Below are 57,671 nucleotides of genomic sequence, written 5' to 3' on the forward strand. Positions count from 1 at the left end.
TCATTGAGCATGCCATGGGCAAAACCGAGATTAAGGGCACACCACAGAGAATCGTGACTTTATATCAGGGAGCTACAGATGCTGCCATCGCCTTGGGAGTCAAGCCGGTAGGAGCTGTGGAGTCCTGGCTGGAGCAGCCGTTTTATACATACATTCGCGATGATCTCGACGGGGTTGCTGTTGTAGGCGAAGAAACGCAGCCGAACCTGGAGGAAATTGCGAAGCTGAAGCCGGATCTGATTATAGCGTCCAAAACGCGCCACGAAGAAATCTATGAACAGCTATCTCAAATCGCACCTACCGTCACTCTTGAAACGTTGTATCAATTCAAGGAGACTGTTGACATCATGGGGCAAGCGCTGAACAAGGAAGAAGAGGCGAAGAATATTCTGGCGCAATGGGATGCGAGAGTGTCCGATTTTAAAGGCAAAATCAGCGCCAAGCTTGGAGACAAGTGGCCCATTGAAGCATCTGTCCTGAACTTTAGAGCAGACCATGCCCGGATTTATGTAACCGGTTTTGCCGGAGATATTCTCAATGAGCTTGGTTTTGTACGCTCTGAATATTTGCAGCAGGAAGCTGATAAAGGAACGGTCGTGATCAGGCTGACGGATAAGGAAAGCATCCCAAGCATGAATGCCGATGTTAATTTCGTATTCCTGTCGGATCCTGGCAATGAAGGAGCCGTGCAAAAAAATTATGAGGAGTGGACGAAGCATCCGCTTTGGAAAAATCTCGACTCGGTGAAAGCCGGTCAAGTGTTCCAGATTGATGAAGTGGCCTGGAATATGGGCGGAGGCCCGCTTGCCGCAAATCTGATGCTTGACCAGCTCTATGCACACTTTGGATTAGATAAATAGTCATGACGCATTTACTTTCCAGCCGAACTGCTAAATATGCGGGCTTAATTTTTGGTTTGTGCATCTTTATCGTCTCTTTTGCTGCAAGCATTGTGTTTGGTCAAACATCCATTCCACTGAAGACTGCTATAGAAGCATTTCTGCATTTTGATGACCAGTCCACTGAACATATCATTTTGACGACATCCAGATTATCCCGCGCCGTCATCGCAACCGTGGTTGGCACAAGCCTCGCGGTTGCGGGGGCGCTTATGCAGGCTTTGACGAGAAATCCGCTCGCCTCGCCAAGTGTGTTTGGCCTCAATTCCGGCGCCGTTTTTTTTGTTGTGCTGGCGCTCTCATTTTTTTCGGTGTCTTCATTAACGGATTATATGTGGGTGGCATTTATCGGTGCAGGCATTGCAGCCGTTATGGTCTATTTTCTGGGCTCGCTTGGCAGGGACGGCTTGTCTCCCATCAAGATTGTGCTGGCCGGAGCGGCTATTAACGCTTTATTCGTTTCTTTATCACAGGCTTTATTGGTGATCAGCGAGCAAAATTTGGAAGGGGCGTTATTCTGGCTGGCAGGATCTGTTGCAGGCCGGTCAGTGGATATGCTGCTGCCTATTCTGCCGTTCATGATCGGGGGATGGATTGTTGCATTCCTGTTGGGGCAGCCGGTGAACATCCTGACATCGGGGGATGACATTGCGAAAGGTCTGGGACAGCGGACTGTGGTAGTTAAGGCTTTAATGGCGGTGGTTATCATTGTTCTCGCTGGAGGCTCCGTTGCGGTTGGCGGTTCTATCGCATTCATCGGTTTGATTGTTCCGCACATTGTCCGCGGACTTGTCGGAATCGATTACCGCTGGATTATTCCGTATTGTGCAATCCTGGGCGCCAGCCTGCTGCTGCTCGCGGATGTTGCTGCAAGATTCATCATCATGCCGCAGGAGGTGCCTATTGGTGTGATGACCGCACTGATCGGAACCCCTTTCTTTATCTATATCGCACGCAGGGGGTTCTCCAGAGAATGAACAAATATATTACACTGCGCACCAGAGCAGGGAAATTATCTTTTTTGGTCGAGAAGAGAACGATCGTCGTGCTTTTGATACTGCTAGTTCTGCTGACAGTTTTTCTTGTGGCCGGTTTATCGGTTGGAAGCACCCTGATTTCGCCGCTTGAGGTCATCAGGCATTTACTCGGTGCGGGGAATGAAGACTATACATATATCATTGATACGTTGCGGCTGCCGCGCATGATGCTGGCGATGCTGGTTGGAGCTGCGTTGGGCGTGTCCGGACTTATTTTGCAGGGAATGATCAGAAACCCGCTTGGTTCACCGGATATTATCGGTGTGACCGGGGGAGCATCTGTGGCGGCGGTCATATTTATTACTTACTTCGCCGGCACTTTCAGTATCGATTGGCTGCCGGTGGCTGCGATTGCCGGGGCTGCGTGCATTTCAGCACTTATCTATCTTTTGGCTTGGAAAAGCGGAGTTACACCCATCCGGCTCGTACTTATAGGAATTGGGATGGCAGCCGCCATGAGTGCCATGACCACCATGATGATGGTGCTTGGCGACACGGTATCCACTACCCAGGCTTATTTGTGGTTAACCGGCAGTGTATACGGCGCAAAATGGGATGATGTCTATGCGATGCTGCCCTGGGTGCTGGTGTTCATCCCATTTTCTCTGTTTTTTGCAAGAACGGCCAATGCTCAGGAAATGGGAGATCACGTGGCGGCCGGTTTAGGGGTGAAGGTGCAGCTGCATCGGTTTGCGCTTTTATTTATCAGTGTTGCCTTGGCGGGATCGGCGGTTGCCTATGCCGGAGGCATCAGCTTTGTTGGCCTGCTTGCTCCTCATATATCCAGAAAGCTGGTTGGCCGCTCATTTGGCAGCCTTGTGCCTGTATCGGCGTTGATCGGAGGCATGATCGTGTTATTGGCGGACGTAGTGGCCAGAACGGCCTTTCTGCCATCGGATCTTCCGGCAGGCATTTTTGTATCAGGCATCGGAGCGCCGTTTTTTATATATCTGCTCTTCCGCAACCGTCATCAGTGAACAAAGGGGATGAACAAATGCCTTTACTGGAAACCCAAGCATTAACGCTGTCCTACGGGAGCAGCCCGATTATAGATGAGCTTCATTTGCAAATTCCCGAAGGGGAAATCACCGTCTTCGTCGGAAGCAACGGGTGTGGAAAGTCCACCTTGCTTCGTTCGTTGGCACGGTTGTTAAAACCGCAAAAAGGGGCGGTGCTGCTTGACGGAAAAGCGATTGCCAAGTCACCGACCAAAGAGGTTGCCAGAAATATCGCCATTTTACCCCAAGGACCCATTGCCCCTGAAGGATTAACCGTACTGCAATTGGTGAAGCAGGGAAGATATCCGCATCAAAACTGGCTTCAACAATGGTCGGAGGAAGATGAGCGCATGGTGGACAGGGCAATGGAGGCTACGAAAATCAAGCAATTTGCGGACAGGCCTGTCGATGCCCTCTCCGGCGGCCAGCGGCAAAGAGCCTGGATTGCCATGACTCTTGCCCAAGGGACGGATATCCTGCTTCTGGACGAACCGACAACTTATTTGGATCTGGCCCATCAGGTCGAAATTCTTGATTTGCTGTTTGAGCTGAACGAACAAGAGCAGAGGACCATTGTGATGGTGCTGCATGATTTAAACCTGGCTGCCCGTTATGCCCATCATATGGTCGCGATCCATAACAAGCAGGTTTATGTCCAGGGTAAACCCGAGGATATCATTACACGTGAAATGGTTCAGGCGGTATTCGGCATGAGCTGTGAAATTACCGTCGATCCGCTGTTCGGGACACCTGCGTGCGTTCCGCATGGCAGAGGGAGGAAGATCACCAATGCAGAACGTGCAAATTTGTTACTTTAGTCCGGAAGAATTGCAAATATTAACGGAAAATTATCGGCTGTCCCCAGGCAGGCAGGCTGATAACCCGTTATCTGTTCCGGCGGCGGAGCTGCTGGATTTGGAAAAGTGCCGGGTTTATTTGGAGCAGGCAGCAGCCATTTTTCAAACTCCTGCCATTGCTGCCGCGGCATCACAATTTTCCAAGCGGTATGCCTATATGACAATGGCATCCGGTTTGTATGCGATGACCATGTTTAACAAAGGAATGAATTATGGGATTGAAAATTGCCATATGGAATCCGTATTCCAAGGCAGCTCCTGGCTGCCTGAAGTAAGTCTGAACGATCGGCACGTCACGCAACCAGCAGCAGCACATCGGGACGAGTGGCGTGATCGCGTCATCAGCAGCATCTTTGCTGACAATATAGCCAAGGTGTGGCGTTCAATTTCCAAAGCCGCCAGGATTCCTGTCTCTACTTTGTGGGAAAACATGGCGATTTCCCTCTATTGGTTATATGAGCAGCGGATGGTGGAAGAGGCTGCGGAGGAGCAGAAGCTGCAAATCCGGGCTGATTTTCATTATTTGCTGTATGAAGCGCAGGCACACTTGTTCGGAGAGGAGTACAATCCTCTGACCAGATTCAACAATCCTGAAAAGATTATCAACTCCTCAAATATCCCCAAGCGCAAGCGTAAAACATGCTGTCTGCTCTATAAAGTTTCCGAGGACCACGACTACTGCACAACTTGCCCCTTAAGAAAAGAATAATCCATTTAACCATACGGGTGGCCGTTATGCCACCCTATCCACCTTCCGCTCTTCAGGCCTTATCATTCACGCATTTTCCACAGGTTTCAACAAAAATAAGCACAATCTGTTCACAGATATTGACAATGATAATCATTATCATTTATGCTGAGATTACCAGCATATGACTTACAAAATTTATAGAAGAAGTGATTTTTTGGGCGATCCTGCCCTGTCATCAAATCAATAGAGGGGAGTTTTTATTGAGCGTAAATAGCATTCATAACATGCAAAACAGGCTGATTCTTATTAAGGCAAAAGAAATGGGGATCGAAGGCAGGCTGCTTATCCCGGGCTGTGAGGATTTTTTAACACTGAAATATAAAGATAAAGAGCTGATCATCAATAAAACCCGCTCTGATCGGCTGCCGCTAATCGCCGGATTGCTCGTCAGAAACAAGGATGCTTGCAGTCTTTTATTACAAAGCAGAGGTCTGCCGGTGCCGGAATATATGACAGTATCCCAAATGAGCGGTGAGCTGACAGATTTTCTGAACAGAAATAAAAAAGTAGTTGTAAAACCGCTGGATGCCAGCCGCAGCATCGGGGTGACCGCAGGCATCGAAAAGAAAGCTGACCTTATAGATGCCATCCATACCGCAAGATTACATAGCGAGCTGGTCATTGTGCAGAAACACATCTCAGGTTATGACTGCCGGGTGCTGGTGATCGATGGTGAGGTGGCAGGTGTGCTGGAGTATCGACCGGCGTTTGTCGAAGGTGACGGTAATTCCACGATCGGGCAGCTAATAGATAGCCTTAATGAAGAGCGGCTTGGACGTCATGGCGCAAGGGAACTCGGAACCTTGAAAGTGATAAGAAAAGACTCCGAACGCCTGCTCAAGAACCTTGCAAGTCAAGGCAGGACACTTTGGAATATTTTGGAGAAAAAGGAACGTGTACAGCTGTTCTATAGCAGCGATATTGAAACGGCGGATGAAATTACAGAAATCGTCATTGACCGTACGGAGGAGATTTGTGAGACGAATGCCGAAATGGCTGTGCGGGCTGCACAGGCATTAAATATCGACGTGGCCGGCATTGATTTTCGTTGCGTGGATATAAGCCTGCCGTTAAATCCGGAGTCTGAAGGAATCCTTGAGGTTAACGCTTTACCTGATCTGACTGACCATGTCTTCCCGTTCCGGGGGAAGTCCAGAGACGTGGCGGGGGCTTACCTGCGGTATCTGTTTAAGGAATAATGCACGGCATCTGATCTCATCCGCCTTATAGGGGAACTATTCGCCAGACTACTGAAAAAGGAAGTGTAGGAATCATGATTCCGGTAAATGTCGAGAATGCATACTTGCAAATGCAGAACGAAAAAGAGTCCAATGCCAGGTCCTATCCGCGCCATTTCCCGCTCGTGATCAGCAAAGCGAAGGGAATGGTGGTGACGGACGTTGAAGGCAGACAATATTATGACTGCCTGTCAGGAGCAGGCACGCTGGCGCTCGGACATAACCATCAAGTCGTGATCAGGGCTATTGAGGACGTTTTGGACAAGCAGATCCCTTTGCATACGCTCGATTTGGCAACTCCCTTAAAGATCGAATTTATGCAGGAGATTTTCTCCATACTTCCTGAAGGCTTACGAGATACGGCTAAAATTCAGTTTTGCGGCCCGACAGGTGCGGATGCCGTGGAAGCCGCCATCAAATTGGTGAAGAACGCAACCGGAGGAAAATCCATACTGGCCTTCCAGGGCGGCTATCATGGCTCGACACAGGCTACCATGTCCATGAGCGGCAATCTGGACAAGAAGCAGCATCTGCAAAGTCTGCTGCCTGATGTACACTTCCTGCCATTCCCTTATGAATACCGCTGCCCTTTCGGCATTGGCCGGGGAGAGACGGCCAGAATCAGCGCCAGATATATCGAAAATGTATTGGATGACTGCGAAAGCGGAATCGCTGCTCCATGCGGTATGATTCTGGAGACCGTGCAAGGGGAAGGCGGCTCCATCCCCGCGGATATTGAATGGCTGCGAGAAATAAGACGTATCACTGCCGAGAGGGGAATTCCGTTAATCATCGATGAAGTGCAAACCGGTATTGGCCGCACGGGCAAAATGTTCTCTTTCGAGCATGCGGAAATTGTTCCGGATGTCATGATTAGCTCCAAAGCCATCGGGGGAGGCTTGCCCATGTCTGTTGTGATTTACAAGCAGGAGCTGGATCAATGGAATCCGGGAGCGCATACGGGCACATTCCGTGGCAATCAGCTGGCCATGGCTACAGGCTTGGCAACCTTAAAGTACATGAAGAGCAACCGTGTGCTTGAAAATGTGGAGCAGCGCAGCAGGCAGTTTTTCGCTTATCTGAATGGACTTAAAACCAAATACGTGGAAATTGGCGATGTGCGCGGAAGAGGGCTCATGATCGGTGTGGAAATGGTCAATCCAGCAGGCCCAAAAGATCAGCTCGGCCATTACCCGCCATTTGGAAAGCTGGCTTCCCTTGTGCAGGAGCGATGCTTTAAAAACGGGCTGATTATTGAAGTGGGCGGCCGCCACTCCGCCGTGATGCGCTTCCTGCCGCCACTTACGGTTACTGAGCATGAGGCTACGGAAGTGCTGTATATATTTGAGAAATCTGTAGAAGAAGCGATAGGCATGCTGTGATTAACAGGATGAAGGCTGAAAAAGCAAACAAACATATTATTTTATTGGCTATAACGAGCGGCGCTTTTTTATTGGTTTTGACGAACAGCGCTTTTAATGTTTTGCTGCCCGAGTTTGTGCGGATCTATGATATCTCGGCGGCGCTTGGCGGATGGATGATTACCCTGTACATGCTGGCAATGACGATGACCATGCCTTTGACCTCGCTCATCGTGGACCGGATCGGCAGAAAGAGAGCCTATATCATGGGGCTTGCCGTATACTGCGTGTTCTCTATTATGGGCGGGCTGTTTTATAAGCATATTGAGGTGGTATTGCTGGTACGCCTCATGCATGGTGCCGCCGCCGGACTGATGATTCCTTTGTCGCTGGTGCTGCTGTTTGATCATTACGGTCATGAAATGCGCGGCAGAATCACCGGATTATGGGGGATGCTGCTGATGGTCGCTCCGGCCATCGGTCCAACCCTGGGCGGATTGGTTATGGAATTCGGGGAAATCAAATTTTTGTTCTGGATCAATGTCCCCTTTGCCCTTTGTTCCCTGATTTTGTGCTGTACGCAAATTGCATCCTACCAGCCAGTCCGCCGCAAAACGTTTTACCCCGAAGGGGTGGTTCTTATGCTCTTTAGCATTTTTGCTATGAGTCTGGGAATTCATCTTATTTCGGTGAAGGCTGTTTCACTATGGCTGCCAGTAACACTGATGCTGCTGGGGACGGCTGCGGGAGTCCGTTTTATACAAAAAGAGAATGGGAGAACCGAGCCGCTAATCCGCTACCGGCTGCTGCAGGGGAATCCCGTTTATGCCATGACGGTGCTTATTTCCGCCATACAGGATTCCGTCATGTTTGGTGTCATTTTTGTGCTGCCGCTGCTGCTGCAGGAGGTGTTTCATTTCTCTCCTGCCATGACAGGAGCCATATTTATTCCGGCAGCCATATTTACAAGCATGTTCTCCTGGATCGGGGGCAGCTTTGTTGATAAAGGCAGATCATTAAATTTTATTGCATATGGCATTGTGCTCATTGCAGGTTCGGTGCTGGTGTTCGCCTTTTTTTCTCAGCAGGTATCCTTTTTCGTCATGGCCCTTATGATGGCGACCAGAGGAATGGGAAATGGCTTGTCCAGTTTAACGATAACCACGGTCGGGCTTAACTCATTGCCGGAGGAGGACTTGCATGAAGGCTCCGTGTTATCCAGTACGATCGAGCGTTTGGCATCCTCATTTGCGGTCATGCTGCTGGCCGTTTATTACGAAGTCCGCTGGCAAGCGATAGCATCCGCGGGAGAGACTGCCGAGCTTGCGAAATGGCTTGCCTTGAAAGAAGAGTGCTTCGCTTTAGGCATTCTGATGCTGGCGACATTGCCGCTTGTTCTAGTTGTGAAAAGGAAGAAGGTAGCTATCGATGTTGGAAACAGAAGACAATCTGCAGTCTGAAATCAAGGCCAATTTCCATCAGTGCAAGGTATTGTTGAACTGTTATATCCGGGAATTTTGTCAAGAGCATCCTGAGACGATCTCCATCAACCCCGGGGAAGGTACGTTCAAGCTTCGCTTTCCTGCAAGCGGCGTTCAAATCTGTGGAAGATTGTCTTTCTTCTCAGCAGCGGGAGAGCATGAATATGAAAGTTTTTATGTGGATGAAGGAAAAGCGCTGCATTATGCTGATTTGGTCCGTTGGATTATCCAAGAGCTGAAGCAGCATGACCCGTCCATTACGGCTGAACGGTCCGCTGTTTTCGCTGCCAAAGCAGAGAACAGCTATCATAAGCTGGCTCTGTTTCTGAAGCATGCCGCTGGCCAAGAGGTACAGGATTACTTGTCATCCGAGCAATCGCTGATTTATGGCCATCCGTTTCATCCTTTCCCGAAGAATACGAGGGGGTTTAGCGAACAGGAAGTAATGACCTATTGTCCGGAGCTGCACACCTCGTTTCAATTGTGCTATTTTGCCGTGCGGGAGGATGTCTTTGCAGAAGAATGGGTGGCGGAAGCGCGGCGATTTGATTTTTATGAACACGTGGATGAGCAGGTCCAGAGCATACTTGAGGAAAAAGGTGGCAGCTATTCCATACTGCCCGTTCATCCCTGGCAGTATGAGCATGTTCAGACCGTTCAGGCTGTGCAAGAGTATATAGACCAGGATAAGCTTATTCCGCTCGGAAGCTTTGGACCTATGGTCTATCCGACCTCTTCGGTGCGAACCGTGTATATCCCTGAGCTGCAATGCAACATCAAGCTCTCGCTGAATATACAGATTACAAATCTGCTGCGGAATAACGACCGGGAGCAAATGCGCAGAACGATGGATGCGGCAAATTATTTATTAAGAAAAAGCTGTTTTGCACAGGAGCCGAATACCCGCATCGCTTATGAGACAGGCGTCTGCACGTGCCGGTTCGCTGATGATGAAATTACCAAATTATTTACGCTGGCTTACCGTGCCGTCGATTTCGATGAATCGTCCACATATGTCCTGTCCAGCCTCGTAGAAGTGCCCCTGGCAGGCGGGCGGCCGCGGTTGTTTACACTAATCGGCAGTCAGGATATCAACGAGTGGTTCAGACGTTATCTGCAAATTTCCTTGCTGCCCATCGTTCGTATAGCCGAGCAGGAAGGCATTCATTTTGAGGCTCACTTGCAAAATGCTTTATTAACGATCAAGGATGGACTGCCACATACCTTTATCATCCGCGATCTGGAGGGAGTCAGCGTGGACAGGGAGAAGGCTGGCACGGACGAGGAGAAGAATGGACCTCTGTTCTATGCGAAGGAAGAGGCTTGGGCACGAACGGCTTACTATTTTTTTGTCAATCATCTAGGCTCCCTGATCCATGCGATAGCATACGGCGTGCGGGCTCCGGAGGAGCGTTACTGGAAGCTGGTCCGGGAAGCGCTGATGAAAGAAAATGCGAGGCAGGAGAACGAGTTTGTGCATTATTTGCTGAATGCCGATGTCTTTGATGCGAAAAAGAACCTGATGAGCTGTCTTGCAGGCAATAGTGAAAAACCGTCTTATATTCCAGTAGCCAACGTAATGAAGCATATAGGGAGTGAAACGAATGCAGACGATAAGCAGCTTGCATAACAGGGAGGCCTCGTGCCTGGAAGATGTAAGTGAAAGAATTATGCGCCAAACGCTGGAAGCCTTTATATATGAAGGGATTATGGATGTCGATAAATCTGGAAAAGAGTGGATCTTTACAGGGAAAGGGGCAGACGGAGGCAGTGTCCGGTATTCGTGCCAGGCAGACGAGAAGTGGTCTTTCGGCAGAATTAAAATCAAGCCGGGCTCCATCCGGAGAGAAGGAGATGCCTGCCGCAATATTTATACTTTTCTCGAAGAAGTCATTCAGAATAAGCTGGACGGACTGTTAGTGAATCAGTTTATTCAGGAGCTGCTGGAAACCCTGGTGAAGGACAAGCAGTCAAAGGAGCTGCAGGCAGAGCGAATTCCCGGGGAAGACAGACATTATGAAGCATTGGAAAGCCATATGACGGACGGGCACCCTTATCATCCAAGCTACAAATCCCGGATCGGCTTCTCTCTTGCAGACAACCTGGCCTACGGTCCCGAGTTTAACCAAAACGTACATATCCGGTGGATCGCGGTAAACAGGGAACTGGCTGATGTTGCCGTTTCTACAGAAACGTCCCTGGATGAAATTTACTCTCAGCATCTTACGGAAGACGAAATGACCCTGTTCAAGCAAATTGTGCAGGAGCGGGGCAGCAAGGATAAACAGTATGTTTTTCTGCCTGTTCATCCGTGGCAGTTGGGGCACCGGATTCAATCTCTCTTCGTTCAGCAATGGACGGATCAGGATATTGTTGATCTTGGAGCTTCGAGCAGTGCTTACAGGGCACAGCAATCGATCCGTTCCTTATCCCATCGCGGCAATGCCCAAGCCAGCTACATTAAACTCGCGCTGAGCATCACGAATACTTCAACAAGCCGCATCCTGGCTCATCACACAACGCAAAATGCGCCGCTCATCAGCAGCTGGCTGCACAAAATCATTCAGCATGACCCACTGCTGCAGCGGGAAGGATTTCAAATTTTAAGAGAGGTCATGGGAATATCTTTTCAATATGATAAGCTGCCGCCAGTGCAATATCGGTTGGCTTATGGCACGCTCGGTGCCATATACCGTGAGAATATCTCGACCTGTCTTGAAGCTAATGAAGAAGCATGGCCCTTGAACGCACTGTTTTATACCCAGAGAAACGGGGAGCCTTTCATTGAAGAAGCAATCGATCAATATGGAATCGTTGCATGGAGCAAGGAGCTGATCCGTACAGTGACACTGCCGATCATTCACCTGCTGTATGCCCACGGTATTGCGCTTGAATCTCACGCCCAAAATATCATATTGGTGGTTGAAAATAATTTTCCAAAAAGAATCATCATCAAAGACCTGCATGATGGCGTTCGCTATACGCCAGACAAGCTGCTGAAGCCGGACTGGGCGCCGAAATTGCACCCCGAGCCGGAAACTCATCGCAAGTTTAATCGATATTCATTTCTCCAGACGGAATCGGTGTCGGAAGTAAGAGATTATACCTTTGATGCTTTTTTCTTCATCTGCATGAGTGAAATCTGCTTTGCGCTTGAGAAGTTTGGGTTAAGTGAGCATGAGTTTTGGCAGATGTGCGCACAAACGATTCTAGACTACCAGCAGGAGCACCCGGAGTATCAGGAGCGATACGAGATGTTTGATTTATTTTCAGAGGCTGTGCTTGTAGAAGAAATGACCAAGAGACGGATTTATGGAGACGGGGAGCTGTATTTCCGGAATGTGAAAAATGCTTTGCGATTGGCAAAGGATCTGCTGTCATGAGAAAAAACAGACTGAAGGAAAAAATAAACCGAAGCGAAGCGGTCTACGGTTTGTTCGTGTCGATACCTCACCCGATTGTGGTTGAGCTAATCGGCCATGCGGAGTATGACTTTGTCATTATTGATTTTGAGCATGCGTCAACCAATATGGAAACGGTCGAAGAACTGGTCCGGGCCGCAGAGCTGCTGGAGATTACACCGCTTGTGCGCATATCCAGGGTGGACCGGATTGAAATCCTGAAGGTGCTGGACTGCGGCGCCCAGGGAATTGTCATTCCACATGTGGAACGCAAGGAACAGGTGGAAGAGGCTGTTCACTTTGCTTACTACCATCCCATTGGCGGAAGAAGTCTGAACAGCGGCCGGCCAGGTGTATTCGGGAAATATCCGTTAAACGAATATATAGCAGCGGCAAATGAAGAAATTATGATCGTGCCGATGATCGAAAGCGCGGAAGGCATTCGGCAAAGCGAAGCGATTTTGTCAGTACCGCAAATCAGCTTTGTGCTGGAGGGGGCGGCAGATTTGTCCCAGTCGCTGCAGGTGCCGTGGAAAACGGAGCATCCGGAGGTACAAAGAAATTTGGCGTACCTGTTTGAAGCAGCGGGACGCTCGAATGTCCCATATGCCGCCGTTTCAAGAAGTATAGACGGTCATAAAAAGTGGGCGGCAAAAGGTATTGGTATTTTTGTGCTGGGAGATGACCGGAACACAGCGTTCAGAGCCTACAGACAAAAGCTGATTGAATATCGAGGGACTGCCGGAGGGGAAGCATGAAAGAGAAGGTTGTAAATTTGATCCACGAACTGCGGGAAAGAAGCAGCGAGCCGATCTGTGCATATATTTATGATCTTGATGGCATCAGGCAGCATGTCAGCAACATGTTAAGCGTGATGCCTGCACAAGCAGGTCTGTTTTATGCGATCAAGGCCAATCCTGATGCAAGAATTATAGAAGCTTTACTGCCGCTCGTAACAGGGTTTGAAGTAGCGTCGGCCGGTGAACTGCTTAAGGTGAGAGGGGTATCCGAAACGGTTCCGGTTTTATTCGGAGGACCGGGGAAGAAAGATTATGAGCTTGAGCTGGCACTCAGCCATAATGTGTCCTATATCCATGTGGAAAGCCTGCTGGAATTAAGAAAGCTGATCCTGCTGGCGAGGGAGCGGAAAAAGGATACGCATGTGCTGCTGCGCATTAATCTGAGGACGGATACATTGCCGCAGACGAAGATTCAGATGGGTGGCCGTCCGAGCCCGTTTGGGTTGGATGAGCTGTTCATTGGAGAGGCTATTTCCCTGCTGGAAGGGGCAGATAATACTCATGTTCACTTCAGTGGTTTTCACTTTCATTCCTTATCCAACAACCTGCAGCCGGATGTGCATGCAGACATGGTTCACTATTACCTGCAAAAGGCGGCGGAATGGAAAAGCAAATACGATTTAGACATTAAAGTCATCAACGCAGGCGGCGGGATCGGGGTCTCCTATGATGATACGCCGGGTTTTGACTGGCAGCGATTTACCAGCTTGCTAGTACAAACTGAATTTCCGTCAGGCTTGGAGGATGTACAGCTCTATTTTGAGCCGGGAAGGGTGATTGTCGCCGATCACGGATACTACGCTGCAGAGGTTGTAGATATCAAGCCGTCACAGGGACAAAATTTTGCTGTGATCAGAGGCGGTACACACCATAACCGATTGCCTGCCTCATGGGGGCATAATCATCCTTTTTATGTTGTTCCTGTTGAAAGCTGGCCGTACCCGTTTCCAAGGCCGGAAATCAGGCAAGGGAAGGTAACGGTCGTTGGCGAGCTGTGTACGCCCAAGGACCGGCTTCATACAGATGCCGAAGTGGAAAGCTTGCGTGTGGGGGATGTGCTGATTTTTGAAAAATCGGGCGCCTATTGCTGGACGATTTCTCACCATGATTTCCTGGGACACCCGCATCCGGAATTTTATTATATTACGGGAGGGGAATATCAATGAGGCAGCATGCCACGGCTCAGGTTCAGAGCAAAACGGCTGAACAGCGGATTATGAAGGACTTGCTGGATGCGTTCATCGCGGAGCGATTTTTTAACATAAACGGAACCTCTGTAACACCGCTCTCAGCAGTGCCCGCCAATGTCCGGCAGCTTTATCCCGGGTATAAAGACGCTCTGGTATATACCGGTGAAATCTGCTTTCTACTTGAGGAAAGCTGCAGGCAGGGAGTTCAGTGGGTACCGGATTCTCCTATATATCACGATAAAAATCAAGAATGGGTTGAACTGAACACACCGAGCGAGCTGGCCCAAATCGTGCTGCACAGCTCATTATCCCCAGAGGCTTATGCGCATCCAGGGGTGCAGGAATTTTTGGATGGCTTGAAGGTGGCTGTTCAGCAGCTGAACCTGAGCCTGGAGCGGTTGGCGGACCAGTTTGCTTCTGTACCCGAGACATCTTATGACTGGTATGTGACAGGAGAGCGGATTGCCTCGCTGCGTGACAGGCCGTTTCATCCGCTTGCGAAAGCAAAGGCAGGTCTCTCCGCGGAGGATTATCAGCAGTATATGGCGGAATTTTCCAATCCAATTGGCTTGCGGTGGGTGGCAATAAACAATGATTCCATTGTTAAAGGATGCCCGGAAGGCCGGATAGAAGCGCTTGATGTGTTGAACGAACGGGAAAGAGCGGCCATTGAAACTGAATTGGGGGAGAAAGGAATACCGAGGGAACAGTACACGATCATCCCCGTGCATCCATGGCAGCTGGAAAATATCATTCAGCCCAACTATCAGGCGGAGATCGCGGGTAAAACTGTTGTGATATTGGAGGCACAGGCAGGCGAATTTCTGGCAACCTCCTCGGTGCGCTCTTTAACGGCGGTGACTGCATCAACCCGAATGTTAAAGCTTCCGCTAAGCGTGAAATCGCTCGGCGCTGCCAGGTATCTTCCTGTTGTAAAGCTGCTGAACGGCTTGGCCGGTGAGCGGATGTTCCGCCAGGCCATCACCTGTGACGAAACGCTCGCGGGGCGAGTATTTTTATGCGAAGAACAGCATTGGTGGGGGTATATGCCTGAATCGATGGGGTTATTCGATGATCATCCTCGCCATTTGGCAGCACAGGTAAGAATTTATCCGCACGAAGTTTTGCAGGAAGGATATAAAATCATACCCATGTCCTCATTGGGTGTGGTACTGGCCGGGAATCATCATTTTCTCAGCACCATTCTGGGAGGAACACCTTCCAAAGCAGAAGTGCTCGCATTTTATACAGAGCTTTCAGCAGTATTTTACGATATTGTCATGAGATTGTTTAAAGTGGGCATTGTACCGGAGATCCACGGGCAGAATTGCTGCCTTGTGTTAAAGGATAACAGGATTGCCGGCCTGCTGTTCCGGGACCATGATTCGGTGCGGCTGCATCAGCCGTATTTGGACAGGCACGGGATCGCGGATCCGGGGTATCATATCAGACCGGGGTATTCCAACAGCTTGTACAATGAAACACTGGAAAAATTGATTTTCTACGTCCAAACGCTTGGCACACAGGTCAACCTGGCTTCGATTATGGAAGCCTTGTCCGAGGCTTATAGGATTCCGGAAAGCATCTTTTGGAAGATAACCGAAGCGAAATTAAGGGAAGCTTTAAATACCATCGATATTCCGGAGGCGGACCGGAGCAGGCTGCACAAGGCGCTTTTTGAGCAGGAGGAATGGCCGGTAAAACTGATCATTCGTCCGCTCTTGGAGGCCGACGGCGTCCCGGGAGCGATGCCATCCGGGAAGGGCAGCGGGTATAATCCGTTTTTTAAAAATAGCTTTTAGATACAGAGGCGGTTTCTGATCATCAGAAGCCGTCTATCTTTTTGCGGTTTTCGCATAAAAAGGATACAATGTAGGATGTAGATCGGGGGTACATACGTGTTGAAAAGAAATGGAATGTTTTATGTGGGGCTGCTGCTTGTCTGTGTGGGATTAGCAATTCTGCTGCCGGCGTGCGACAAGGGCCAAACCCTTCAGTCTCACGAAGCCAATACCAACAAGACAGGCAGGTCCCAGCAGGAGGGAGCGAAAGCGGAAACGACACCTGCCTCAGAGGGGGAAACCAACAAGCCGGACAGCCCGGATAGCGACTCCCTGCCTGTGGTTGCCGATCCGGATGTGGTGACCGTGCTGGTGAATAAACAGATCAGACTCCCGGAAAATTACATCCCCGCTGGTTTAGTTTATCCGAATGTCCGCTTTATTTTCAAAGAAAAGATCGAGAAACGGATGCTGCGCAAAGAAGCCGCTCAAGCGCTTGAGACGATGTTCAATGCCGCCAAGAAGGACGGAATCTATCTCGCAGGGGTGTCCGGCTATCGTTCGGAAGCAAGACAGAAGGTTATTTTTAATCAATATGCCGCCAAAGACGGTGAAGAAAAAGCCAAAACCTACAGCGCCTATCCGGGAACAAGCGAGCATCAAACCGGACTGGCCATCGATGTATCGGGCAGTGCTGGAAAGTGTGCGGCAGAGTCCTGCTTTGCGGGCACGCCGGAAGCGGAATGGCTCGCTGCCCATGCGCCCGATTACGGATTTATTATCCGCTATCCGGAAGGTAAAGAAAGCATTACCGGTTACAAATACGAACCGTGGCACATCCGCTATGTAGGCGTTGAGCTTGCCCAAGAGATCAGCGCTAAGGGAATCACACTGGAGGAATACTTTGGAGAAGCCGTTCCTGTGACGACTCAGCCTTAATGGTTCGGTTCAATTCGTAAAAAAGGGAAGGGGGACGTGATCCCTTTTCCCTTTTTTCAACATTTAGCTAATCGGTTGCTGAACGCCTTTGAGCCATACGGCTTGAATGGACAAGCTATCCGAAATCTTGGTTGTCGGGTCGCCATCGACCAGCACGAGGTCAGCACGTGCACCTTCGGCAATGCGGCCGCGGTCATGAAGATGAAAGCGGCGGGCTGTTGTGGAGGTAGCCGCCCGCAGTGCTTCCAGCGGAGTGAAGCCTGCCTTAACCAGCAATTGCATTTCATGATGAACGCTGGCACCGTGGGCAAGACCGCCAAGCTGCGGTACGGGAACCGGAGAAACATCCGTACCGACCAGAATATCGACCCCGGCATGGTGCAAATCCATCACGTTTTTAAAACTGTTCTCCAAATTTCCTTGCGGGAAGGTGCTGAAGCTGGAGTTCAGGATATCGATCCATTCCGGACTTAATTTGGAATACACGCGCGGATCATCAGCTAATTCCGATGCCGAATTTCCAATGATGGATGCATTTAATACCAGGCATGGTATCACGAAAACGCCAGCATCTGCAATGGATTTTACCAGCTCAGATGTTGAGTCGGGCCGATCCATAAACAGGTGCCCCAAACCGTCCACGCAAAGATCGATAGCGGTTTGCGAGGAGCGGGCGGTCAATACGTGGGCAATGACCTGTTTATTAAACTTGTGGGCTTCGTCCACGGCTGCTTTTAAAATATCGTCACTTAGTAAAGGCAATCCAGGTGCAGCCATGACCGTTCCTTCTTCAATCATGATTTTAATATAGTCAGCGCCATTCCCCACTTGGGCGTGCACGTGTTTGATTGCTTCTTCAATCGTTGTAACCTGCGGCACTTCTGCGTGATCATGTGCATAAGCGGCCAGCATTGCCTCCCGTTCTTCCTCTGACAGCTTCTCCAGTTCCTTCATTATAAATTCAGGGATTTCACCATCATCGGGCAGCAGCTCATCCGGATGACCGCCAGGAGCGGTGACCGCCGTACCGGCAGAACGCACGTCTGCGATATCATGCAAATTTACCAGCTGTATCTCACGGCCTCTCTTCGTAAAATCACCATTCATTTCGAGTTCCGTCGTTACACCGAATTTTACTGCATCCCGTAATCCGCCAATGGAAGTATGAACATGCGCATCAATCAAGCCAGGCAGCAATGTTGCATTTTTTGCGTCGATCACTGTGGCGTCTGCCGGAATTTCTCCCCCAACTGCAATAATTTTTTCCCCTTTGATGACAATAGTTCTTGCACTGATCACATTTTCCCCGTCAAAAATATGAGCATTTGTAATAGCCGTAATCTTTTCCGATGAAAGAATTTGCTTTTCGTTTGTCATAACGTTGTCCTCCTGTTTCATCTTTGGATTGATTAAATACTAACAGTTAGAAAACTAACTGTCAACAAACTGAATTTTTATATATATTTCTATGAATGACTCAATTTCATTCAAGCATAGCCCAAGCACAGGCGCATTGACAGGTAAGCGAACTCTTTGTATAGTTGTTTTGTTAACAGTTAGATATCTAATTATTTCTTTGTATATAGGAGGACCCAAAAGATGGATCGAAAGGATACACCGTTATTGGATTTGATGCAGGTGATCGGCCTCAAGCTGAAGAAAAGAGCGGATGACAGTATCAAAGAGCTGGGGTTAAATGCTCATCAGGGCAAAGTAATCAGCTATATTCATGAGAATCAGGATAAGGCTTTAATTCAAAAGGACCTGGCCGATCGTTTTCATCTGCGCGGCGCCAGCATAACAAGTATGCTGCAGGGCCTTGAAAAAAAGGGATTTATTGAGCGCAAAATTCCGGCCAATAATGAACGGCAAAAAAACATTTATGTTTTACCCAAAGGCATTGAATTAATTGAAGCCTTTAATGAGTCCTTTCAAAAGGTGGAGGACGATATTGTCCAACCTTTAACAGAAGAGGAGCAGCAGACACTCAAGAAATTACTGATAAAGGTTAACCAGCACCTATAATCTATTCTGTCCGGAGAAAAGCAAGGCGCATTATACTGCTGATCTCATAGGCATCTTCTGATGAAGATGTCTATTTGCATTGTGAATGGAGGATAGTTCCTGTTCGAAGCATTCCACATTTTTCAATTTGGTTACAACTTGTATGCGGAATGGAAACAAACAAACGCTAGAATAGAAGCGTTGCATTTTTCAAGGCCTTGCGGCATGCGGGTATTGATGCGACAATGTACAAAATCAGAGGGGCAGGGCATATCGGCTTTGTGCAGCCGCATACGATGGAAGTAGTGAAGCAGTTTTTTATCAAGCACTTGAAAGCCGGTAATTAAGATGCACATCAATTTAAGAATCAAGCCGTTGCCAAGCGGCTTGATTTTTTTCGTCAGTTCGCAGAGTGTTAGTCTATTGACGTGAATTTCTTTGAAGGGGACCAGAATGATTAATGAACTGATCAGACGTTACTGGCCCGCTTATAGCGGAAGGCTGGAAAAGCGTCCAGGAGGCTGGAATAATACAACTTTTTTTGTAGAAGGCAATCGGTACAAGGGCATATTTCGGATCTATGAAACCCATAAAGACCATGAGAAAATCCGGTTTGAGCACGCCGTATTGGAGGCGCTTCAGCACCAGCCCTTGAGCTTTAAGGTTCCGGCGCCGGTGAGAACTGCAGATGGTGACACGCTTGTTCAATTGGGGGCGGACGAAGGAAAATATCCTTGCTCAAAGGATGAAAAAGTTATGAATAGGGCAAGCCTGACAATGTATATATCTTTCTTAACAAAAAGCGATTTGCGGGGTGGAGTATGAAACCGGCGTCTGAAAGTCCTTTTCAGGTGTATGTAGTAGAGATGTCTTCAATTAAAAAGTTTATTCTGCTCGAGATCGGATTGGGATCGCTGATTTATAACCTGTGGCTGGTGGTGCTACATAATGCCCTGCTGGCAGGGTCAAGCGGTTGGGTGACTACGGAAGTTATTAAGCGGGCGCTCAAGCTGTTCAAGTTGTAATCGAAGGTTTTCATACATTATGTTGACCTTAATTGTCTGGAAGATGGATCAGCAAACTTTGTAAATTTTTGAAGAATATACAGGACAACCCATCTTGATCTGTCTTTGACTGGATTTGACTCAAAATCGAAACTGATGTAGAGCGACTGCCAGTCACACAATTTCAGATATTACAAAAGAGCTGGATATGGACAATAATGGAGACAATCATTAGATCTCGTTGAAATTAAATGAAAACCATCTATTTCAGATGAGTTGAATGACTTTTTTGAAGATAATACAGTATATCCACATAAGCCTGAATGGAGAATGACCATGGGAGAAAATGTGAACGATACAGGCTTACTCGGCAAACACGACACCAACACGATGACTGCAATGGTATATGATTCCTATGGAACGCTAGAAGTTCTCCGAATAGAAGAGGTGGATATCCCTGCGCCGAAAGAGCATGAAGTGTTGGTCGAGATCCATGCGACATCGGTTAATTCCTGGGATTGGGATCTTCTCCGTGGGAAACCTTACATTAACCGCCTTGGAGGGATCCGCCAACCACGTTATCGGATTCTTGGTGCGGACATCGCAGGGCGGGTAATCGCGGTTGGATCGGCTGCCAAACGATTCAGACCGGGGGACGAAGTGTTCGGGGATCTTTCCGGCTGTGGCTGGGGTGGATTTGCGGAGTATGTATGTGCAAGTGAGGATGCTTTGACACCAAAGCCAACCGGGCTTAGCTTCGCGCAGGCGGCGGCTATTCCCCAAGCGGCCGTTCTAGCTTTACAGGGTCTGCGCGATAAAGGAAATCTGCAAAAGGGGCAGCGTGTTCTTATTAATGGAGCCGGTGGCGGGGTTGGGACATTTGCGATTCAATATGCAAAATTGTACGGGGCAGAAGTGACCGGTGTTGATCGTGCTGAGAAGCTAGATATGCTGCGTTCAATAGGGGCTGATCATGTGTTGGATTATACGATAGAGGACTTCACAGTGAGGGGGCTAAAATACGACTTGATCCTCGATGTAGTCGGAAATCGTTCCATTTTCGCTTTGAAGCGCGCATTAAAGTTAGGTGGTACCTATGTCATGGTCGGCGGCTCTATGCCTCGCATTCTCCTGGCTCTGTTGGCAGCTCCGTTAGTTGCTCAGTTTGAAAGGAAGAAAATAGCGTTGCTCATACATAGGCCGAACCACGGGGATCAAATGGTTTGGAAGGAGCTTGTCGAATCAGGGCAAGTCCAGCCGGTTATTGATCGGCAGTATCCGTTAAGCGACGCATCCCAGGCGCTTCGTGATATTGGGGAGGGGCGTGTGAAAGGAAAAGTCGTCGTTTGCATGAAAAATTAGGCGGCTGCTTGATCAGCCGGTGCCCGGGCTTTATGGTCCTTCCTCCGATGATATCGCGGCGATGGCCGAATAACGAAAGAAAGAACTATATATTGCATTTTGACAAAAGGTCAAGAGCCGAGCGAACTGTCCGCTGTTCTTGACCTTTTATGCTGGCATTATGAGCAATTCACTTGCAGGTTCTTAAAAAATAGTTTGGAGCAGAAAAATGGAGTTAGGGTATAATACACGAAAGAAAGTAAAAAATAAGCGGCGAAAATTTAATGAAAATAGGTGCTGGTATGATGGAGAACAAAGCAATCCAGAAAGCAGGCTGGAATTTCGATAACAGTTATGCAGATCTCCCCCAATTATTCTACAGCAGACTTCAACCCACTCCCGTGCGCTCCCCCAAGCTTATAGCATTTAATCATTCCTTGGCAGAGTCTCTTGGGCTGCATGCTCAAGCTTTGCAAAATGATGAGGGGGCAGCGATATTTGCCGGGAACGTTATGCCCGCAGGGGCTTTGCCTATTGCCCAGGCTTATGCAGGACATCAATTTGGAAATTTTACGATGCTGGGTGACGGGCGGGCGCTGCTGCTCGGTGAGCAAATAACCCCTGATGAACAGCGCTACGACATTCAGCTGAAAGGTGCGGGGCGAACGCCTTATTCCCGCGGCGGGGACGGCCGGGCCGCGCTTGGTCCGATGCTGCGTGAATACATCATCAGCGAAGCGATGCATGGACTTGGAATTCCTACTACCCGCAGTCTTGCGGTAGCTGAAACGGGAGAAACGATCCTGCGTGAAACGGAGCTGCCGGGTGCTGTTCTGACGCGTATCGCTGCCAGCCATTTGCGTGTCGGCACCTTCCAATATGCAGCAGGGTGGGGAACGAAAGAGGACCTGCAGGCATTGGCAGATTATACACTGCGGAGACATTTTCTTCATGCTGATTTAGGTGATAACCGCTATCTGGTTCTGTTACGAGAAGTCATCCGCCGGCAGGCTGCGCTGATCGCGAAATGGCAGCTCGTCGGCTTTATACACGGAGTGATGAACACGGACAACATGGCTCTTAGCGGGGAAACGATTGATTATGGTCCATGTGCATTTATGGATGTGTACAACCCAAGCACGGTCTTCAGCTCCATCGATGTTCAGGGGCGTTATGCCTATGGTAACCAGCCTCATATCGGCGCCTGGAATTTGGCCAGATTTGCGGAAACCTTGCTGCCGCTCCTGCATGACGAGCAGAAGCAGGCGATCCGCCTGGCCGAGGACGAGATCGCAAATTACCACGAGCTGTTTCAGCGGAACTGGCTCTCGGGAATGAGGGCAAAGCTGGGATTGTATAATGAAGAAGAGCAGGACCAGTCGCTTGTGGATGACCTGCTCCGCCTGATGGAGCAGCACCAGGCGGATTATACCAATACGTTTCTGGCGTTAACTTTTGATAAGCAGGAGGACAACGCTTTGTTCGGTTCCTCTGAATTTACCCGTTGGCATGAACGGTGGCAGGAGAGACGCGTTAGGCAGGAGGAATCCCTTGAATCCTCGCAGCAGCTAATGCGCAGCAGCAATCCTGCGCTGATTCCCCGCAATCATCGGGTGGAGGAAGCGCTTGAAGCTGCCGTGCACCATGAAGATTTGAATGTGATGCAGCGGCTGCTGAAAGCTCTTGCCAACCCCTTCGAGCATTCCTCCGAGCAAGCGGAGTACTGCGAGCTGCCTGTGCCATCTGGACGACCGTACCGCACCTTCTGCGGCACTTGATTTTATATCATGATGGAAATTAACGCATTCAAGCGAAAGCCTGGGTGCGTTTTTTTAAACTGATTTGAGAATATTCCTTGACAGGAATATTCTCAAAAAGGTATATTAGAGACATGAATTCGAGACCAAGCCAAGGAGAGCTGATATAATGGAACATTTTAAATCATCTGGCAATACTATTACCTCTGTTATCGACCGGGAAATCGTGGTCAACCGGGTATTTGATGCGCCGCGTGAACTGGTATTTACAACATGGACGGATCCCGAGCATTTGACCCATTGGTGGGGGCCAAAGGGCTTCACCATCACGGTTCAAGAATTCGATGTCAGACCTGGAGGTGTATGGCGTTATATCATGCACGGGCCGGATGGAACGGATTATCTGAACAAGATCACTTATCGGGAAGTCGTAAGTCCGGAGAAGCTCGTCTATTCCCATGGAGACGGTGATGAAGATGAATCGTTCCGGGTGACGGTTACGTTTGCGGACCAGGGGAAGCATACCGAGCTTACGATGCACATGCAGTTCAAAACAGTAGAGGAACTGGAACATGTGGTCAAAGAGTATGGAGCGCTTGAAGGAGCCAAATCGACATTTGACCGTCTTGCAGAACGATTAACAGTTGTTACAGGAGGCTGATGATCAATGAAAAAGCTTGCGATTCCCTATTGGATATTCACCGTGCTGCTGGCGGCATTAATGGGGCTGGGGGCGATTCCTGATATATTGTCTGCTCCCGAGGCTGTTACCATGTTCGAGCACTTGGGCTACCCCGCATATCTGCTTCCTTTTATAGGAATTGCCAAATTATTGGGGGTTGTGGCCATTCTTGTTCCAGGTTTTCCGCGAATCAAGGAGTGGGCATATGCCGGACTATGTTTTGATTTGACGGGAGCCATGTATTCAAATATCGCTGTGGACGGATTTTCGGGCGGTACGCTCGTTTTTCTTGTCGGTTATCTGTTAATCGCGGGATCTTATGTTTATTACCATAAAAGACGGAAAACGGCCGCGCAGAATTCATTGAACCAGCTATCCGGCAGCACATTTCAAGTGAAGTAAAATACCAAATTTATTATCTTCAGGAGGGACAGTATGTCCAAAACTGCTGAGTTAGTTATCACACGCACAATTAATGCTCCGCGGGAGCTTGTATTCGAAGCGTTTACGCAAAAGGAGCATTTGAAGCATTGGTGGGGTCCTGCGGGTTGGGAGATGGAAGTGATCAAGCTGGATCTTCGTCCAGGGGGGATCTGTCATTACTGCCTGCAAGCCGATGGAAATGTGATGTGGAGCAAGTTCGTTTACCGTGAAATTTCCGCGCCTGAGAAGGTGATCTATGTCAGCTCCTTCGCGGATGAAGAGGGCAATACAAACCGGGGTCCGTTCAGCGAGACGTGGCCGCTGGAGGTTCTGAATACTTTGACATTCTCAGAGCAAAACGGAAAGACGATGATTACTCTTCACGCAGTGCCATTAACGACAGCAGAGGAAGAGTTGGAAACCTTCAAGTCGATCCTTGACAGCATGCAGCAAGGCTTTGGTGCAGCCTTTGAGCAATTGGATCAGTATTTGGCGGCTAAGGGGTAAAAGCAATGCAAAATACGGGGATGAACAAGCATACAGCCTGTTCATCCCTTTTTTTAATTGGATTCGTTTTAGACAGACGGACGGTTAGGAATATGGAACTTGCCCATATTGGTGTTCGTTGTCGGATGCTCTTTGCCGCTCTCCACGTTGCTGCTTTTGTCCGCCGTTGACTGCATTTTTTGCTTTAAGGATTTGTTTTTGCCCAAATTTGTTACCTCCACGGAAGTTTTAAGGTTACATTAAACAGTATGGATGTTAGAACAAAATCCGATTCACTTAAACAAACCTTATGCCCGCATATCCGTCAACTGAGGAGAATCGATGTCGGTCAGCGGCTGTCTGATAATTTTGACCTCATAAAAAGTAATCTTGTTGTCCAGTATGTAATCCGGTATCTCACGGTGGGAATGAGATTCACGGAAAGCATCGCTGCGTGTCCAGGCCTGAAAATGCTCTTTGGAGACCCAGCGCGTGCTGATCGTAACCTCGTCGTGGTCCTTGGTGTTCTCCGTCAACAGCACCTCCAGCCCCAGAAATCCCTCCATCATTTCCACTTTTCCCGTTTTGTTAAAACGCTCGATCAGTTTGTCGGCGTTGCCTTTCGTAATTTGCGAGGTGTTCGTTACAATTATCATTATTAAATTCCTCCCGGTTTATTTAAGTTCGTCACAGGTATAATAAGCGGGTATCCGTCGATCACGGTTACTTTAGCATCAATCTCGTAGATTTCTTTCAGAAATGCAGGCGTAAGCAAATCTCGCGGACTGCCTGCCGCGGCAACAGCGCCGTGCTTCATGGCGATCATATGATGACAGTAAGCGGCTGCTTGCTGCAAATCGTGCAGAACCATCGCAATCGTGATCTCCCATTGCTCATTGATCCGCTTCAGCATATTCAAAATATCCAGCTGGTGGGCGATATCCAAATAAGTTGTAGGCTCATCCAGCAATAAAATATCCGTCCCCTGCGCCAGCGCCATGGCAATTCTGGCCCGCTGCTGCTCACCTCCCGACAGGGTGTAAAACAATCTCTCCGCATGCCCGCTCATGCCAACGGCATTAAGCGCAAATTCGACCGCCTGATCGTCTTCACGGGTATGCCGCTGCTGAAACAGCTTCTTGTAAGGAGTACGTCCATAAGCGACGAGCTCTTGTACCGTCAGATCGGGCAGGGAGTCCCTGGTCTGCGGAAGCATGGAAATATGCCGGGCCAGCTGTCTGGGCGAAAAGGCGGAAGCCGGCTTTCCGTGAATGAAAATTTCTCCATCATCGACTGCGATTAGACGGGTTATTGTTTTCAATAGCGTGGATTTGCCGGAACCGTTGGGACCGACTATAGCCGTTATGCGTCCTGGCGGAAATTCGGCGTTGATCCTTTTCAGTTGAAAGCCTTGTCTATGAAGCGAAATATCTTTGACGGCAAGTGTGTTCTCCTTCATCTGATTTTCCCCCGTCTCCTGAGCAGAATCAAAAAGAATGGCGCACCCAGCGCGGCCAGCAAAATTCCGACAGGAAGCTCAATCGGGTCAAACCAGGATCTGGCGATCGTGTCTGCCAGCACCACCAAAGATGCCCCGCCCATGACGGATAACGGAAGCAGAAAGCGGTAATCGTCTCCAATGACAAGCCGGATGGCGTGAGGGACGACAAGGCCGACAAAACCGATCAAACCGGCCACACTGACGGCCGTGCCGGCAAGGAAGGATGCAAGCAGCATGAGCAGGAGCCGCTGCAACTCGATTCTCTGACCAAGCAGCCTTGCGGATTCGTCCCCCAGCTGCATCAGATTGGCCGGGCGTATCGCCGGAATCGTCAGAAGCAAACCTATCAGGGCATAGGGGGCCATGAAGGAGAGATGGTGCCAGCTTCTCCCGTTCAGCCCGCCGGATAACCATGAGAGAACCGCCTGCACACGATCGCTGTAAACAACCATAACTCCATTCATAACAGCGCCGAGCAGGGCATTAACGGCAACGCCGGCAAGAATAATTTTGACTGGTGAAGCTCCTTTGTCCCAGGCCATTCCATAGATGACAAGCGAGGTGGCAAAAGCTCCGGCGAACGCCGCTGCGGGCAGCAGGTAGCTGTATTGCGGCAGTGCCACCATACAGATGACGGCTGCCAATCCTCCCCCGGAAGATACACCAATAATGCCCGGATCAGCCAACGGATTTTTCATCACTCCCTGAAGCAAAGCACCTGAAGCTGCAAGACAGGCTCCGACCAGCATTCCGGTCAGTATCCGCGGCAGACGCAAATCCATAATGATCGTTCCATAGGCAGAGCTGCCTCGCTCGAGCATGGCAGACCAAATATCCTGAATCGTGACCGGGATTGAACCATAGGTCAGTCCGTATACGCTTGCTGCGATAAGAATGAGGGGAGAGAAGAGTAGCAAGATATTGCGTCTGTTCGTTCTTTGCCGAACATCGACTGCATTCATTTCACTGCCTCCAGTAAACCGTGCAGCTCATCAAGCGCATCCGTTACCTTGGTTCCCGGATTGGTTCCAAACAGGTCGGAAGGAAGCACATGAACCTGTCCGTTCTTGACCGCCTGAATCCCGTTCCAGGCCGCATTTACCTGCATTTCCTTGAAAAAACCGTCTTTAACGGCCTCCGGCTGTCCATGTGTCATGATTAAGATCAGCTCGGGATCGGATTCAACAATTCGTTCCGTGTTCAATTGGGCATAGTGTGGATAGCTGTCCAGTTCAGGATAATCGGATGCGATATTTACTCCACCGGCCAGTTCAAGCAAGTTACCGCTCAAGGAATTAGGCAGTGCCGCCAAATACGTACCGGGCGCTCCATAGATCATCAGTACCCTTGGCCGGGAAGGAAGCTCTTCATTCCGAAGTTCCTGGATTTTGCCGTCAATAGCCCGCACGAGCTCTTCTGCTTTGCTGTTCTGATCAAGGATTTTACCCAGCAAGCGTATCTGTTTCCGGATATCAGCAGCTGAGTTCGCTTCGGTCAAGAACATTTTCGAGCCGATGCTTTCAATCATCGCGGTATCCTTTGCGTTCAGTACGGCATTGCCGAGCACGAGATCCGGCCTTAGAATAGTAATTTTCTCAAAATCAAGCTCATGTGTAGTTCCGACCTCTTCAATATCCGATAGCTCTGCTTCTGCTGAGGACGTCGGTCTTCCGACGAGATCCCCACCGAGAGCATGAACAATGTCCATATCCCCATTACTTAACGCTACTATTCGTGCGGGGGGATAAGGCAACGTCACCTCTCTTCCTGCAAAATCAGTCACCGTAATTGTGACAGCTTCTGACGGATTCTCTGCAGAAGCGGATTGGGCCGCAGATGTTCGCCCCTCAATGGACCCGCTGCCAGTCCCGCATCCAGTCAAGAGAAGCAAGATCAGGCTGCTTGCCAATACAGCTTTATTATTCATAAAATACTCCTGTTCCTGAGAGATGGGGAGGAAGAATGAGGAAGAAGATGCTGTATAGAAGAATGATAATGAAAATCATTATCACTGTCAATCTCAATTTCACTTTAGCTAAAAATTTATTTTTTTGATTGACACCTCCGTGAAGAGTGGGATAATATCAAATCGCAACCGCACCTTATTTTGTCACTGGGGAGGGATGCCATGGATTACTGGTTTGATTAGCCGATTGCCGGACAGGTTGATAGCTTGAAAGAAACCGAGGGGGAGAGTTCTCGGTTGCAGGAAAGCAAGAAGAGATGAGGAAGAAGTGTTCTGTAACAACATACAAGCTGATAGGATCATTTTTTTTAAGCTACAATTGAGAATGATAATCAATGAGAAAGAAGTTTATGCGCTTGTAATGATTCAATCCATGAGAGAGATTGAGAGGAGGAAAAGGGTTTCCATGAAGAGGTGGAAAGCAATCCCCGTCCTTTTCCTGGCTGCGGTTATGGGCCTGGTATTATGCGTCACATCTAAGGTTCAGGCAGAAGTCATTGCATTGCAGGATGGAGAATATAACGTTGACTACAACATTTTAAAAGCTGAAAATGATTCGGTCTCCATGGCAAACGATTATTTTGAAAAACCGGCTGTGATCCATGTCAATAACGGGAAGCTGGAGGCGGTAATCCGGCTGAACCACAGTGCCTGGATCACGGAGTTCAAGGTTCCGGATGGCGGTGGATATGTTGATACGACTACCGTCAGCAGTGACAGTGCCGCTGATACACGGGTAGCGAGATTTCCGCTGCAGAGCCTGGAATCCCCGCTTGCCGCAAAAATTCATGTAACCGTTCCGTCCGTGGACTATGACCATGACTACACGATCCGCTTTGCCTTTGACAGCAGCAGCATTACTCCGGTGAAGGCTGAACAATCTGCAGCAGCAAAAAATAAGGAGCCTGAATCGTCTTCTGCGAAGGTTGCGAACGCTGCTGCAAAAACCGAAAACAATGCTCCCAATTCTGCAAGCACTGCTGCTTCCGGAGCGAATGACGGTGCAGAGAGCCGGGTTCAGGCCAATGTCAAAGAATCTAGTTCTGATAACAGCGTTTTGAAGAATGTAGAGTCGGGCGATCAAGTGGTCAATCCGCCAACAGCAGACACCGCTCCAATTGCTGCATGGGTGGCTGTTTTTGCAGTATCGCTTTTATTTTTGCTCCGACGATTGTATCTGTCCAGATCCAAATAAATTTTTTATAAAAAGGAGATTGATCTGATCATGAAAAAAAACTTGCTGCTTAAATGGTCGTTAATGACGTTCGTAGTGTTCGCATTGCTTTTGCCTTATGGTGCAGCCGGAGCTGCTCCTGCAGACGGGAAATATACGATTAACTATGCTGTGCTGAAGGATGGAACGGACAGCACCTCCATGATGGACAGTTATACTGTGAAACCGGCTAATCTGACGGTTAACGGGGGCCAGGCTTATGTGACCTTCACACTGAAAAACAGCTCCTGGATTACCAAGTTTCAAACCGAACAAAACGGCCAATATGTCGACGCTGATATCGTCAGCAGCGACGCGGCAGCTAACACCAGAGTGGTTGGCTTCCCGGTTGCCGATCTGGATGCCAAGCTTAACGCGTATACGGAAGTAGTTATTCCTGTCCTGAACTACAACGGCAAATATGAGGTGCAGCTGAAGTTTGATACAACAAGCATCACTCCTGTAACTCCTTAATAAGCCATGAACAGCCGTAAAATTGAGGATTGAGGAGAGCTGAATGAATTGAACAGGTTATTTAAAAAAGCGGCATTGGTGTTTACCATGCTCTGCCTATTACTGGGTACATCGCAAGTCCCTTCGCTCATGGGCTCGGCCTTTGCTGCCACGGATGGGCCATTGGCGAAGTTGTCGGGCAATGCAATGGCAAAAGCCGGCGACTCCCTGCAGGTGGAGCTGCAATTCAGCGGTGTCACCGACAGCGTGTATCAGAATGTATATGAACTGGAGTCGACGATCTCATTCGATGAAGAGCGCCTTGAGCTTGTTTCGGTTGAATCTGCTCTAACCGACTATTCATTGTCTTATAACCGGACAGCCAATGATCAAGTGCATCTGTCCGCGTCTGTGGATTCAGGACAAGAAGCGGCCGATGCGAATAACACGTTTGCCCTGTTGACATTCAAGGTGAAGCCGCTGGACGAGCCGGCCTCTGCAGAGGTAGCTTTGGTCTCCGCAGCTATTTCCAATGAAGGCGGAGATACATATCGCTTCAGCCAAACCTCTGCTTATCAGGTGCAGCTGCAGCCGGAAGATCAGACAGCTGCTGGCGTGATTCCTGACGGTGAATATCCGATTGGCTTCAGTATATTGAAAGATGGCACGGACGACATTTCCGTCATGCAACAGTATGTTGATACTGCGAGCGGCAAATTGACCGTAAGCGGGGGCAAGCAGTTCGTTTCATTCAAGCTGCTGCAAAGCGCGGAAATCACCAGCTTTAAAACGGAAGTGGGCGGGCAGTTGACAGAAACGGATACAGTCAGTGAGGATGCCAGCGCCAATACCCGTACCGTGCGTTTTGAGGTCGCTGATCTGTCTTCCAGGTTAAACGGCTGGGTGAAAATCTACTGGGATTTAACAGATCTGCTGGGAATTATCTATGATGAGGAATACGACGTTGATCTGGCTTTCGATATCTCCGGTGTGCCGGTTGAATACCCGACAGAACCAGAAACACCGGTAGAAGGAACCCCGGATGAGGAGTATGCCATTGACCTCAAATTCTTAAAAGACGGAACAGATGAAACGTCTTCGATGAACAGATACGTTGAGCCCTCAAGCAGCAAGGTTTCCATCTATGGAGACAGAAAATTCGTTACGTTTACTCTGCTGGACAGTTCTTCCATCACCGGCTTCAAAACGGAGCAGGATGGTGTGTTGACCGATGCTGAAGTTATCGGCGAAGATGCTGCAAAGAATACCCGTACTTTGCGATTCGAAGTCGCTAACTTGAGCGAACGGATTAACGCTTTAGTTCAGGTTCACGTTGTTATGGGGAATGGACAAGTCTATAACGCTGAATATCAGGTCGATATTCAACTGACTGCCGCTGAAAGCCCTGGCGGTGGGCCGGTGGATCCTGAGGTTCCGGAGCCGACGAATCCTGGAATTCCCGACGGGGAGTATCCAATCACCTTTAACATTCTGAAGGATGGCACGGAAGAAACGTCGGTTATGTACCAGTATGTGGATGCAGCCAGCGGCAAGCTGACTGTGAGCGGCGGCAAGCAGTATGTTTCATTCAAGCTGCTGCAAAGCGCGGAAATTACCAGCTTCAAGACGGAGAAAGACGGTCAGCTCGTTGAAGCCGAGACCGTAAGCGAGGATACCGCAGCGAATACGCGGACGGTACGGTTTGAGGTCGCCGATTTGACATCCAAACTGAATGGCTGGGTGAAAATTTATTGGGATTTGACGGACACGGTCGGTTATCCGTTCATTTATGACGAGGAGTACAACGTCGATCTGTCCTTCGGCGAGGCAGGAGTGCCTGGAACTGATCCGGGTACAGGTAATCCTGATCCTGGAACTCCGACGAATCCAGGGACCCCGACTACTCCAGAGACTCCTGCACCAGCTCCAGGAGGCGGAGGTGGTGTACCGGTTGAAACCGGGGACGGAATTTACAGCATCCGTTTCGGAGCATTTTACCCGGATGGCGTGCAGAAGTCGCGAATGGCCGATTATTTGGTCAGCCCAGCCACACTCATCAAGGAAAACGGCATCAACCGGATCAACATGACGGTGAAGGACAGCTCCTACATTACCAGTCTGCAGGTCTATAAAGACGGTTCATACGACGAGGTATCGACTATTAGTGAAGACCGGGGTCAGAACACACGTGAAATCAGCTTTGAGGTGGCTGATTTGAGTGCACCTGTAGATGCCAGGGTCAAGGTCGAAATCCCGGCGTTGAATTACTATGGAGATTATGAATTTATCATCAAATTTTATCCATCTACGATCGAAGCCGGGGCTCCGGACCCATATGTAGGCGAATCACCGACGGTAAGCCTCCTGGAAGACGGGCAATACTCCCTTCCATTCGAAGTGAAGGAAGAGGATGGTAAGAAAATCTCTTCTGTCAGCGATAAATTCGTCAGCCCTGCAGGTCTGACTGTGAAAAACAAGGTTAATACCGTGAGCCTGACGATCCGGAACAGCTCTTCTGTGACCGAATTGCAGGTGGACGGAGGCAAGTCCTATAAGGACGTCTCCGTTGCATCACGCAACGAGAAGCAGAACACCAGAGTGGTTACATTTGAAGTGATGGATCTGACGAAGCCGGTCTATGCCAAAGCGAAGGTATCCGGAAAAGAATATGCACTTCAGTTTGTTTTCAATGTTGGAGACCTGGAGGAAGGCTTGCCAAAACCTTACGTTGAGCCACCTGTAAAGGAGCCAGTTTTGAAGGATGGAACCTATACGGTGGATTTCAGCCTTAAAGCACCGACAGGAGTGGAGCAATTCTTCAGCAGAGGTGCGGGCTTAAAGGTGAAAGACAACAAAGTCTATGCCCAGCTGCTGCTGAATCACAGCTCATCCATCAGCAAATTTGAAGTGGAGCTTAACGGTCAATTTGCCGGCACTGATACGGTGAACTCTGATCCGGTGTCTGATACCCGTGTAGCGGGATTTGCTCCGGACAGTCTGGTCAAACCGATAAAAGCCAAGCTTCATATCGTACATCCGGCGGTTACCGAGTCTGCAGGCTACCAGTTGCCTCTGTTCCTCAGCTCTAACAACGGCGTTGCGGCTGTTGATACAGAAGCATCCGCTACGATGGCCGAAGCTCAGGCTGTGGAAACCGTAGCAGAACCGTCTTTGCCAGCCGATGGCGAGTATGAGGTTGAAATTACTTTTGATGCTTCGAGCATTACTGCTATTGATGAAACAGCTGCAGGCAGCTCGGAAAGCGGATCTGACAGCAATGGCACTTCCAGCGCTGCAGTCCCGGATGTCGGATTGCCGGAAATGGAAGGGGCGGCTCCTGCTGCAACGGCTGCAACCGATACGGATGTGGATCAGAAACCTGAAGCCGCAAAAGAGGCAATGCCAGGTTTCGACCGTAATGCCGATAAGGTTGTACAGGCAGAGCTTACGGAGGGTGACCCTGTCGCTGCTGAAAAAAGAAGCACAGGCCAAAATCCCGCTACTGCTGACACTGCACCTCTGGCTATTTACGTACTGCTGCTTGCAGCGTCGGCATGGATGCTGATCAGGCACCGCAATGCAATCAGAAAATAGATATGAGTATCTCATAATGCAATAGTGCTGGCGATATTTTTACATTGGTCTTGGTGCGCTTAATCCGCGCATCAAGACTTGCTTTTTAAGAGAATGGAACGTACACATTTTCTTTAGGAGATGGCTTATGTTAAAACCGATTTGGCTTACACTGATCAGCATGCTGATCTTGCTCGGAACAACAGCATGCACATCGGGCAGCCCTGAGCCGTCCGTGTCGGCATCTGCGGAAAGCTCCGGCAATGAACCGCGAATTGTATCCACAACCGTGGCAATTACGGAAATTATGGATGCATTGGAGCTGAATCTTGTCGGGATCCCCACAAGCAGCAAAGAACTGCCTGAACGGTACAAGGATGCTGTTCCGGTAGGTAATCCGATGAGTCCCGATCTGGAAAGAATTCGTGCCCTGCAGCCAACCGATGTGCTGTCCGTCACGACCCTGCAATATGATCTGGAACCGAAATTTTCCGGAGCCGGCATCCCGTCTGATTTTCTCAATTTGCAAAGCATAGCCGACATGCAGCAGACAATCCGAAGACTTGGGGAAAAGTACGGACGCGAGCAGCAAGCGGCAGCGATTACGGGACAGCTTGATGCGAAGCTGGCGGATATCAGACAGAAGGTTGAAGAAAAGAAGCAGCCAACGGTACTGATTCTGCTTGGCGTGCCCGGCAGCTATCTGGTCGCGACAGAGCATTCATTTATCGGCGATCTGGTGAAGCAGTGCGGGGGCATCAATATTGTCCAGGGAGAAAAAGTCGAGTATTTGGCTTCGAACACCGAATATTTGCAGCAGGCCAACCCGGACATTATTTTACGGGCAGCTCACGGCATGCCGGAAGAAGTAGTGAACATGTTCGATCAGGAATTTAAGCAAAACGATATCTGGAAGCATTTTGATGCCGTCAAAAATGGCCGCGTCTACGACCTTGAAGAGCGATTGTTTGGAACAACCGCCAACCTGGAAGCAGGCGAGGCGCTGGATGAGTTGATGGGTATGATGTATCCCGAGAGTTGAAAATTCAGGGTCATTCGAAGCAGATAAATACTGAGCGAGATAGGAAGTAATTTCAATGAATAAAAAAATATGGAGCTTTGTGATTGTCATTGTGCTCTTGATTTATATGATTGTGTTATCCGCGGTGACAGGCAGTCTGAAAATCGGCATGCTTGATTTTATGCGCGGACTGTTTACAGGCGGAAATGAAACCGTTGAGGTCATCAAGGATTTGCGGCTGCCGCGACTGATTGTCGCGCTGTTCGCCGGCGCGTGCTTCGCAGTATCCGGTGCGCTGCTGCAGGCCGTCATGCGCAACCCGCTGGCGGATGCCGGCGTTATCGGCATCGCATCAGGCGCCAATTTTTTTCCGACCGTGATGGTTGTGCTACTGCCGCAGCTGTATTATTGGTCTCCGCTGTTTGCCTTTCTGGGCGGTGCACTGGCGTGTTTTCTCGTCTATACCCTTTCCTGGAAATCAGGGCTGAGCCCCCTCCGTATCGTGCTGGTCGGCATCGCGGTGAACGCCATGTTCACCGGATTAAATGAGGCTTTCATGATCAGCTGCAGTTATCTGCTCGGCACCAATCCCGATGCATCAGTATCCTCGAACATTTCCATGGAGACATGGAAGGATGTGCAGATGATTTCGACATACGGCTCGGTCGGCTTGATCATATCCATCATGCTTGTTACCTGGTGCAACATGCTTGCGCTGCAGGACAAGACGGCAGCTAATCTGGGACTGCGCGTAACGCGGGCAAGGCTTGTCATTTCAGCTGCAGCAGTGCTGCTTGCGGCTGTGGCGACGGCTGTGGCCGGTGTCATTTCGTTTGTCGGATTGCTCATCCCGCATATTGCGCGGCTGCTGGTAGGCTCGGATTACAGAGCCGTAATCCCGTTTTCCGCGCTGCTGGGCGCACTGCTGATTCTGACGGCAGACACCTTGGGGCGGACGTTGGTGGCCCCGCTGGAAATTCCTGCATCCACGATTATGGCTGTCATTGGCGGTCCTTTTTTGATTTTTATGCTGAGAAGGGGAGACAGGGTGTATGGAAGTTAGGCAGGTTACATTCACTTATGACCGTAAAGTAAACCGTCTGCATCATATTGCTGCGGATATCCCGGCCGGGCAGACAACAACGATCATCGGACCGAACGGATGCGGCAAATCGACGCTGCTTGGCGTTATGTCCAGAAACTATCAGCCGCTGCAGGGCGAGGTTGTGCTGGATGGCAAGGCGATTCATCAGTATACCCCCAAGGAGTTTGCGCGGAAGCTGGCGATCGTCCACCAGCATAACGAAGCACCTGCCGATCTGACCGTGGAGAAGCTTGTCAGCTATGGCCGTATGCCGCACCGTGGCTGGTTTACACCGGATCGCGACATGGAAGGTGCTGCCATTGAGCGGGCGCTGGAGAGCACGAATCTGCTGTCCAAGCGGGCTCTGACGATTGACAGCCTGTCAGGGGGAGAACGGCAGCGGGTGTGGATTGCCATGGCACTGGCCCAGGATACCCAGGTGCTCTTTCTGGATGAGCCGACGACTTATCTGGACATGTATTATCAGATTGAAATCCTGGAGCTGGTAAGGCGGTTAACTACGGACTTTGTCATGACGGTTGTCATGGTTCTGCATGATATTAATCAGGCGATCCGGTACAGCGATCATATTATCGTGATGAATGACGGCCGTATTGTGGCTCAGGGGGCGCCGTCCGATGTGGTTACAGAGGAAATGCTTTTTTCCGTGTATGGCGTCCGCGCGTTTTTGCGAAGAGACACTGAGGCAGGGCTGTATGTCCTGCCGGCAGGCATAGGATGAGAAGGGATGCAGCTATGCTGTCACAATTGACTGTTATATATCGCAAGCCGATTGTCCAAAAGGGAATATGGCTGCTTTGGTCCATTATTTTCCTGTTCGCCGCATGCAAGCTGACTGTTTATGCAGCCGACTATTATGCGAATCGCCGGATTTTGGCGGAAGCAAGCCGAATTTTTCATCAGGAAGCAGTGGTCCCAGTTCCGAATTCAAGTGGGGCAGAGAATAAAGAGGCGGCAGCTGCCGGTAAAGCGAGACCGCAGTTTCAACCTCTTTTGGCTATCAATCAGGATATTGTCGGCTGGCTGACAATTGACGGAACAGAGGTGGATTACCCGATTCTGCAGGCTGCAGACAACGAGTTCTATTTGACCAGGAATTATAAAAAGGAGCAGACAAGGGCAGGCAGCATTTTTCTCGATTTCCGGAACCGGATTAATGGGGCAGATCCAAATACCGTTATTTACGGTCACCGCATGAAGGATAATTCCATGTTTGGCAGTTTGAAAAAGTATCTTGATAAGAAATTTTTTGATGCGCACCCGGTGATTTATTATGACACGCTGTATGGCAGCTACGAACTGGAGATTTTTTCGGTGTACCGCACAACAGCCGAGGTGAATTATATACGCACCTCCTTTAATTCGGAACGTGATTATGCCGAATTTATCGAGCAATCGAAGGGGCGCTCCGAATATGAGACAGGTGTCCATGTGAACACGAATGACCGCATTGTTACGTTATCGACCTGCGATTATGCATTGGATGCTGAAGAGGGCAGGCTGGTTGTGCAAGCCAGGTTGGTGGAAAGAGAGTAAGCTTGTATAATGAGTTAGACTGGTTTACAAGCTAAAAACTTACCAGGAGGTCGTGACGATGGCTGAGCTATACGTATTCCGTTAGGTCCGTGGTCCCCCGCTCATCCTGTTTCGCACCTTATACAATTTTAGACCGGGAGGACGAACATGGATATTTTGATCAGAGAGCTGACGGCTGGGGACGAAGGGCGGGGGATCAACATTAATGACAGCTTTATCGTGAATTCTGCTCTTGTTCTTTCCATGACGGGACAGCGGATTGAATATACGGTGAAAGAGATACCTGCTTATGAGAAAAGCTACGATAATGATCAGTTTGCAGAAGAGACGGATTATTCGGAATACATTGGCAGCCCGGATCAAATCTGTTATTTGGCCTTCGCGGAAAATAAAGTCGTGGGCCAAATTCTTTTGCAACGGAACTGGAATAAGTATGCGTATGTCGCAGACATCAAAGTTGACGCCCATTACAGAGGATTCGGCATTGGCCGGAAACTAATCGAACAGGCAAAGAGCTGGGCTAGGGAGGGCGGTATGCCAGGAATCATGCTGGAGACGCAAAGCAACAATGTCCAGGCTTGCAAGTTCTATGAAAGCTGCGGATTTGTTATCGGCGGGTTCGACTCCTATGTATACAGAGCGCTTGATAAACCAAGCGACGAAATCGCGCTGTATTGGTACTTGGTGTTTTATTAAAAATAACAACTGGAGTTTCGAAAGTTAAATTAAAAAATATGAATTGTATGCGTTGACAAACGGATGAAACCGTTATATTCTATACACATCAAACAGAATAACAACCTAGGATTGTTACTGGTTATGCAGGCAAAACCTAAGTCGTGATTATTAGTGGGGCAGAAATGCCGACTCTATGAACATGGCTTAGGTTTTTTGTTTGCCTTGATTTCCTGTAATGTACTTTTTAACCACAAAATGGGGGTATTCGCTGTGAGCTACGAAAAATTAGCCAAAGAGATTGTGGAGGGCGTCGGCGGCGAAAAAAATGTCGACTCGCTTGTTCACTGTGCAACACGGCTGCGCTTTGTCCTCAAGGACAATGCCAAGGCAGATAAAGCCAAGCTGGAGAAGACTGACGGAATTATCACGGTAAAGGAAAACGGCGGACAGTTTCAGGTTGTCATCGGGAATACCGTTCCCGAGGTGTACGCAGCCATCGGCAAGGTCAGCGGCATTCTGGACGAATCCGGATCCGGGTCAAAGGAAAAGGAGAAAAGCGGCAAAAAAGGATTTGGAAGCGTAATCGAAGTCATCTCCAGTATCTTTGCTCCACTGATGGGAGTTATGGCCGGTGCCGGTATTCTTAAAGGTTTGCTGCTCATTGCCAGCAATTTTGGCTGGCTGGACAAGGCCGGCTCGACATATACGATTCTGTATGCCGCTGCGGACGCGCTGTTTTATTTCCTGCCTGTGCTGCTTGCGGTGACTACGGCGAGAAAGTTCGGCGGCAATACGTTTACTGCCGTAACGATTGCAGGCGCTTTGCTGTATCCTTCGATTATTGAACTGAAAAATGCTGGGACGGCAGCAGACTTCTTCGGTATTCCTGTCATCATGATGAGTTACTCGTCCACGGTTATTCCGATCATCCTGGCGGTGATCGTTATGAGCAAGCTGGAGAAATTTTGCAACCGCGTCATCCATGAGAGCGTCAAGAACTTTGTCACACCACTAATTTCACTGGTTGTAATGGTGCCGCTTACGTTGATGGTATTTGGACCATTCGGGGTCTATGTCGGAAACGGCATTGCATCTGTATTGCTTGCAGCATTTTCCTTCAGTCCGCTTATTGCGGGGGCGATTTTGGGCGCAACCTGGCAGATGCTCGTTATTTTCGGTGTTCACTGGGGTCTTATTCCGGTGTTCATTAACAACATTGCAGTATATGGAAAAGACGGTATCAAACCAGCAGCAACTGCTTCCGTTTTTGCCCAGGCTGGCGCTTCCTTAGGCGTCATGCTGAGAACGAAAAACAAGAAGCTGAGAACACTTGCAGGTTCCACTACACTGTCAGCCCTGTTCGGCATTACCGAACCGGCCGTTTACGGGGTAACCCTGCCGCTTAAGCGCCCGTTCATCGCAGGCATTATTGGCGGCGCAGTGGGCGGCGCCATCATCGGCCAGGCCGGAACGCAGGCGTTTGCTTCCGGTGCTCCGGGACTGCTGACCCTGCCGATTTTCTACGGTCCAGGCGGACAAGGCTTCCCGGGTCTGATCATGGGCATCACGGCATCGTTCCTGATCTCGGCTGTTCTGACTTACATCCTTGGCTTTAAGGATCCTGTTGAAGAGGAAGATACAGCTAAACCCGCTGCTGATAAAGACAACACTCCAGCCAATGCCGCCGGAAAAGTCAGTGATAAAGCCAGTGATAAAGCGTTTAGCCCGCTGAGCGGAACTGTAGTTCCATTGTCGGAGGTTCCAGATCCGGCCTTCGCTTCAGAAGCCATGGGCAAAGGAGTTGCAATTGAGCCGGCATCAGGACGGATTGTCGCTCCGTTTGACGGAACGGTAACCGTTGCATTTAAGAAAAAACACGCTTTGGCTGTCGTTTCGGATAAAGGCGCGGAAATTCTGGTTCATGTGGGCATTGATACAGTGAAACTGGATGGACAGCATTTCACATCCCACATTCAGGAAGGCGACCGTGTTAAAGCAGGACAGCTGCTGCTTGAATTTGATGCGGAAAAAATCAAGGCTGCCGGTTATCACACGGTTACACCGATCATTGTAACCAACAGCCATGATTACGCAGATGTGCTCCCGCTTCAGCAAGGACAGGTGCGCGAGGGAGATGAGCTGCTGCAGATCATTGGCGGAAATGAAACTGAAGATTCGGACAAAAAATAAGGGATTTTGCTTAAAATAGAGTTGATCAATCCCCCCGTATCTCTTGAGGATACGGGGGGATTTTCAGGTGAAGATATCATTGAAATGGTTCCCGGTCTCAGGGGAATATCGTTTTGCAAACATGTAATATTCCCTCCGCATAGGGGAAGGGGGCAATATTGGGATAGAGTGACTTCGCCTCAGGGGTTGCATTTTGCAGCAAGTATCCGTATTTTGCTGCTTTTAACATTTCAATATCGTTTCCGCTGTCACCAAAGGCTATTGTCCTTTCAATAGGCACGTTGTAATATGTTCTCATAAAATGGGCTGCCTGCTTTTTGCCTGCTCCGTTCGGGATAAAATCAATATCGTAAGCCTGATGAGGATCACCCGCTTTTGGATTGCAGCGATTGATATTTACTTGAATGCCATAATTGAAAGCAAGCTGCTTTATTACATTTAAGTCATATCTCGTTCCGGCTTCTGATTTTACATAGTAATAAAAGTTCATTTTATGGGGGGCCTGACCATGCTGGGTCTGTGCCTGCAGCCGGATATTGTAGATTGACCTGAGCTCATTGCATATTTCTTCCACGGCATACCGCGAAAACCCAGAATTCCTGATGCTGCTTTCCCATTGAGGCAGGGAATGAAGCTGGCCATCAAAGTCTGTCATCCAGATTTCAGTTCCCAGGTCGCTGGCGATAAAATGCGGCAAATACGCAATTCCGGCCGTTTTCATTTTTTGCAGTATTTGATTCAGGCTGCTGCCGGTGACCCATCCTATTTTTGCCAGGTGCCTTTCACCAAGATAGTTTAAATATTGTTCAAGCTCGTGCAGCTTGATGAGTTGTGCATCGGTCCCTTCATGAGGATAATAGGTTTCGTCAAAGTCGCACAAAATGAGGTACTGTGTTTCTTGTGTGGATTTCATTACTTGCATGGTCCTGAAAGTCCTCCCCGCGTTTTTTTTCAGCATACTTTCCGGGAACGTTCCCAGGTCAACCATAAAAATGGGGTGTCGAAAATTCCGAACATACATGATATCGCCCGTGTCAGCGGTGTCTCCAAATCTACCGTATCCCGTGTATTGAATGCGCATCCGCATGTCTCGGAGGAAAGCAGAACAAAAGTGCTGAAAGCAATTCAGCAGCTTTCTTATGTGCGGAATGCGCGTGCCGTACATTTACGTCTGCAGTCCAGCAAATCGATAGGCATCATTGTTCCTGATCTGAACCACCCCTATTTCAGCCAGCTTGTGAGTGAATTGAATCTGTCGTTAAGGGAGCATGGATACAGGCTTGTAGTTTATCAGACTCACTTCTCCGAGGCGGATGAGTGCCAGGTATATGATAAGCTGGTTCAGAAAGAAATGGATGGGGTCATTATTGCTCATTCAGTGCTTAGTGAGCGGCAAATCAAGGAGAGAGTACAGTCCAACCTTGCCATCGTTTGCAATGAGCAATTTGAAGGAGATTGGCTGGATGTGTACGGGCTGGATGAGCAGGATGCCATTTTTCAGGCTACAGAATATCTGCTGCACAAGGGGCGCCGTCACTTGATTTTTTGTATGGATCATATGACAGCCTTGCAGATGAAGAGATGGAACGGATTCACAATGGCTCATCAGCAATTCGGGCTTGCTTGTCCGGAAAACCGGCGGTTTGATGGGCTTGTATCTATCCGGGATGGTCTGGATTTGGGGAATCGCTTGTTTGGTTCCAAGCTGAAGATCGACGGAATCATTGCGGGCAGTGACTTCGTGGCAGCCGGTTTGCTGCGTGCGGCGAAGATCAATAATGTTACGGTCCCTGATGATGTATCGCTTATCGGTTTCGATGACCACCCCATCTGCCTGGTGACTGCCCCTGAATTAACAACCATTGCAAATCGGGTTGACGAAATGGTTCAGGACATGGTAGCTCGCCTGCAACAGCGTCTTCAGGGTGACGCATGCATGCCTGAGAGAAAAATGTATAAAGGAAAGCTGGTGCATCGTGCTTCCTCTTAATACAAACAAGGCTCCTGCTCTCATCATGAGGGCAGGAGCCTCCTTTATAATCAGGCGCCTTTCTATAGAGATGCTGTTTCCTGCTTCTCAAGCACTTTTATGATGCTCGTAAAACTGTTGTTATGATAGCCCTCCTGCATACCTCGTTTGAAAAGCTCCAAAACAGCCGCAGGCAAAGAAGCATCAACACCTGCTTCCTCTGTGGTATGAAAAACATGCTCCACGCTTGCCACCCCCATGGACAGTTTGTCCACATCGCCAGGGTGCTCGTCCGCGTCGATCCGCGGCGTGTAGAACTGGATGAATTGAGGCAGTGCGGCTGTGATGCCTGATGCCGTAGACAGGAACTCTTCTGCCGTGATTCCATTTTTCTTGGCTACTGCAATTGCGTGAAAATAGCTGACCATTGAGGTCCAGAATATATCCATTTGCAGCTGGTAGTAAAGCGCAGCCAGGCCCGGTTCTTCGCCCCGGTAATCGGTACTGGTGAGAACCTCCAATGTTTTCTTGTTGGCTTCAAACACTTCCCTGGGTCCGCTGTAGAAGGTGAAGGACTCAAGGCTGCCGATACCGGATGGAGGCACCTGTACTCCTCCCGTAATATGAATTGCTCCATGGCCAGCCAGCCATTTTGCCGCTTCACGGGCTTTATGCGGAGTATCCGAGCTAAGGTTGACAATGACCTTGCCCTGCAGGGAAGCGGCCGCAGGTTCGAGAATAGAGTACATCGCATCGTAACTCGTCAGGCTCAGAATCACCAATTCATTGGTTTCCAGCGCTTCGGTCACACTGGAGGCTTTGAACGCGCCTTTTGCAGCAAGTTCATCAGCTTTGCTCAGGGTCCGGTTCCATACGGTCAATTCATAGCCTTTATTCAGGAACGCGTTCCCCATCGCCAGCCCCATCGGCCCGAGGCCGATAAGAGTTACTTTTTTTGATTTTTGCCCTTCAAGATTCGGGTTTGAATTTTTTTGATCTGTCAAAGCAAACAGCTCCTTTCTAATGAGACTAACAGAATGATAAAGTATGACACTGGTGTCAAAGTCAACGCGTTTTTTCGAAAATGAACCTTTTGACGATCCCGGTTGTTATATAGACGCAGAACGCAGAGAGGAGGGAGCGGTGACAAGTGACGAATAAAGAGCTTTTTGAAGCCTACCGCAAGGATGTATACCGGATGTGCTATTACATGATGAACAATGCCGCAGATGCGGAGGACATATGCCAGGAGGTGTTTGTAACTGTCTTCCGCAGTAATTGGCAGGACATCGAAAAAATCCGCCCCTGGATCATCCGCATCACCGTAAATCAATGTCTTAATGTTCTCAGGCGCAGACGTACTTTGCTGGATAAAATAGCGGTGTATCCGCACATGATCGCAGGATCACAGGAAAAACTGCCGGATGAGATTGTCCTGGAACGTGAGACGGCGCGGGAATGGGCGGATTATCTGAGCAGACTCCCGCTGAAAATTAGAGCGGTCATAGCCTTGCGGTACATACACGGATTTCAGCTGGCGGAGATTGCAGAGATGCTGTCCATCCCATTGGGCACTGCAAAGTCGCGGCAGCACAAGGGGATCAAGCTTATGCGAAAGATGCTGGAACAGCAAGATTCCCCATATCAATATGAAAGGAGCAGCCTATGAAATCATTCGAGCGGTTACTGGAACATCAACTGAAAGATGACAGCAGCGTTCCTTATCCTGACTTCGATGCGATGTGGTCCAGGATTGAGTCATGCGGGATGAGGGAGGAATGTGGAAGCCGACCAACTGAGCTGAGCGGTATACCTGGAAAAGGATTGCGTAGCAGAAAAATACTTGTGGCCTGCTCACTGACCGCTCTGCTCGCAGCCGCACCGGTATACGCAGCTTTTCATTATGACTGGAGCTCGTTATTGAAATTCAGAAGCGGAGTGCAATCGGCTATTGCTCAAAATTTAGGACAGTCTATTGAGCGTTCTGTCACGAAGGAGGGAGTCACGCTAACGCTTCATACTGCAGTGGTTGACGAGAACAGAACAGTAATTTTATATTCACTGGATATTGGAGAACGGCCCAGCCCGATTTTCAATTTTAACAGCATGAAGTTAATAGATGATGCAGGCAACGTCATTGAAGGCCGGTACAGTGATCAGCGCTGGGATGCTGCAAACCACCGGTTTACGGGGTATTTTGAAGCGGATTGGGCACCACAATCAGACACAGCTCATGTGCGGTTCATTGCAGAGGGCTTGCAGCTGTTGGCAGAAGCAGAGAAGGAGATCCCGTTTGACAGTCAGAACCCGAAGAAACAAGTCTTCGAACTTAATCAGGATAAGCTGCAAAAAATAGAATTGAACTCCATTCTACAAAATCCGGATAAGCTGATGATTTCTTCGGCCGTTACTTTTCAGGATCCTGCTGCGAAGCAATGGGCTTACCCGGAGCTGGTGGCATATAAAGACGGGACACCCGTTAAGCAGCTTCCAGGCGGAGCTTTTGGCACACCTGGGGAGAACGGGGAGTATACGGCTGTCCAGTATTTCAAGGAAAGTGATCTTTCAGCTTCGGGAACAACCTACAAGCTTCAGTATATGAAGGAAACGGACCGTATTCAGGAGCAATGGAGCTTTCCCCTGGTGTTGAATAAAAAGCAAATGGAGAGCGGAACGATCCGGCAGACCCTTGATTTGCCGCTGGGTGAAGGAGAAGAGGCAACCACCCTGGAGCAGATTGTGATTACTCCTACCCAGATCAGGTTAATCGCTAGTCATCAACAGCGTTTTGGGGCTTTTCCGTTCACCGAATATCAGCTTGAAGTAGCCGGAAAGGTTATAAACAGCCCTACGGCCTGGTTCGGTGAGGAGGGAAATCCGCATTTATCCACCTTAAGAATTGAACGTCCAGCGCAGTTGAGCATTACGAAGGATACACCCGTTTTTCTAATAGGGAAGCACGAAGTTATCAATCATGACGGTGGGGATATCCCGACAGTCCTTACAAATATCAGTGAACAGAAGCAGAGCATCACAACGAGGGTTGGTGGTTATCCTGTCCAATGGACTTATTATATGAAGGATAACGATCTATACGTGGAAACGGAAAGCAGCGACCCTGACTTCGGCGGAATCAATCAAACCTATATCGGGAAAGGCAAGGAACGGATTATCGGAAAACCTTTGACAATCAATTTTGTGGGGGATGGAGACAACAAAGCGGTGGATGTGTATAAAAATTTCAAGGGTACTAAAGCGTCAGTGTATATTTTCTTCTACAGCGTAGAGGATGTGGAGAAAGAAATGAGAATCCGGCTCCTGCCGTGATTCAGTTTCCAGATTTGTGCAAACTATTGTATAATCCTACTAACTATTAAGGAGCATGCATGCAGCCGTAGTAGTTTACTCTGATGAAAAGGGGGAGTTCATCGAAATGGAAGCTAATACGAACGAAAGCAAGCCTTTTTTCACCAATTATATCAACCAGGTACCAGAGGGAAATATCATTGAGATTCTGGCTGATCAAATTGAAGAAACACTTTCCATTCTGCGGCCTCTGGACGAGGAACAAGCGAACTTCAGATACGCCGTCGACAAATGGAGCATTAAAGAAGTGGTGGGTCATCTGACGGACAATGAGCGGGTATGGACTTATCGGCTGCTTCGGATCGCGCGCGGCGACAATCTGGTTTATCCGGGATATGAGCAGGATCAGTTTGTCAAAGAAGCGCAGTTTGATCATGTTCCTTTTAAAGGTTTGCTCGAAGAACTTGAATCGCTCAGAAAATCTACGGTTTATATGCTTAAAGGGCTCCCGGCAGAAGCGTGGCAGCGGCAGGGCGTACTCAATCAGGACCCTCTGACGGCACAGCAGGCGGCTTATGTCATTGCCGGCCATGAGATTCATCACCAGACCATTCTTAAAGAACGTTATCTGCCTGGAATCCAAAATACATGAATACAGTTGTATCGATGTAGGAAATCATAAAACCCCTGTCTATTGTTTATTGAAAACAACTAAGACAGGGGTTATTTTCATCTTTTCGTAACCAAATCCGGTGCTCATACGTCTTCTATATATCCGCTATTGACATGCTTCATTGGAACTGATTTAATTATGTAGACCAGTTGTTATAATTTTTAGGGATGTGGTTCCATTGGGCGAAAAATCTAACCCCAAAGAAGCGATTGTCAGTACAGCGGCAAGGCTTTTCTTTTCCCAGGGATATCATGCTACCGGCCTTAATCAGATCATCAAGGAAAGCTGTGCGCCGAAGGGGTCGTTGTATCATTATTTTCCGAACGGGAAAGAAGAGCTGGCGCATGTGTGCATCGGGAAGGCGAATGAGCATATTGTTCACAAATTTCGGGACACATTTGCCGCGTATGACAACACAGGGGATGCGATTCGGCATTTTATTCATGAGACGGCAGATGAGGCGGAGGCTGCCGGTTTTACGGGATTTTTGCCATTCAGCTTCTGGGCGGCAGTTGAAACATCCTGCATTAGCGACAAGCTGCGCAAAGACTGTCAGGAAGTGTTCACAGCCTGGCAGGATATCATTGCGGAGCGGCTTCGTTTGGATGGCTTTGAGGAGAAAAAGGCTCATGAGACAGCGCTGCTGATCCTCTCCATGATGGAGGGCGCGCTCATTATCAGCCTGACCCATCAGAGCAAAGAACCGTTGCTGAATGCAGCTGATTACTTGTCCGTTCTGACGAAGAATGCCGATTTACTGAATTAAACAACTAAAAAGAGATAGATACACCAAGGAGGATGGAAACGTGGAGGCAACCATGAAAGCTGGTTCTGTGCAGGATCAGCAGGCAACAAAGCAATACAAGGTCATCCCGATATTATTTGCAATGCTGCTGAGCGGGTTTATCGGCCTGTTCAGTGAAACAGCCCTTAACGTGGCCATGACACCATTGATGGGCATCCTGCAGGTAGGGCCAACGACGATTCAATGGCTCACTACCGGTTATTTGCTGGTGATGGGGATTCTGGTTCCGGTTTCGGGACTGCTGCTGCAGTGGTTCACCACCCGGCAGCTTTTTACGGCATCATTGATTTTCTCCATTGCAGGAACGATCGTGGCTGCAATGGCACCGAGTTTTGAGCTTCTGATGGTCGCCCGGGTGCTGCAGGCGGCAGGTACGGCGCTGCTGCTTCCTTTGCTGTTTAACACCATACTGGTCATTTTCCCGATTGAAAAGCGCGGCTCCGCGATGGGATTTATCGGTCTTGTCATCATGTTCGCACCGGCCAGCGGACCGACGATTTCGGGATTGATCCTGGCCAACCTGACCTGGCACTGGATTTTCTGGATTTCACTGCCGTTTTTCGTTATTTCTTTGATCTGCGGATTAATATTCTTGCCTAATATTTCAAATCTGACCAAGCCTAAAATTGATATCCTGTCCATCATTTTGTCTACAATCGGCTTTGGCGGAATCGTCTATGGCTTCAGCAGTGCTGGGGGTCATGGCGAAGGCGGCGGAGGCTGGTCCAGTCCGGTTGTTATTGCAACCCTGGTCATTGGCGGGCTGGCACTGCTGGTGTTCAGCATTCGCCAGTTGAGAATGAAAGAGCCCATGATGGATCTTCGGGCATTCAAATTTCCAATGTTCACAATCGGTTTGATTCTGATCTTTATCTGTATGATGATGATGCTGTCATCCATGCTGATTTTGCCAATGTACCTGCAGCAAGGTCTCGCCTTGAGTGCTTTGACCGCTGGCCTGGTGCTGCTGCCCGGCAGCCTGCTGAACGGATTCCTGTCACCGGTGATGGGGCGTCTGTTTGACAAATTCGGTCCCAGATGGCTGGTCATTATCGGCCTGGTCATTGTATCAGTTATTCTGTTTGTGTACTCCAGAATCACGCCGACAACACCATATGGATTGATTGTTGCCATGCATGTGCTTATGATGATCGGCATCTCGATGATTATGATGCCTGCTCAGACCAACGGCTTGAACCAGCTGCCACCTGAGTATTATCCTCATGGTACGGCGATCATGAACACACTGCAGCAGGTAGCGGGAGCGATTGGCACAGCGGTTGCGGTAAGCATTCTCAGCGCCGGCCAGATGAGTTATCTGAGTCATGCAGCCAATCCTGAAAGTGCTGCAAGCAAGCTGGGCGCTTTTACTGCCGGCGTACAGCATGCTTTCACTTTTGCCTTTATCCTGGCTCTGATCGGGCTGGTCTGCTCGTTCTTTGTGAAACGGGTTAAAGTGAACAAGCAAATGGGCCAGCAAGGCTCAAAGCATTAAAATAATGATATATCCGCATAGAGCGCTTTTGCTGTGACAAAAAGCATCCCTCAGAATGAACATCTGCTTCCCAAAGCATGATTGGAATTCTGAGGGGTATTTTTGTTTTGGAATGCATAACTGTTCTTTTACCTGTACATAGTAAAGGCGAATTTACTCAGCAATGGAGGTTCTGCCTGAAATGAATATTCAAAGAGCACAGGAGATCGCGGCATCTCCCGTAATGGCGAATGTGCTGTGTGATGGAACACAGATTTATATTCAGCATGTGGACGAGCAGAACGAGACGGCACGCATTTATCCGCTTGGAAACCCGCAGGAGGAACGGGAAGTGCCTTTATATGCATTAACAGAGCAGGATTAGAGCTAAGGATAAAAGGAGAGAGCCAGCAATGAAGGAAAATAAATATAAAGTGGCCGAGGCGGACCGCTTGAATGATCATGACCGTACAGATGATGTGGTGCGGGAAGTGCCTGCAACGACGAATGCCAGCGAAGCTGTGGCGGCAATCACTTCACACATCAATAAATATGATGTGCCCGATGAGCTGGAGAAGGATAAATAATCCAACAAGCTTGAATAAAACGGGATAAAAAGCCAAAGAACCGTCAGATGGTTAGTTCTGACGGTTTTTAAATCTATGCTTAAAAGGAATACTAGAAACAGAAGTAGAAGTAGAATGAGCATCAAAGGGGGGAGTAGAATGGAACCGACAAAGAGCTGCTGCGCGGCAAGCCGCGAACAGCACAAAAGCGATGCGGGTGTCAGTCAAGCCGAGCTGCCCGAGACAGTCACAACTGGGCGCCCATATCCAAAAGAAAAGCTGATCCACATCAAGGGCGGCGAATTTCAAATGGGAACCAATACGCCGGACGGTTTTCCGTCCGATGGGGAGGGACCTGTACGCACAGTCAGCGTGGATGATTTCATGATCTCTCCATATGCGGTTACCAACGCTGACTTTCAGGCCTTTGTTCAGGATACGGGCTACATGACAGATGCGGAACGCTTCGGCTGGACGTATGTTTTTCATCTGCTCGTTTCAGAGGAAACGCAGAAGAAAGCGAGCAATGTGGCGCAGCAGACACCCTGGTGGATCGTGGTGGAAGGAGCTTATTGGGCCAAACCGGAGGGCCCGGACTCGACCATTGAAGATCGGCTGAACCACCCGGCTGTCCATATTAGCTGGAACGATGCGGCTGCATATTGTGCATGGTCCGGCACCAGACTGCCGACAGAAGCGGAATGGGAATACGCGGCGCGGGGCGGATTGACAGGTAAAACCTATCCGTGGGGAGATCTGCTGAAGCCGGATGGAAAGCATATGTGCAACATATGGCAGGGCAAGTTTCCCGTGAAAAATAACGCCAGTGACGGATATATCAGTACGGCTCCCGTGGATGCCTATGAACCAAACGGCTATGGACTGTATAACGTGTCAGGCAACGTATGGGAGTGGTGTCAGGATTGGTTTAGCCCGTCCTATCACCGGACAACTTCCTCTACGAACCCAATCTTCAGAGAGGAAACAGGCAGACGGTCCATGCGCGGGGGCTCTTACCTGTGCCATCGCTCTTACTGCAACCGCTATCGCGTAGCGGCCAGAAGCAGCAATACACCGGACAGCTCCTCCGGCAATTGCGGATTTCGCGTGGTTGCGGATGTAAATTAACCTTCAAACAAGCAGGTCATCTCTATTAGTTTAGGGATGGCCTTTTTTTGCTTGCCATACCATCCTGAATCTTCTCATAATCCCCTGTACGGATTCTATGAAAGCGGTTATAATTGTGCCCACGCAGCCGGAGCTTGATAGTTTTTACCGGAAAATATAAAGAGTACAGGTGTGAAGTTCAGTATGATTAAGCTTAATTTTTATACAAAAATCGTCACATTGGCCGTCATTATGATGATTCCCATTATGCTGCTCTATTTTTATTCCAATAAAATCACGACCGATGTTCTTAGCGAGGAACTGGGCGCCTCCAACATCAATCAGCTGGTGTTCTTTCAAAACCAGGTGAATACGAACATTGAGCTGGTGTCTTCCTGGCCGAATCTGCTTATCCATGATCCTGATATCCTGAGCTTTCAGGATATTTTTCTCGAGGATGGATACCTGAATCTGGATGCCATCAATCTGGTCAAGCGCATTCAGAACAAGCTAAGCCTTCAGGAAAGCTCGTCCAATTGGGACAGCAGCATTTCCATTTATTCGCCGTCGCTCGGCAGAGTTGTGACGGAGCGGGATGCGCAAAGGTATGAAGCAAAGGACTTAAACAAGGAGATCAGGCCGGGCTGGCAGGTTGAGAAAGTCACGGAAGATGAGGGCGAACCCTTCGTGTTTTCCTGGTATACCGTCTCTCCATTCTCGGCGGAGCGGCATCCGGAAACAGCCAATACGATTATTAAAGTGGAGTTCGACAGCAGCAACATTCAGGACATGCTGGACCGTTTTAAAAGCGACGGGCGCGGCGATCCGTTTTATTTCAGAAAGGATATGGGGGTCATTTACAACCGCACTGCGAATCATGAGCTCGTTGGCAGGCTGCTGCAGGAACTGGAAGGCGGCCAGCTTGAGGACGGTGAAAACCGGATATTGGAGGTGAATGGCGATCAATATATGGTCAGCATGGTTTTATCCGAGGACACCGGATGGTACCTGATCGACTATATGCCGCTCTCCGAAATTATGCAGCCCATAGATCAGTCCAACCGGCTGTTTTATGTATCTGCAGGCGGGTTGCTGCTGTTTAGCTTCCTTGCCGCTTACATGCTCTACTCGCAGGTGCAGGTTCCCATCCGCCAGCTGGTCGCGGGCTTTAAGAGACTTGCGGCCGGAGATTATGCTGTACGCATGCAGCGTAAGGGCAGCCATGAATTCAGCTTTCTGGCGGATCGGTTCAACCAGATGGTGGAGCAGATTCAGCAGCTTTTTGAAAAGGTGTATATGGAGAAGATTCATGTGCGGGAAGCACGGCTGAAGCAGCTGCAATCGCAGATTAATCCCCATTTCTTCTATAACTGCTTCTCTTTCATGACCAGCATGGCGAAGCTGAAGAAGCACGAGGCGGTGATTGCCATGTCCCATCATCTGTCGAGATACTACCGTTATACGACAAGACAGGAGCGGGAGCTTGTACCACTGGAAGAGGAGATTGAATTTGTCACCCACTATTTGGAAATTCAGAACATGCGCATGCCCCGTCTCAGCTACAGCATTGAGCTGCCGCAGCGGATGGGCAGGCTGTCCGTTCCGCCGCTCATGCTTCAGCCTCTTGTGGAAAATGCGGTCATCCATGGCATTGAGCAGAATGCTGAGAACGGTCTGATCCGCATTACGGCGGAATTCGATCAAGGCTGCATGAAGGTGCATGTGGATGACAACGGCAGGGGCATGAACGAGCAGGATATATTCGCGCTGGAAGAGAAGCTGCACCGTCCCATGGATGAACTTATGGGCTGCGGCGTGTGGAATGTATATCAGCGCATGCGGCTGCGGTTCGGCGAGAGCGCGGGTCTCGCTTTTTCCCGCTCTGCATACGGCGGCTTAAGGGCAACCCTGTACTGGACTGATCCAGAATCTATAAGTGCGAGTTCAAACCTCTATAAGTGTACTGGAGGAGGATGGAAATGATTAATATATTGCTGGTTGATGATGAGACCTATGTAACGGAAAGCCTGGCCCTTACTCTTCCGTGGGAGGACATGGGCATCAGTTGCGTTTTTCAGGCGGCCTCGGGCACAGAGGCGCTTTCCGTTATGGAGGAGCAGGATATCGATGTTCTCGTTACGGATATTCGCATGCCAGGCATGACAGGGCTGGAGCTGATCGAAACGGCAGGCAGCCGCTGGCCGCATATCCGCCACATTTTGCTGACAGGCCATTCCGATTTTGAGTACGCAAAGAAAGCGATTCAGCTGCAGGCCGTCGATTACATATTGAAGCCGGTCAATGATGAGGAGTTAATGAAGAGCGTAATAAGTGCTGTTGCTTCCTTAAAGGAAGAGTGGGAGGCCTTTGAGAAAATGCACCAGCTGATGTATAGCCGTAAAACGGACATTGGCATTTTGCGGACCCAGCTAATGCATGATCTGATGCTGGGCAGACAGCTGTCAATGAGAAGTGTTCTGGATAAATTGAGCGCTTATGAGATTTCCTTTTATACCGAAGCTCCTGCTGTCATGCTGCTGATTCAGCTTGGCAGACATTTTACGGATATGGACCATCATTCGGTTTCACTCATTGAATATGCGATCGGCAATATTGCGGAAGAGGTTTTTGCGGGCACTTTTCATGTGTGGCATTGCAAAGCCCCGCATGACTGTCTCGTTCTGCTGATGCAGCCGAAGGAGGGGAAGCGGAGCAGCACAGATTGGGGAATGGATGAGGCCCGGATACGCCGGGAGCGGCTGGAGGAGGATGTCGAACTTTTTCGCAAGCATGTGAGCAGTTATTTGAAAGGGAGCATTACTGTGTTAATTACAGACTGGTTCAGCTTCCCGGAGGAGCTGCCGGCAGCATACCGGACAGGATTGAGTTCACTGTATTTGTCGCAGCATGCTGAGGCGGGGGCTGTGCTCTTTCTTGAAGATCAGCCGAATCGGCCCGCAGCAGTAAAGCCCCTGGAAGCCTTGTATAAACCGCCGACGCTTATTCACCTGCTGGAATCGATGCAGTGGGAGGCTGCGGCCAGCAAAATGGAACAGGTCTTTGCGGATATGGAGAACAGCGCTTATTCACGCGAGCATCTGCATGAGATGTATTTGTCTGTAACCAATGCATTTATGTACATATCTCATAAGCAGGGCAGGTTGTTTTACCAGCTTGATCAAACCGGACTTGATCCGCTGGCCGCTCAGGAGGTGATCCATTCGCTTCCCAGGCTGAAAGAGTGGACGCATGCGGTCATGGACAAGCTGAAGGCGGAGCTGGCGGCGAATGAACAGCAGTCCAAGCGTTTTGTGATCAAGCAGGTGCAGGAGCTCGTATCCAACGACAACGGACAGGAGTTGTCCGTAAAGACCATTGCAGATCAGGTATATCTGCATCCTGTATATTTATCCAAAATTTATAAAGCGGAAACGGGGGAGGGATTGGGGGACTACATCATCCGCATGCGTATGGAAAAGGCACTGTATCTGCTGAAGCACACAAACAAGAAAATCTATGAAATTACAACCGAGCTGGGCTATCAAAATCCGCAGTATTTCAGCAAAATGTTCAAAAAGCATTACGGAATGACCCCAAACGAGTTCAGGGATCAATGATGTTGGCAAAGGTGCAGAAATGTTCATTTAATGACATAGGCCAGCGTGATCAAGCCCTCTATAATGACATTGTAGAAACTTGAATGAAGGGGGAACATTCATGCACGCCTTTTCAAGAAAACGCTTCCTGCCTGTCCTTGCCGCCACTTTGGTGCTGGGTGCGGGCCTTGCCGGATGCTCGGGAAAGGAAGCTGACAGCAATTCATCCGGAGTGGTCAATACTGAAAACGTGTACAAAGAGAAATATGATCCGGAAGTCACGATCAAGACGGTATGGGGAGTAGACCCTCAATTGAAGTTCAAGAATGGCGAGACAATTGAGAATAATGTCGCCACCCAGTGGGCCAAAGAGAAGTTCGGGATTAATATCCAATCGCTCTGGTCGGTAACGGATACGAACGGCGCATTTGCCACCAAGCTGCGGCTGGCGATGTCGTCCGAACAGGAAATGCCGGATGTGGTGACCATCGGCACGGAGAACAATACGCTGGCACAGGACTTGATCGATTCAGGCATGTATGCGGAAGTGGGGCCGCTGTTTGATAAATATGCCTCGGACACCTGGAAAGAAGCGATGAACCAGGACCCGCAGGTATGGAACCAGTACACCCGTGACGGCAAGAGAATGGGCATCCCGGTGTTGGATTTTGCCTACAACCATGATTATGTGTTGTGGATTCGCCAGGACTGGCTCGACAAGCTCGGTATGACACCGCCGAAAACGATGGACGAGCTGGAAAAAGTAATGGATGCCTTCAAAAACAAGAACCCGGACGGCTTGTCACCGGACAAGGTAATTCCGCTCAGCATCGGCTTTAAAACATCCATGAACACCTGGATGGGTGACCCATCATGGGTATTCGGTGCCTACGGTACCTTGCCGCAGCAGTGGAATGCCGGAGCAGACGGCCAACTGGAGTACGGCTCTATTCATCCGGGGATGAAGCAGGGGCTTGAGAAGCTCAAGGATTGGATGAGCAGAGGTTATATCCCTAAGGAAGCCGCACTGTGGGACGAAAATAAAACGGCGGAGCCTACTGTTGCAGGTACGGCAGGCATTGTTCCGGGACCTTACTGGATGAGCGGCTGGCCGCTGCAGGATACGGTGAAGAACGCACCAAACGCCGTGTGGAAGCCGATTACGATTCCGACAGGCCCGGACGGCACGGCTATGCGCCATGGCACCCAGTTTACGAACGGTGTTGTGCTGATCAACAAAAAGATGGAGCATCCTGAAGCCTTCTTCACGTACCAGAACTATCTCTATGATCATTTCGCGACCTCCGACCCAGACAGTGAATTTAAGAATGGCCTCTTTAAAGGATATGATTACGATCTGGATGCGAACGGGAAGATGGTTCCCATGGACCAGATTGAAGGCGGATATGTAAATGTAGTGCGCTATTTGCTCGTCCGCGACGGGGCGCGCATTCCGGACGCTCAAATGAAAGCTTTGCTCAAGCTGGCTGAAGGAGGCGAGCCTGTGACACGTCTTGAAAAAGACGTTGCGGTAAACTACGGCAAGGATACACCTGAAGCGGCTCAGGTCCTGCTGCAGCAGCAGGATATTTCCAAGAAAAATATGTTCACAGGACCGACTACGGAAACGATGAAATCCAAGCTGGACTATCTGAACAAAATTGAAAGCCAGACCTTCAATGAAATCATTTATGGCAGACAGGCACTTGATACGTTCGATACGTTCGTGCAGACATGGAGGGCAGGCGGCGGCGACCAGATCACGAAGGAAGTCAATGAGTGGTATAACAGCGTGAAATAATCTGCACTGCCTCCGGCGGTAACTGCCGGACAGGGGAGCGGCCGGAAATCCCGGCCGCTTTGACATATAGATTGAAGCTACAGGGGGATCTTTCATGAGAAGTTTGCGTAAAACATGGCCGTTTCACGTCATGCTGCTGCCTGCGGTCATCTTTCTGATCATTTTCAGCTACATCCCGATGGGCGGCATCATTATGGCCTTTCAGGATTATAAACCATGGCTGGGGATTGGCGGGTCGGATTGGATCGGCCTGGACAATTTCCGTTACTTGTTTGAACGTGAGGACAGCGTTCAGGTCATCTGGAACACGCTGATTATTGCCGTCCTCAAAATGGTGTTCAACCTGCTGGTTCCGTTCTTATTTGCCATATTGCTGAACGAGATCCGGCAGGTCGGCTTGCAGCGCTCTATCCAGACGCTTGTCTATTTGCCGCATTTTCTGTCCTGGGTCATTCTTGGCGGCATTTTGATTGATCTGCTGGCTGCCGACGGATTCGCCAACCGGGTGCTCGGCATGGTCGGCATCGACCCCATATTTTTCCTCGGAGATAATAACTGGTTCCGCTTTACGGTCATTGTATCGGATGTCTGGAAGGAATTCGGCTATAACACGATCATCTTTCTGGCCGCGCTGGCCGGTATCAATCCTTCCCTGTATGAGGCGGCTGAAATGGACGGAGCAGGCCGCTGGAAGCAGACCCTGCACATCACGGTTCCTTCCCTGCTGCCCATGGTGATCGTCGTTGGCACGCTGGCGCTTGGTAATGTGCTCAATGCAGGTTTTGACCAGATTTTCAATCTATATAATCCGCTTGTGTATGAAAAGGGCGATATCATCGATACATTCGTGTATAGAACAGCGATTTTGAATGGGGAAATGGGCTTTGGCACCGCAATCGGACTGTTCAAATCAGTCATCAGCATGATTCTGATCCTGGTTTCGTACCGATTAGCCTACAAGTGGGCCGGCTACCGGATATTTTAAGAGGTAGTTTTGAACACGTACTTTAAAGCAAAGAGGGAGAGCTATGTACCAAAAAACCGTGCCTTACCGTATTTTTAATGTGTTTAATACCTGTTTTCTGATCCTGCTGGCGTTGATGTGCATCATCCCGCTCATTCATGTGCTGGCCGTATCGTTTAGCGCCAAGGCGGCGGCGGACGCCAATCTGGTCGGCTTGTGGCCTGTCGATTTCTCGCTGGAGGCCTACAAGAAAACGATTGATAACCCGATTTTCCTGCATTCCATCTGGGTGTCCATCAAACGGACGGTGCTCGGTACGGCGCTGACGCTGCTTGTGACCTTTCTGGCCGCATACCCGCTATCCAAAGAAACGGCCGTATTCCGCAGCAGAAACATCTATTCCTGGCTGTTCGTATTCAGCATGGTGTTCAGCGGGGGGCTGGTGCCTTTTTACATCGTCATTCAAAAGCTCGGCCTGATCGACAGCTTCTGGGTACTGGTGCTGCCAAGCGCAGTGAATACGTTCCTTATTATTCTGATGTTGAACTTTTTCCGTGGTATCCCAAAGGAGCTGGAGGAGGCGTCTCTTATTGACGGAGCGGGTCATTTCCGCACACTGTTCAGCATCTATCTACCGGTGTCCCTACCGTCCATCGCCACCATTGGCCTGTTCAGTATGGTCTATCATTGGAATTCCTGGTTCGACGGACTGCTGTATCTCAGCAACTCCAAGGACTATCCGTTAGCTACGTTTCTGCAAACTGTCATCATCCAGCGGGACATGAGCTCCATGAGCATGAGCCCGACGGAGATGGAGCTGCTGTCGCAGACGACGGTGAATGCCGCACAAATCTTTATCGGCGCAGCACCGGTTCTGATCGTTTATCCTTTCCTGCAAAAGTACTTTGTCAAAGGAATGACGCTGGGCTCTGTGAAAGAATAGTTGGGAATCGAAGTTGAAAAAGTGCCCGAAATATTTCCAAAACATCCTGTTTTCTCATAGAGGGGACGAATACAATTAGCTGCATAGACATTTACCTTACATGAGAAGGAGGATATGATCTTGAGAAATAAGCCGAGATTGTTCATGCTGCTCGTTCTTTGTGCTTCTATGATTATGTTTGCGCCAGATCCGCAGGGAAATAACAGAGCATCCGCTGCTCCCGCTTTTGCCAAAGGCGCAGATATCAGCTGGGTTGCAGGCATGGAAAAGCAGGGCTATACTTGGAAAGACAAACGTGGTGTACAGAAGGATGTTCTGCAAATTTTACGGGACGACTACCAAATCAACTCGGTACGCATCAGAGTGTGGGTCAATCCCAATATGAATGATTATGCAAACGGATACATGAACGCGAACAAGGCCGCCGAGCTTGCGGCCCGCGCCAAAAAGCTGGGCATGAGCGTCATGCTGACGCTTCATTACAGCGATTCCTGGGCGGACCCGGGGCAGCAGACCAAACCATACGCCTGGAGAAATTTTACCTTCCAGCAGCTTATGGATGCGGTGTGGGCGCACACGGTATATGTCATGAACACGATGAAGGAGCATGGCGTAACGCCGGACTGGGTGCAGATCGGCAATGAAACGAACAACGGTATGCTGTGGGAGGACGGAAAGGCTTCAGTAAATATGAAAAACTATGCCTGGCTGGTGAATACGGGGCATAATGCGGTAAAATCAGTAAGCAGCAGCACCAAGACTATTGTTCACTTGGCCAATGGCTTTGATAATGCTCTGTTT

At 49.3% G+C, this 57,671-nt stretch carries 54 protein-coding genes (2 of these 54 cut by a window edge); 46 read left to right on the plus strand and 8 right to left on the minus strand.

The features are described from left to right. The 14 genes from ACE5KN_RS03975 to ACE5KN_RS04040 form a co-directional block, all read left to right on the plus strand. Window positions 1-860, plus strand: the 3' portion of a protein-coding gene (locus tag ACE5KN_RS03975; protein WP_375533037.1) for an ABC transporter substrate-binding protein. Its footprint begins 112 nt before the window's first position; only the last 860 of its 972 coding nucleotides appear in the window; the start codon falls outside the window, past its left edge; its stop codon occupies window positions 858-860. Window positions 861-862: 2 nt separating this feature from the next. Beyond that, window positions 863-1,876: a FecCD family ABC transporter permease gene (locus ACE5KN_RS03980; RefSeq protein WP_375528104.1), complete on the plus strand. Its 1,014-nt coding sequence runs from the start codon at window positions 863-865 to the stop codon at window positions 1,874-1,876. After that, a complete protein-coding gene (locus ACE5KN_RS03985) occupies window positions 1,873-2,913 on the plus strand; it encodes a FecCD family ABC transporter permease (protein ID WP_375528105.1) in 1,041 nt (346 codons plus the stop codon). Before ACE5KN_RS03980 ends, ACE5KN_RS03985 begins: the two co-directional genes overlap by 4 nt. Before the next feature lie 17 nt (window positions 2,914-2,930). Continuing rightward, on the plus strand, window positions 2,931-3,752 hold the full coding sequence (locus ACE5KN_RS03990; protein ID WP_375528106.1) for an ABC transporter ATP-binding protein: 822 nt from the start codon (window positions 2,931-2,933) through the stop codon (window positions 3,750-3,752). Then, window positions 3,724-4,500 carry a (2Fe-2S)-binding protein gene (locus tag ACE5KN_RS03995; RefSeq protein WP_375528107.1) on the plus strand — a complete coding sequence of 259 codons (777 nt, stop codon included), beginning with the start codon at window positions 3,724-3,726 and terminating at the stop codon, window positions 4,498-4,500. The genes ACE5KN_RS03990 and ACE5KN_RS03995 overlap by 29 nt, the downstream gene beginning before the upstream one ends. A 242-nt stretch (window positions 4,501-4,742) precedes the next feature. Beyond that, window positions 4,743-5,741, plus strand: a complete 999-nt coding sequence (locus ACE5KN_RS04000) for an ATP-grasp domain-containing protein (RefSeq protein ID WP_375528108.1) — start codon at window positions 4,743-4,745, stop codon at window positions 5,739-5,741. Between the two features lie 74 nt (window positions 5,742-5,815). Further along, window positions 5,816-7,162 (plus strand): diaminobutyrate--2-oxoglutarate transaminase, encoded by a 1,347-nt coding sequence (locus tag ACE5KN_RS04005; protein WP_375528109.1) that lies wholly within the window; start codon window positions 5,816-5,818, stop codon window positions 7,160-7,162. An 8-nt stretch (window positions 7,163-7,170) separates the two neighbouring features. Then, entirely contained in the window at window positions 7,171-8,601 is a 1,431-nt protein-coding gene (locus ACE5KN_RS04010) for an MFS transporter (RefSeq protein ID WP_375533038.1), read from the plus strand. Further along, complete coding sequence (locus ACE5KN_RS04015; RefSeq protein ID WP_375528111.1) at window positions 8,570-10,252, plus strand: IucA/IucC family protein; 1,683 nt, start codon at window positions 8,570-8,572, stop codon at window positions 10,250-10,252. Before ACE5KN_RS04010 ends, ACE5KN_RS04015 begins: the two co-directional genes overlap by 32 nt. Beyond that, on the plus strand, window positions 10,227-12,005 hold the full coding sequence (locus ACE5KN_RS04020) for an IucA/IucC family protein (RefSeq protein WP_375528112.1): 1,779 nt from the start codon (window positions 10,227-10,229) through the stop codon (window positions 12,003-12,005). The genes ACE5KN_RS04015 and ACE5KN_RS04020 overlap by 26 nt, the downstream gene beginning before the upstream one ends. Further along, window positions 12,002-12,781: an HpcH/HpaI aldolase family protein gene (locus tag ACE5KN_RS04025; protein ID WP_375528113.1), complete on the plus strand. Its 780-nt coding sequence runs from the start codon at window positions 12,002-12,004 to the stop codon at window positions 12,779-12,781. Before ACE5KN_RS04020 ends, ACE5KN_RS04025 begins: the two co-directional genes overlap by 4 nt. Beyond that, window positions 12,778-13,989 carry a type III PLP-dependent enzyme gene (locus ACE5KN_RS04030; RefSeq protein WP_375528114.1) on the plus strand — a complete coding sequence of 404 codons (1,212 nt, stop codon included), beginning with the start codon at window positions 12,778-12,780 and terminating at the stop codon, window positions 13,987-13,989. The genes ACE5KN_RS04025 and ACE5KN_RS04030 overlap by 4 nt, the downstream gene beginning before the upstream one ends. Further along, window positions 13,986-15,815 carry an IucA/IucC family protein gene (locus ACE5KN_RS04035; RefSeq protein ID WP_375528115.1) on the plus strand — a complete coding sequence of 610 codons (1,830 nt, stop codon included), beginning with the start codon at window positions 13,986-13,988 and terminating at the stop codon, window positions 15,813-15,815. The genes ACE5KN_RS04030 and ACE5KN_RS04035 overlap by 4 nt, the downstream gene beginning before the upstream one ends. A 114-nt stretch (window positions 15,816-15,929) precedes the next feature. Continuing rightward, on the plus strand, window positions 15,930-16,733 hold the full coding sequence (locus ACE5KN_RS04040) for a M15 family metallopeptidase (protein WP_375528151.1): 804 nt from the start codon (window positions 15,930-15,932) through the stop codon (window positions 16,731-16,733). Between the two features lie 63 nt (window positions 16,734-16,796). Here ACE5KN_RS04040 and ACE5KN_RS04045 read toward each other — a convergent pair whose 3' ends face one another. Continuing rightward, window positions 16,797-18,110, minus strand: coding sequence for an amidohydrolase family protein (locus tag ACE5KN_RS04045; protein ID WP_375528116.1), 1,314 nt, complete (start codon window positions 18,108-18,110; stop codon window positions 16,797-16,799). 255 nt (window positions 18,111-18,365) lie between these two features. On the opposite strand from ACE5KN_RS04045, the gene ACE5KN_RS04050 reads away from it, so the two are divergent. From ACE5KN_RS04050 to ACE5KN_RS04085, 8 genes are all read left to right on the plus strand, one after another. Then, window positions 18,366-18,758: a MarR family winged helix-turn-helix transcriptional regulator gene (locus tag ACE5KN_RS04050; RefSeq protein WP_375528152.1), complete on the plus strand. Its 393-nt coding sequence runs from the start codon at window positions 18,366-18,368 to the stop codon at window positions 18,756-18,758. Between the two features lie 432 nt (window positions 18,759-19,190). After that, the gene (locus ACE5KN_RS04055) at window positions 19,191-19,562 is read left to right on the plus strand and encodes a phosphotransferase (protein ID WP_375528117.1); all 372 of its coding nucleotides are present in this window, start codon (window positions 19,191-19,193) and stop codon (window positions 19,560-19,562) included. Then, window positions 19,559-19,762, plus strand: a complete 204-nt coding sequence (locus tag ACE5KN_RS04060) for a hypothetical protein (protein ID WP_375533039.1) — start codon at window positions 19,559-19,561, stop codon at window positions 19,760-19,762. The genes ACE5KN_RS04055 and ACE5KN_RS04060 overlap by 4 nt, the downstream gene beginning before the upstream one ends. 255 nt (window positions 19,763-20,017) lie before the next feature. Then, window positions 20,018-21,103 (plus strand): NAD(P)-dependent alcohol dehydrogenase, encoded by a 1,086-nt coding sequence (locus ACE5KN_RS04065; protein ID WP_375533040.1) that lies wholly within the window; start codon window positions 20,018-20,020, stop codon window positions 21,101-21,103. A 281-nt stretch (window positions 21,104-21,384) separates the two neighbouring features. Next, window positions 21,385-22,860, plus strand: coding sequence for a protein adenylyltransferase SelO (locus ACE5KN_RS04070; RefSeq protein WP_375528153.1), 1,476 nt, complete (start codon window positions 21,385-21,387; stop codon window positions 22,858-22,860). A gap of 148 nt (window positions 22,861-23,008) precedes the next feature. After that, on the plus strand, window positions 23,009-23,500 hold the full coding sequence (locus ACE5KN_RS04075) for an SRPBCC family protein (protein WP_375528120.1): 492 nt from the start codon (window positions 23,009-23,011) through the stop codon (window positions 23,498-23,500). Window positions 23,501-23,506: 6 nt separating this feature from the next. After that, window positions 23,507-23,923, plus strand: coding sequence for a DoxX family protein (locus tag ACE5KN_RS04080; protein ID WP_375528121.1), 417 nt, complete (start codon window positions 23,507-23,509; stop codon window positions 23,921-23,923). Window positions 23,924-23,956: 33 nt separating this feature from the next. Then, the gene (locus tag ACE5KN_RS04085) at window positions 23,957-24,451 is read left to right on the plus strand and encodes an SRPBCC domain-containing protein (RefSeq protein WP_375528122.1); all 495 of its coding nucleotides are present in this window, start codon (window positions 23,957-23,959) and stop codon (window positions 24,449-24,451) included. A 68-nt stretch (window positions 24,452-24,519) separates the two neighbouring features. On the opposite strand, the gene ACE5KN_RS04090 is transcribed toward ACE5KN_RS04085, so the two are convergent. The 5 genes from ACE5KN_RS04090 to ACE5KN_RS04110 form a co-directional block, all read right to left on the minus strand. Beyond that, window positions 24,520-24,657: a hypothetical protein gene (locus tag ACE5KN_RS04090; RefSeq protein ID WP_355324100.1), complete on the minus strand. Its 138-nt coding sequence runs from the start codon at window positions 24,655-24,657 to the stop codon at window positions 24,520-24,522. Between the two features lie 81 nt (window positions 24,658-24,738). Further along, window positions 24,739-25,086 (minus strand): heme oxygenase, encoded by a 348-nt coding sequence (gene isdG / locus ACE5KN_RS04095; protein ID WP_375528123.1) that lies wholly within the window; start codon window positions 25,084-25,086, stop codon window positions 24,739-24,741. Window positions 25,087-25,088: 2 nt separating this feature from the next. Beyond that, on the minus strand, window positions 25,089-25,889 hold the full coding sequence (locus tag ACE5KN_RS04100) for an ABC transporter ATP-binding protein (protein ID WP_375528124.1): 801 nt from the start codon (window positions 25,887-25,889) through the stop codon (window positions 25,089-25,091). After that, window positions 25,886-26,893: a FecCD family ABC transporter permease gene (locus ACE5KN_RS04105; protein WP_375528125.1), complete on the minus strand. Its 1,008-nt coding sequence runs from the start codon at window positions 26,891-26,893 to the stop codon at window positions 25,886-25,888. Before ACE5KN_RS04105 ends, ACE5KN_RS04100 begins: the two co-directional genes overlap by 4 nt. Further along, on the minus strand, window positions 26,890-27,858 hold the full coding sequence (locus tag ACE5KN_RS04110) for an ABC transporter substrate-binding protein (RefSeq protein WP_375528126.1): 969 nt from the start codon (window positions 27,856-27,858) through the stop codon (window positions 26,890-26,892). The genes ACE5KN_RS04105 and ACE5KN_RS04110 overlap by 4 nt, the downstream gene beginning before the upstream one ends. A 445-nt stretch (window positions 27,859-28,303) precedes the next feature. Between ACE5KN_RS04110 and isdC the strand changes: the two genes are divergently transcribed. The 9 genes from isdC to ACE5KN_RS04155 all read left to right on the plus strand — a co-directional run bounded on the left by isdC (window position 28,304) and on the right by ACE5KN_RS04155 (window position 39,666). Then, window positions 28,304-29,092: a heme uptake protein IsdC gene (gene isdC, locus ACE5KN_RS04115; RefSeq protein ID WP_375528127.1), complete on the plus strand. Its 789-nt coding sequence runs from the start codon at window positions 28,304-28,306 to the stop codon at window positions 29,090-29,092. A gap of 30 nt (window positions 29,093-29,122) precedes the next feature. Beyond that, a complete protein-coding gene (locus ACE5KN_RS04120) occupies window positions 29,123-29,584 on the plus strand; it encodes an NEAT domain-containing protein (RefSeq protein WP_375528128.1) in 462 nt (153 codons plus the stop codon). Window positions 29,585-29,632: 48 nt separating this feature from the next. Further along, complete coding sequence (locus ACE5KN_RS04125) at window positions 29,633-33,157, plus strand: NEAT domain-containing protein (protein ID WP_375528129.1); 3,525 nt, start codon at window positions 29,633-29,635, stop codon at window positions 33,155-33,157. A gap of 127 nt (window positions 33,158-33,284) precedes the next feature. Then, complete coding sequence (isdE, locus tag ACE5KN_RS04130) at window positions 33,285-34,178, plus strand: heme ABC transporter substrate-binding protein IsdE (RefSeq protein WP_375528130.1); 894 nt, start codon at window positions 33,285-33,287, stop codon at window positions 34,176-34,178. A gap of 55 nt (window positions 34,179-34,233) precedes the next feature. Beyond that, window positions 34,234-35,220: a FecCD family ABC transporter permease gene (locus tag ACE5KN_RS04135; protein WP_375528131.1), complete on the plus strand. Its 987-nt coding sequence runs from the start codon at window positions 34,234-34,236 to the stop codon at window positions 35,218-35,220. Next, the gene (locus ACE5KN_RS04140; protein WP_375528132.1) at window positions 35,210-35,983 is read left to right on the plus strand and encodes an ABC transporter ATP-binding protein; all 774 of its coding nucleotides are present in this window, start codon (window positions 35,210-35,212) and stop codon (window positions 35,981-35,983) included. The genes ACE5KN_RS04135 and ACE5KN_RS04140 overlap by 11 nt, the downstream gene beginning before the upstream one ends. A 26-nt stretch (window positions 35,984-36,009) precedes the next feature. Next, complete coding sequence (gene srtB / locus ACE5KN_RS04145; protein ID WP_375528133.1) at window positions 36,010-36,798, plus strand: class B sortase; 789 nt, start codon at window positions 36,010-36,012, stop codon at window positions 36,796-36,798. Window positions 36,799-36,945: 147 nt separating this feature from the next. Next, window positions 36,946-37,494 (plus strand): GNAT family N-acetyltransferase, encoded by a 549-nt coding sequence (locus ACE5KN_RS04150; RefSeq protein ID WP_375528134.1) that lies wholly within the window; start codon window positions 36,946-36,948, stop codon window positions 37,492-37,494. Window positions 37,495-37,746: 252 nt separating this feature from the next. After that, the gene (locus ACE5KN_RS04155; protein ID WP_375528135.1) at window positions 37,747-39,666 is read left to right on the plus strand and encodes a beta-glucoside-specific PTS transporter subunit IIABC; all 1,920 of its coding nucleotides are present in this window, start codon (window positions 37,747-37,749) and stop codon (window positions 39,664-39,666) included. A 97-nt stretch (window positions 39,667-39,763) separates the two neighbouring features. Here the strand turns inward: ACE5KN_RS04155 and ACE5KN_RS04160 are convergent, their stop codons facing one another. Continuing rightward, window positions 39,764-40,624 (minus strand): HAD-IIB family hydrolase, encoded by an 861-nt coding sequence (locus ACE5KN_RS04160; RefSeq protein ID WP_375528136.1) that lies wholly within the window; start codon window positions 40,622-40,624, stop codon window positions 39,764-39,766. 39 nt (window positions 40,625-40,663) lie between these two features. Between ACE5KN_RS04160 and ACE5KN_RS04165 the strand changes: the two genes are divergently transcribed. Further along, the gene (locus ACE5KN_RS04165) at window positions 40,664-41,656 is read left to right on the plus strand and encodes a LacI family DNA-binding transcriptional regulator (protein ID WP_375528137.1); all 993 of its coding nucleotides are present in this window, start codon (window positions 40,664-40,666) and stop codon (window positions 41,654-41,656) included. Between the two features lie 62 nt (window positions 41,657-41,718). Here the strand turns inward: ACE5KN_RS04165 and ACE5KN_RS04170 are convergent, their stop codons facing one another. Then, entirely contained in the window at window positions 41,719-42,639 is a 921-nt protein-coding gene (locus tag ACE5KN_RS04170; RefSeq protein WP_375528138.1) for an NAD(P)-dependent oxidoreductase, read from the minus strand. 146 nt (window positions 42,640-42,785) lie between these two features. On the opposite strand from ACE5KN_RS04170, the gene ACE5KN_RS04175 reads away from it, so the two are divergent. The 14 genes from ACE5KN_RS04175 to ACE5KN_RS04240 all read left to right on the plus strand — a co-directional run. Continuing rightward, window positions 42,786-43,304, plus strand: a complete 519-nt coding sequence (locus tag ACE5KN_RS04175; RefSeq protein WP_375528139.1) for an RNA polymerase sigma factor — start codon at window positions 42,786-42,788, stop codon at window positions 43,302-43,304. Beyond that, on the plus strand, window positions 43,301-44,962 hold the full coding sequence (locus ACE5KN_RS04180; RefSeq protein WP_375528140.1) for a DUF4179 domain-containing protein: 1,662 nt from the start codon (window positions 43,301-43,303) through the stop codon (window positions 44,960-44,962). The genes ACE5KN_RS04175 and ACE5KN_RS04180 overlap by 4 nt, the downstream gene beginning before the upstream one ends. Window positions 44,963-45,068: 106 nt before the next feature. Then, window positions 45,069-45,593, plus strand: coding sequence for a DinB family protein (locus ACE5KN_RS04185; protein WP_375528141.1), 525 nt, complete (start codon window positions 45,069-45,071; stop codon window positions 45,591-45,593). Window positions 45,594-45,792: 199 nt separating this feature from the next. Continuing rightward, window positions 45,793-46,380: a TetR/AcrR family transcriptional regulator gene (locus ACE5KN_RS04190; protein ID WP_375528142.1), complete on the plus strand. Its 588-nt coding sequence runs from the start codon at window positions 45,793-45,795 to the stop codon at window positions 46,378-46,380. Between the two features lie 52 nt (window positions 46,381-46,432). Next, complete coding sequence (locus ACE5KN_RS04195) at window positions 46,433-47,914, plus strand: DHA2 family efflux MFS transporter permease subunit (RefSeq protein ID WP_375528154.1); 1,482 nt, start codon at window positions 46,433-46,435, stop codon at window positions 47,912-47,914. A gap of 181 nt (window positions 47,915-48,095) precedes the next feature. Further along, entirely contained in the window at window positions 48,096-48,278 is a 183-nt protein-coding gene (locus ACE5KN_RS04200; protein ID WP_375528143.1) for a small acid-soluble spore protein H, read from the plus strand. A gap of 28 nt (window positions 48,279-48,306) precedes the next feature. Continuing rightward, window positions 48,307-48,480: a hypothetical protein gene (locus ACE5KN_RS04205; RefSeq protein WP_355324151.1), complete on the plus strand. Its 174-nt coding sequence runs from the start codon at window positions 48,307-48,309 to the stop codon at window positions 48,478-48,480. Between the two features lie 138 nt (window positions 48,481-48,618). Further along, a complete protein-coding gene (locus ACE5KN_RS04210; protein ID WP_375528144.1) occupies window positions 48,619-49,587 on the plus strand; it encodes a formylglycine-generating enzyme family protein in 969 nt (322 codons plus the stop codon). Between the two features lie 183 nt (window positions 49,588-49,770). Next, entirely contained in the window at window positions 49,771-51,549 is a 1,779-nt protein-coding gene (locus ACE5KN_RS04215) for a sensor histidine kinase (protein WP_375528145.1), read from the plus strand. Continuing rightward, window positions 51,546-53,183 (plus strand): response regulator, encoded by a 1,638-nt coding sequence (locus ACE5KN_RS04220; protein ID WP_375528146.1) that lies wholly within the window; start codon window positions 51,546-51,548, stop codon window positions 53,181-53,183. Before ACE5KN_RS04215 ends, ACE5KN_RS04220 begins: the two co-directional genes overlap by 4 nt. 100 nt (window positions 53,184-53,283) lie before the next feature. Beyond that, entirely contained in the window at window positions 53,284-54,963 is a 1,680-nt protein-coding gene (locus ACE5KN_RS04225) for an extracellular solute-binding protein (RefSeq protein ID WP_375528147.1), read from the plus strand. 94 nt (window positions 54,964-55,057) lie between these two features. Beyond that, window positions 55,058-55,948, plus strand: a complete 891-nt coding sequence (locus ACE5KN_RS04230; protein WP_375528148.1) for an ABC transporter permease — start codon at window positions 55,058-55,060, stop codon at window positions 55,946-55,948. Window positions 55,949-55,991: 43 nt separating this feature from the next. Further along, the gene (locus ACE5KN_RS04235; RefSeq protein ID WP_375528149.1) at window positions 55,992-56,870 is read left to right on the plus strand and encodes a carbohydrate ABC transporter permease; all 879 of its coding nucleotides are present in this window, start codon (window positions 55,992-55,994) and stop codon (window positions 56,868-56,870) included. 168 nt (window positions 56,871-57,038) lie between these two features. Further along, window positions 57,039-57,671, plus strand: partial view of a glycoside hydrolase family 53 protein gene (locus ACE5KN_RS04240; protein WP_375528155.1) — the 5' portion only. 369 nt of this gene lie beyond the right edge of the window; 633 of the gene's 1,002 nt are visible here — the first part of the coding sequence; it begins with the start codon at window positions 57,039-57,041; its stop codon lies off the right edge, out of view.

The sequence above is a fragment of the Paenibacillus terreus genome, from assembly GCF_042138595.1.
Classification (GTDB): Bacteria; Bacillota; Bacilli; order Paenibacillales; family Paenibacillaceae; genus Paenibacillus; species Paenibacillus terreus.

Coding starts and splice junctions, on each gene's coding strand:
- ACE5KN_RS03980 (WP_375528104.1), top strand. CDS start 863: ATGACGCATTTACTTTCCAGCCGAACTGCTAAATATGCGGGCTTAATT.
- ACE5KN_RS03985 (WP_375528105.1), top strand. CDS start 1,873: ATGAACAAATATATTACACTGCGCACCAGAGCAGGGAAATTATCTTTT.
- ACE5KN_RS03990 (WP_375528106.1), top strand. CDS start 2,931: ATGCCTTTACTGGAAACCCAAGCATTAACGCTGTCCTACGGGAGCAGC.
- ACE5KN_RS03995 (WP_375528107.1), top strand. CDS start 3,724: ATGCAGAACGTGCAAATTTGTTACTTTAGTCCGGAAGAATTGCAAATA.
- ACE5KN_RS04005 (WP_375528109.1), top strand. CDS start 5,816: ATGATTCCGGTAAATGTCGAGAATGCATACTTGCAAATGCAGAACGAA.
- ACE5KN_RS04010 (WP_375533038.1), top strand. CDS start 7,171: ATGAAGGCTGAAAAAGCAAACAAACATATTATTTTATTGGCTATAACG.
- ACE5KN_RS04015 (WP_375528111.1), top strand. CDS start 8,570: ATGTTGGAAACAGAAGACAATCTGCAGTCTGAAATCAAGGCCAATTTC.
- ACE5KN_RS04020 (WP_375528112.1), top strand. CDS start 10,227: ATGCAGACGATAAGCAGCTTGCATAACAGGGAGGCCTCGTGCCTGGAA.
- ACE5KN_RS04025 (WP_375528113.1), top strand. CDS start 12,002: ATGAGAAAAAACAGACTGAAGGAAAAAATAAACCGAAGCGAAGCGGTC.
- ACE5KN_RS04030 (WP_375528114.1), top strand. CDS start 12,778: ATGAAAGAGAAGGTTGTAAATTTGATCCACGAACTGCGGGAAAGAAGC.
- ACE5KN_RS04035 (WP_375528115.1), top strand. CDS start 13,986: ATGAGGCAGCATGCCACGGCTCAGGTTCAGAGCAAAACGGCTGAACAG.
- ACE5KN_RS04040 (WP_375528151.1), top strand. CDS start 15,930: ATGTTTTATGTGGGGCTGCTGCTTGTCTGTGTGGGATTAGCAATTCTG.
- ACE5KN_RS04045 (WP_375528116.1), bottom strand. CDS start 18,110: ATGACAAACGAAAAGCAAATTCTTTCATCGGAAAAGATTACGGCTATT.
- ACE5KN_RS04050 (WP_375528152.1), top strand. CDS start 18,366: ATGCAGGTGATCGGCCTCAAGCTGAAGAAAAGAGCGGATGACAGTATC.
- ACE5KN_RS04055 (WP_375528117.1), top strand. CDS start 19,191: ATGATTAATGAACTGATCAGACGTTACTGGCCCGCTTATAGCGGAAGG.
- ACE5KN_RS04060 (WP_375533039.1), top strand. CDS start 19,559: ATGAAACCGGCGTCTGAAAGTCCTTTTCAGGTGTATGTAGTAGAGATG.
- ACE5KN_RS04070 (WP_375528153.1), top strand. CDS start 21,385: ATGATGGAGAACAAAGCAATCCAGAAAGCAGGCTGGAATTTCGATAAC.
- ACE5KN_RS04075 (WP_375528120.1), top strand. CDS start 23,009: ATGGAACATTTTAAATCATCTGGCAATACTATTACCTCTGTTATCGAC.
- ACE5KN_RS04080 (WP_375528121.1), top strand. CDS start 23,507: ATGAAAAAGCTTGCGATTCCCTATTGGATATTCACCGTGCTGCTGGCG.
- ACE5KN_RS04085 (WP_375528122.1), top strand. CDS start 23,957: ATGTCCAAAACTGCTGAGTTAGTTATCACACGCACAATTAATGCTCCG.
- isdG (WP_375528123.1), bottom strand. CDS start 25,086: ATGATAATTGTAACGAACACCTCGCAAATTACGAAAGGCAACGCCGAC.
- ACE5KN_RS04100 (WP_375528124.1), bottom strand. CDS start 25,889: ATGAAGGAGAACACACTTGCCGTCAAAGATATTTCGCTTCATAGACAA.
- ACE5KN_RS04105 (WP_375528125.1), bottom strand. CDS start 26,893: ATGAATGCAGTCGATGTTCGGCAAAGAACGAACAGACGCAATATCTTG.
- ACE5KN_RS04110 (WP_375528126.1), bottom strand. CDS start 27,858: ATGAATAATAAAGCTGTATTGGCAAGCAGCCTGATCTTGCTTCTCTTG.
- isdC (WP_375528127.1), top strand. CDS start 28,304: ATGAAGAGGTGGAAAGCAATCCCCGTCCTTTTCCTGGCTGCGGTTATG.
- ACE5KN_RS04120 (WP_375528128.1), top strand. CDS start 29,123: ATGAAAAAAAACTTGCTGCTTAAATGGTCGTTAATGACGTTCGTAGTG.
- isdE (WP_375528130.1), top strand. CDS start 33,285: ATGTTAAAACCGATTTGGCTTACACTGATCAGCATGCTGATCTTGCTC.
- ACE5KN_RS04135 (WP_375528131.1), top strand. CDS start 34,234: ATGAATAAAAAAATATGGAGCTTTGTGATTGTCATTGTGCTCTTGATT.
- ACE5KN_RS04140 (WP_375528132.1), top strand. CDS start 35,210: ATGGAAGTTAGGCAGGTTACATTCACTTATGACCGTAAAGTAAACCGT.
- ACE5KN_RS04150 (WP_375528134.1), top strand. CDS start 36,946: ATGGATATTTTGATCAGAGAGCTGACGGCTGGGGACGAAGGGCGGGGG.
- ACE5KN_RS04160 (WP_375528136.1), bottom strand. CDS start 40,624: ATGCTGAAAAAAAACGCGGGGAGGACTTTCAGGACCATGCAAGTAATG.
- ACE5KN_RS04180 (WP_375528140.1), top strand. CDS start 43,301: ATGAAATCATTCGAGCGGTTACTGGAACATCAACTGAAAGATGACAGC.
- ACE5KN_RS04185 (WP_375528141.1), top strand. CDS start 45,069: ATGGAAGCTAATACGAACGAAAGCAAGCCTTTTTTCACCAATTATATC.
- ACE5KN_RS04195 (WP_375528154.1), top strand. CDS start 46,433: ATGAAAGCTGGTTCTGTGCAGGATCAGCAGGCAACAAAGCAATACAAG.
- ACE5KN_RS04200 (WP_375528143.1), top strand. CDS start 48,096: ATGAATATTCAAAGAGCACAGGAGATCGCGGCATCTCCCGTAATGGCG.
- ACE5KN_RS04205 (WP_355324151.1), top strand. CDS start 48,307: ATGAAGGAAAATAAATATAAAGTGGCCGAGGCGGACCGCTTGAATGAT.
- ACE5KN_RS04210 (WP_375528144.1), top strand. CDS start 48,619: ATGGAACCGACAAAGAGCTGCTGCGCGGCAAGCCGCGAACAGCACAAA.
- ACE5KN_RS04215 (WP_375528145.1), top strand. CDS start 49,771: ATGATTAAGCTTAATTTTTATACAAAAATCGTCACATTGGCCGTCATT.
- ACE5KN_RS04220 (WP_375528146.1), top strand. CDS start 51,546: ATGATTAATATATTGCTGGTTGATGATGAGACCTATGTAACGGAAAGC.
- ACE5KN_RS04225 (WP_375528147.1), top strand. CDS start 53,284: ATGCACGCCTTTTCAAGAAAACGCTTCCTGCCTGTCCTTGCCGCCACT.
- ACE5KN_RS04230 (WP_375528148.1), top strand. CDS start 55,058: ATGAGAAGTTTGCGTAAAACATGGCCGTTTCACGTCATGCTGCTGCCT.
- ACE5KN_RS04235 (WP_375528149.1), top strand. CDS start 55,992: ATGTACCAAAAAACCGTGCCTTACCGTATTTTTAATGTGTTTAATACC.